This window comes from Timonella senegalensis JC301 (assembly GCF_000312125.1).
In the GTDB taxonomy this organism is placed as follows: domain Bacteria; phylum Actinomycetota; class Actinomycetes; order Actinomycetales; family Cellulomonadaceae; genus Timonella; species Timonella senegalensis.
Genome location: NZ_HE978641.1, coordinates 539,528 through 597,198, shown reverse-complemented (window position 1 = coordinate 597,198; position 57,671 = coordinate 539,528). Strand labels below are relative to the sequence as shown.

At 62.3% G+C, this 57,671-nt stretch carries 50 protein-coding genes, 1 tRNA gene and 1 riboswitch; of the genes, 28 read left to right on the top strand and 23 right to left on the bottom strand.

The window, feature by feature from the left end; translation table 11 throughout:
* Positions 1–20: 20 nt before the first annotated feature.
* Positions 21–1,391, top strand: coding sequence for a magnesium transporter (gene mgtE, locus HGSM_RS02575; RefSeq protein WP_019147177.1), 1,371 nt, complete (start codon positions 21–23; stop codon positions 1,389–1,391).
* 180 nt (positions 1,392–1,571) lie between these two features.
* Positions 1,572–1,961 carry a VOC family protein gene (locus HGSM_RS02570; RefSeq protein ID WP_019147176.1) on the top strand — a complete coding sequence of 130 codons (390 nt, stop codon included), beginning with the start codon at positions 1,572–1,574 and terminating at the stop codon, positions 1,959–1,961.
* 131 nt (positions 1,962–2,092) lie between these two features.
* Here the strand turns inward: HGSM_RS02570 and HGSM_RS02565 are convergent, their stop codons facing one another.
* The 3 genes from HGSM_RS02565 to HGSM_RS02555 all read right to left on the bottom strand — a co-directional run bounded on the left by HGSM_RS02565 (position 2,093) and on the right by HGSM_RS02555 (position 5,305).
* Positions 2,093–3,376 carry an MFS transporter gene (locus tag HGSM_RS02565; protein ID WP_019147175.1) on the bottom strand — a complete coding sequence of 428 codons (1,284 nt, stop codon included), beginning with the start codon at positions 3,374–3,376 and terminating at the stop codon, positions 2,093–2,095.
* Positions 3,373–4,035 carry a winged helix-turn-helix domain-containing protein gene (locus HGSM_RS13535; protein WP_019147174.1) on the bottom strand — a complete coding sequence of 221 codons (663 nt, stop codon included), beginning with the start codon at positions 4,033–4,035 and terminating at the stop codon, positions 3,373–3,375. Before HGSM_RS13535 ends, HGSM_RS02565 begins: the two co-directional genes overlap by 4 nt.
* A 334-nt stretch (positions 4,036–4,369) precedes the next feature.
* Positions 4,370–5,305 (bottom strand): LysR family transcriptional regulator, encoded by a 936-nt coding sequence (locus HGSM_RS02555; protein WP_040594527.1) that lies wholly within the window; start codon positions 5,303–5,305, stop codon positions 4,370–4,372.
* A gap of 161 nt (positions 5,306–5,466) precedes the next feature.
* Between HGSM_RS02555 and HGSM_RS02550 the strand changes: the two genes are divergently transcribed.
* From HGSM_RS02550 to HGSM_RS02540, 3 genes are all read left to right on the top strand, one after another.
* Positions 5,467–6,576, top strand: coding sequence for a YeiH family protein (locus HGSM_RS02550; RefSeq protein WP_019147172.1), 1,110 nt, complete (start codon positions 5,467–5,469; stop codon positions 6,574–6,576).
* A gap of 196 nt (positions 6,577–6,772) precedes the next feature.
* Entirely contained in the window at positions 6,773–7,135 is a 363-nt protein-coding gene (locus HGSM_RS02545) for a VOC family protein (RefSeq protein WP_019147171.1), read from the top strand.
* A 28-nt stretch (positions 7,136–7,163) separates the two neighbouring features.
* Entirely contained in the window at positions 7,164–8,159 is a 996-nt protein-coding gene (locus HGSM_RS02540; RefSeq protein WP_040594525.1) for an LLM class flavin-dependent oxidoreductase, read from the top strand.
* 7 nt (positions 8,160–8,166) lie between these two features.
* Here HGSM_RS02540 and HGSM_RS02535 read toward each other — a convergent pair whose 3' ends face one another.
* A complete protein-coding gene (locus HGSM_RS02535; protein ID WP_019147169.1) occupies positions 8,167–8,466 on the bottom strand; it encodes a metal-sensitive transcriptional regulator in 300 nt (99 codons plus the stop codon).
* A 126-nt stretch (positions 8,467–8,592) separates the two neighbouring features.
* Between HGSM_RS02535 and HGSM_RS02530 the strand changes: the two genes are divergently transcribed.
* Both HGSM_RS02530 and HGSM_RS14560 read left to right on the top strand, forming a co-directional pair.
* The gene (locus tag HGSM_RS02530; protein ID WP_019147168.1) at positions 8,593–10,305 is read left to right on the top strand and encodes an FAD-dependent oxidoreductase; all 1,713 of its coding nucleotides are present in this window, start codon (positions 8,593–8,595) and stop codon (positions 10,303–10,305) included.
* 92 nt (positions 10,306–10,397) lie between these two features.
* Positions 10,398–10,574: a hypothetical protein gene (locus HGSM_RS14560; protein ID WP_195891321.1), complete on the top strand. Its 177-nt coding sequence runs from the start codon at positions 10,398–10,400 to the stop codon at positions 10,572–10,574.
* 12 nt (positions 10,575–10,586) lie between these two features.
* On the opposite strand, the gene HGSM_RS02525 is transcribed toward HGSM_RS14560, so the two are convergent.
* Positions 10,587–11,501: a LysR family transcriptional regulator ArgP gene (locus HGSM_RS02525; RefSeq protein ID WP_019147166.1), complete on the bottom strand. Its 915-nt coding sequence runs from the start codon at positions 11,499–11,501 to the stop codon at positions 10,587–10,589.
* A 70-nt stretch (positions 11,502–11,571) separates the two neighbouring features.
* On the opposite strand from HGSM_RS02525, the gene HGSM_RS02520 reads away from it, so the two are divergent.
* Complete coding sequence (locus tag HGSM_RS02520; RefSeq protein ID WP_019147165.1) at positions 11,572–12,198, top strand: LysE/ArgO family amino acid transporter; 627 nt, start codon at positions 11,572–11,574, stop codon at positions 12,196–12,198.
* A gap of 278 nt (positions 12,199–12,476) precedes the next feature.
* Complete coding sequence (locus HGSM_RS02515; protein WP_019147164.1) at positions 12,477–13,508, top strand: hypothetical protein; 1,032 nt, start codon at positions 12,477–12,479, stop codon at positions 13,506–13,508.
* A gap of 149 nt (positions 13,509–13,657) precedes the next feature.
* Here HGSM_RS02515 and HGSM_RS13530 read toward each other — a convergent pair whose 3' ends face one another.
* Complete coding sequence (locus tag HGSM_RS13530) at positions 13,658–14,842, bottom strand: hypothetical protein (protein ID WP_154646214.1); 1,185 nt, start codon at positions 14,840–14,842, stop codon at positions 13,658–13,660.
* Between the two features lie 269 nt (positions 14,843–15,111).
* On the opposite strand from HGSM_RS13530, the gene HGSM_RS02505 reads away from it, so the two are divergent.
* Both HGSM_RS02505 and HGSM_RS02500 read left to right on the top strand, forming a co-directional pair.
* Positions 15,112–15,651 (top strand): peptidylprolyl isomerase, encoded by a 540-nt coding sequence (locus HGSM_RS02505; protein ID WP_019147162.1) that lies wholly within the window; start codon positions 15,112–15,114, stop codon positions 15,649–15,651.
* Between the two features lie 128 nt (positions 15,652–15,779).
* A complete protein-coding gene (locus HGSM_RS02500; RefSeq protein ID WP_019147161.1) occupies positions 15,780–16,679 on the top strand; it encodes a rhomboid family intramembrane serine protease in 900 nt (299 codons plus the stop codon).
* A gap of 495 nt (positions 16,680–17,174) precedes the next feature.
* Here the strand turns inward: HGSM_RS02500 and HGSM_RS02495 are convergent, their stop codons facing one another.
* A complete protein-coding gene (locus HGSM_RS02495) occupies positions 17,175–17,444 on the bottom strand; it encodes a cell division protein CrgA (RefSeq protein WP_019147160.1) in 270 nt (89 codons plus the stop codon).
* Between the two features lie 86 nt (positions 17,445–17,530).
* Between HGSM_RS02495 and HGSM_RS02490 the strand changes: the two genes are divergently transcribed.
* Together HGSM_RS02490 and HGSM_RS02485 are read left to right on the top strand one after the other, a co-directional pair.
* A complete protein-coding gene (locus HGSM_RS02490; protein WP_040594253.1) occupies positions 17,531–18,283 on the top strand; it encodes a DUF881 domain-containing protein in 753 nt (250 codons plus the stop codon).
* Positions 18,284–18,363: 80 nt separating this feature from the next.
* Positions 18,364–18,999: an anthranilate synthase component II gene (locus HGSM_RS02485; protein ID WP_040594522.1), complete on the top strand. Its 636-nt coding sequence runs from the start codon at positions 18,364–18,366 to the stop codon at positions 18,997–18,999.
* Positions 19,000–19,310: 311 nt separating this feature from the next.
* Here HGSM_RS02485 and pknB read toward each other — a convergent pair whose 3' ends face one another.
* The 7 genes from pknB to HGSM_RS02450 are packed head-to-tail and all read right to left on the bottom strand — an operon-like array spanning position 19,311 to position 29,005.
* Entirely contained in the window at positions 19,311–21,362 is a 2,052-nt protein-coding gene (gene pknB, locus HGSM_RS02480) for a Stk1 family PASTA domain-containing Ser/Thr kinase (RefSeq protein WP_019147157.1), read from the bottom strand.
* On the bottom strand, positions 21,356–23,050 hold the full coding sequence (locus HGSM_RS14310) for a serine/threonine-protein kinase (RefSeq protein ID WP_019147156.1): 1,695 nt from the start codon (positions 23,048–23,050) through the stop codon (positions 21,356–21,358). Before HGSM_RS14310 ends, pknB begins: the two co-directional genes overlap by 7 nt.
* The gene (locus HGSM_RS02470) at positions 23,047–24,498 is read right to left on the bottom strand and encodes a peptidoglycan D,D-transpeptidase FtsI family protein (protein ID WP_019147155.1); all 1,452 of its coding nucleotides are present in this window, start codon (positions 24,496–24,498) and stop codon (positions 23,047–23,049) included. The genes HGSM_RS14310 and HGSM_RS02470 overlap by 4 nt, the downstream gene beginning before the upstream one ends.
* Positions 24,495–26,210, bottom strand: coding sequence for an FtsW/RodA/SpoVE family cell cycle protein (locus tag HGSM_RS02465; RefSeq protein ID WP_019147154.1), 1,716 nt, complete (start codon positions 26,208–26,210; stop codon positions 24,495–24,497). Before HGSM_RS02465 ends, HGSM_RS02470 begins: the two co-directional genes overlap by 4 nt.
* 3 nt (positions 26,211–26,213) lie before the next feature.
* Positions 26,214–27,800, bottom strand: coding sequence for a PP2C family protein-serine/threonine phosphatase (locus HGSM_RS02460; RefSeq protein ID WP_019147153.1), 1,587 nt, complete (start codon positions 27,798–27,800; stop codon positions 26,214–26,216).
* 4 nt (positions 27,801–27,804) lie between these two features.
* Complete coding sequence (locus HGSM_RS02455; RefSeq protein WP_040594519.1) at positions 27,805–28,278, bottom strand: FHA domain-containing protein FhaB/FipA; 474 nt, start codon at positions 28,276–28,278, stop codon at positions 27,805–27,807.
* A 10-nt stretch (positions 28,279–28,288) separates the two neighbouring features.
* A complete protein-coding gene (locus HGSM_RS02450; protein WP_019147151.1) occupies positions 28,289–29,005 on the bottom strand; it encodes an FhaA domain-containing protein in 717 nt (238 codons plus the stop codon).
* 228 nt (positions 29,006–29,233) lie between these two features.
* Here HGSM_RS02450 and HGSM_RS02445 point away from each other — a divergent pair.
* The 8 genes from HGSM_RS02445 to HGSM_RS02410 all read left to right on the top strand — a co-directional run bounded on the left by HGSM_RS02445 (position 29,234) and on the right by HGSM_RS02410 (position 37,738).
* Positions 29,234–29,316: transfer RNA gene (locus tag HGSM_RS02445), tRNA-Leu, on the top strand.
* 431 nt (positions 29,317–29,747) lie between these two features.
* Positions 29,748–32,051, top strand: coding sequence for a hypothetical protein (locus tag HGSM_RS02440; RefSeq protein WP_019147150.1), 2,304 nt, complete (start codon positions 29,748–29,750; stop codon positions 32,049–32,051).
* Between the two features lie 213 nt (positions 32,052–32,264).
* A complete protein-coding gene (locus HGSM_RS02435) occupies positions 32,265–33,377 on the top strand; it encodes an NAD(P)/FAD-dependent oxidoreductase (protein WP_019147149.1) in 1,113 nt (370 codons plus the stop codon).
* A gap of 72 nt (positions 33,378–33,449) precedes the next feature.
* The gene (locus HGSM_RS02430; protein WP_040594251.1) at positions 33,450–33,995 is read left to right on the top strand and encodes a low molecular weight protein-tyrosine-phosphatase; all 546 of its coding nucleotides are present in this window, start codon (positions 33,450–33,452) and stop codon (positions 33,993–33,995) included.
* Between the two features lie 3 nt (positions 33,996–33,998).
* Complete coding sequence (locus tag HGSM_RS02425) at positions 33,999–35,339, top strand: App1 family protein (RefSeq protein ID WP_230197465.1); 1,341 nt, start codon at positions 33,999–34,001, stop codon at positions 35,337–35,339.
* Complete coding sequence (locus HGSM_RS02420) at positions 35,336–36,595, top strand: pyridoxal phosphate-dependent aminotransferase (RefSeq protein ID WP_019147146.1); 1,260 nt, start codon at positions 35,336–35,338, stop codon at positions 36,593–36,595. Before HGSM_RS02425 ends, HGSM_RS02420 begins: the two co-directional genes overlap by 4 nt.
* A gap of 336 nt (positions 36,596–36,931) precedes the next feature.
* The gene (locus HGSM_RS02415; RefSeq protein WP_019147145.1) at positions 36,932–37,177 is read left to right on the top strand and encodes a helix-turn-helix domain-containing protein; all 246 of its coding nucleotides are present in this window, start codon (positions 36,932–36,934) and stop codon (positions 37,175–37,177) included.
* A gap of 132 nt (positions 37,178–37,309) precedes the next feature.
* Positions 37,310–37,738, top strand: coding sequence for a (deoxy)nucleoside triphosphate pyrophosphohydrolase (locus HGSM_RS02410; RefSeq protein ID WP_019147144.1), 429 nt, complete (start codon positions 37,310–37,312; stop codon positions 37,736–37,738).
* On the opposite strand, the gene HGSM_RS02405 is transcribed toward HGSM_RS02410, so the two are convergent.
* The 5 genes from HGSM_RS02405 to HGSM_RS02385 all read right to left on the bottom strand — a co-directional run bounded on the left by HGSM_RS02405 (position 37,717) and on the right by HGSM_RS02385 (position 42,893).
* On the bottom strand, positions 37,717–39,240 hold the full coding sequence (locus tag HGSM_RS02405; RefSeq protein ID WP_019147143.1) for an SDR family NAD(P)-dependent oxidoreductase: 1,524 nt from the start codon (positions 39,238–39,240) through the stop codon (positions 37,717–37,719). The two genes, HGSM_RS02410 and HGSM_RS02405, sit on opposite strands and share 22 nt — an antisense overlap.
* A gap of 132 nt (positions 39,241–39,372) precedes the next feature.
* Positions 39,373–39,912 carry an NADPH-dependent FMN reductase gene (locus HGSM_RS02400; RefSeq protein WP_019147142.1) on the bottom strand — a complete coding sequence of 180 codons (540 nt, stop codon included), beginning with the start codon at positions 39,910–39,912 and terminating at the stop codon, positions 39,373–39,375.
* Between the two features lie 161 nt (positions 39,913–40,073).
* Complete coding sequence (locus HGSM_RS02395; protein ID WP_019147141.1) at positions 40,074–40,931, bottom strand: sugar phosphate isomerase/epimerase family protein; 858 nt, start codon at positions 40,929–40,931, stop codon at positions 40,074–40,076.
* Positions 40,932–41,159: 228 nt separating this feature from the next.
* Positions 41,160–41,951, bottom strand: coding sequence for a bifunctional hydroxymethylpyrimidine kinase/phosphomethylpyrimidine kinase (gene thiD / locus HGSM_RS02390; protein ID WP_019147140.1), 792 nt, complete (start codon positions 41,949–41,951; stop codon positions 41,160–41,162).
* Between the two features lie 309 nt (positions 41,952–42,260).
* Entirely contained in the window at positions 42,261–42,893 is a 633-nt protein-coding gene (locus tag HGSM_RS02385) for a phosphoribosylanthranilate isomerase (protein WP_019147139.1), read from the bottom strand.
* Positions 42,894–42,943: 50 nt separating this feature from the next.
* On the opposite strand from HGSM_RS02385, the gene HGSM_RS02380 reads away from it, so the two are divergent.
* From HGSM_RS02380 to HGSM_RS02365, 4 genes are all read left to right on the top strand, one after another.
* Positions 42,944–43,510 carry a P-loop NTPase family protein gene (locus tag HGSM_RS02380; protein ID WP_019147138.1) on the top strand — a complete coding sequence of 189 codons (567 nt, stop codon included), beginning with the start codon at positions 42,944–42,946 and terminating at the stop codon, positions 43,508–43,510.
* 330 nt (positions 43,511–43,840) lie between these two features.
* Positions 43,841–46,684 (top strand): cation-translocating P-type ATPase, encoded by a 2,844-nt coding sequence (locus HGSM_RS02375; RefSeq protein ID WP_019147137.1) that lies wholly within the window; start codon positions 43,841–43,843, stop codon positions 46,682–46,684.
* Positions 46,685–47,018: 334 nt separating this feature from the next.
* Entirely contained in the window at positions 47,019–48,284 is a 1,266-nt protein-coding gene (locus HGSM_RS02370; RefSeq protein ID WP_019147136.1) for an arginine deiminase, read from the top strand.
* A gap of 10 nt (positions 48,285–48,294) precedes the next feature.
* A complete protein-coding gene (locus HGSM_RS02365; RefSeq protein ID WP_081581269.1) occupies positions 48,295–49,833 on the top strand; it encodes a basic amino acid/polyamine antiporter in 1,539 nt (512 codons plus the stop codon).
* 230 nt (positions 49,834–50,063) lie between these two features.
* On the opposite strand, the gene metE is transcribed toward HGSM_RS02365, so the two are convergent.
* The 3 genes from metE to HGSM_RS02350 form a co-directional block, all read right to left on the bottom strand.
* A complete protein-coding gene (metE, locus tag HGSM_RS02360) occupies positions 50,064–52,394 on the bottom strand; it encodes a 5-methyltetrahydropteroyltriglutamate--homocysteine S-methyltransferase (RefSeq protein ID WP_019147134.1) in 2,331 nt (776 codons plus the stop codon).
* 52 nt (positions 52,395–52,446) lie between these two features.
* Entirely contained in the window at positions 52,447–53,445 is a 999-nt protein-coding gene (locus HGSM_RS02355) for a methylenetetrahydrofolate reductase (RefSeq protein ID WP_019147133.1), read from the bottom strand.
* A gap of 7 nt (positions 53,446–53,452) precedes the next feature.
* Positions 53,453–53,560, bottom strand: a riboswitch (SAM riboswitch).
* 515 nt (positions 53,561–54,075) lie between these two features.
* Entirely contained in the window at positions 54,076–55,323 is a 1,248-nt protein-coding gene (locus tag HGSM_RS02350) for an amidohydrolase (RefSeq protein WP_019147131.1), read from the bottom strand.
* A gap of 399 nt (positions 55,324–55,722) precedes the next feature.
* On the opposite strand from HGSM_RS02350, the gene HGSM_RS14305 reads away from it, so the two are divergent.
* The 3 genes from HGSM_RS14305 (at position 55,723) to HGSM_RS02340 (ending at position 56,765) form a co-directional block, all read left to right on the top strand.
* Positions 55,723–55,896 carry a hypothetical protein gene (locus HGSM_RS14305; protein ID WP_019147130.1) on the top strand — a complete coding sequence of 58 codons (174 nt, stop codon included), beginning with the start codon at positions 55,723–55,725 and terminating at the stop codon, positions 55,894–55,896.
* 94 nt (positions 55,897–55,990) lie between these two features.
* The gene (locus tag HGSM_RS02345; protein ID WP_081581319.1) at positions 55,991–56,164 is read left to right on the top strand and encodes a CsbD family protein; all 174 of its coding nucleotides are present in this window, start codon (positions 55,991–55,993) and stop codon (positions 56,162–56,164) included.
* Between the two features lie 271 nt (positions 56,165–56,435).
* The gene (locus tag HGSM_RS02340; RefSeq protein WP_019147128.1) at positions 56,436–56,765 is read left to right on the top strand and encodes a hypothetical protein; all 330 of its coding nucleotides are present in this window, start codon (positions 56,436–56,438) and stop codon (positions 56,763–56,765) included.
* A 109-nt stretch (positions 56,766–56,874) separates the two neighbouring features.
* Here the strand turns inward: HGSM_RS02340 and HGSM_RS02335 are convergent.
* On the bottom strand, positions 56,875–57,671 hold a 797-nt coding region (locus tag HGSM_RS02335; protein WP_040594249.1), incomplete at its 5' end, for a glycoside hydrolase family 3 C-terminal domain-containing protein.

Here is a 57,671-nt window from a genome sequence, read left to right as displayed (position 1 = left end):
ACCAGAAAAGGGGTCTTACCATGGTCTTTACCGAAACCGAAGACTTCACTGCCGAGGTGCAGGAACTCCTCCGCACCCGAAACTTCACCGAACTGGCCGCGCGCCTGCGTGCGCTCGAATCCCACGAGGTCATCGACCTGATCGATGACTTACCCATTGTTGATGCAGCCGTGACGTTCCGGTTGCTCGCCAAGAATGAGGCGTGGAAGGTGTTCGACGGGTTGGACTCTGGATCTCAAACCGAACTGATCGCGGAGCTCGGCGCGGAAGAGCTCACCGAGGTGTTCAAGGAGCTCGACCCCGAAGAGCAGGCCTGGCTGCTTGACGAGGTGCCAGCCAAGGTAGCCAAGCGGATCGTGGGACAACTCGAGCCTCAGCAACTCGCGCGAGCCAACCGGCTCTTGGGATATCCGTCCGGATCCGCCGGACGCCGCATGAGTCCGCAAGCCGTCACCGCGCTTCCCGAGGACACCGTGGCGCAGGTCCTCTCCCGCGTGCGCAGGTCCACCGCGGACATGGACCGACTGTCCATCATTCCGGTGATCACGCGTTCTCGCCGGCTGGTTGGCGTGATCTCGCTGCTCACGCTTGTGCGCAGTGCGAGCGAAGAGCAGGGGAGCCCAGACGAAACCATCGGCAACCTCATGGACGCTAATGTGTGGGCCGTGACCACCACGGACGATGCAGAGATCGTGGCTCGCGAAGCCCTCGATGACGGAATCCTCCTGGTGCCCGTGGTGGACAGCGAGAACCGGCTCGTGGGAATCTTCCCCATTTCCGACGCGGCCCGAATCGACCGCGAGGCCGTCGCCGAGGACCACGCCCGTCAAGGTGGTGCTGAGCCGCTGCGCAGGCCCTACCTGCTGACTTCCGTGTTCGGCGTGGCTAAGTCGAGGATCGTGTGGCTGCTCGTTCTGGCCATCTCAGCAGTCCTCACCGTGCAGGTTCTGGAGATGTACGAGACCACGCTTGCCGAGGTCGTTGCACTCGCGCTGTTTGTCCCTCTACTCACCGGAATCGGCGGAAACACAGGCTCGCAGGCCGCCACGACAGTGACTCGCGCGATCGGGCTTGGCGACGTCGCCGCTCGGGACGTGGGCAAGGTCGCGTTCAAGGAAATGCGCACTGGACTGATGCTCGGCGCGATTCTCGCGGTGCTCGCTTTCGCGATCGCTGCGCCGTTCTACGGCCCCTCGATCGGGGCCGTCATCGGTCTGACGCTGCTGGTCAACTGCCCTACAGCGGCCACGGTGGGTGGCGTGATCCCGCTGGTTGCGCGGGCCTGCAAGGTCGACCCCGCAGTATTCTCCACCCCATTCATCTCCACGTTCTGCGACGCCACCGGCCTAGTCGTGTACTTCACGATCGCTCGCGCGATTCTTGGGCTGTAGCCATCGAACGGATGATTATCGATCCGTTCGATGCCCAACGGATGGATAATCATCCGTTCGATGACGGGGCGGGCTGGAGGGGAAGTGGCGTGCAAGGATCTGTTCATGCTGGGCCCTTGCTGAGCGGATGTCAGAGGCCGGTTTTATGCTGGAATGGTACTCACACTTCGAGGGGGAAACATGGCTCTGAAAGCTGCAATGGTTAGCGTTCTGGTTGATGACCAAGAGCGTGCGCTCGCGTTCTATACGGAGAAGCTCGGCTTTGAAAAGAAATCCGACATCCGCAATGACGGCTACTGGTGGGTCACCGTCACCGCTGCCGGCGATCCGCAGGGCGTCGAGCTTGTGTTGGAGCCGTTGGGTCACCCCGCATCGATTCCGTATCAGCAGGGACTCAAAGCGGATGGCATCCCGCTGATCCAGCTCACCACGGATTCTGTGTCCGCTGAGGTTGAGCGGTTGAAAGGACTTGGCGTCACCGTTGTCTCCGAACCGCAAAATTACGGCGTGTGGTCCGCAACGATCGATGACACCTGCGGCAACCTCATTCAGATCGTGGGTGGCGAATAGCCCGGGGAAGGCGTCAGGGTGTGAGGGCGTCAGGGCGTGAGGTAAGCGTGACGCGACGCTGCGCGCACAGGCCGACGCACAATCGCGTGGCGACCTAACCCCGCAGGGATCGGCCGCCACGCGATCGCACGTTAGTCGGCGACGACCTCGCTCACCGGCTCCGCAACTGCGATGGGTTCTGCTGGAACTGGAGTGGATCGTCGAGAATCAGAGCGGCCACGCACAAGCGGGACGAACCCGAATGCGGCAACGATAGTTGCCGCAGCAACTAGCCACGGATAGGCAACCACTCCGAGAAGCGCCGCGATAATCGCGGCAGTGAATACCTGCGGGACGTTGAACATGACGTTCATTGCGGCGCCGCTGCGGCCTTGAAGGTTGAGTGGAAGCTCAAGCTGACGCAGGGTCACGGTGGCCACGATCATGAGTGGCATTGACACTCCGAGCAGCACGATCGCCACCAGAACGACCACAAAGTTCTGCACTGTCAACGCCGCGAACGAGAGCACGAACAAGGAAAGGCCCACGGCCATCATCTTGTCGTACCCCCAGGCCTTGAGCAGGCGGGCAGCGTTGAGGCCAGAGATCACCGCGAACACGCCCTGCACGGAAATGAACACTGAGAGCATTTCGGGGCGCAAGCCGAGACCCGTGTCGAGGATTGGAAAGACGAGGGCGTTAATGGCACCACCGGCGGTGACCGCGAACGTGAGCGCGAGGACGTAGCGCCACAGGCGCGGCTTCGCACGCATCGCACTGAAGCCCTCGAGTGAGGTGTGGATCCAGTGCTTCTCGCTCGATACTTCGTTCTTGGTCTCCTTGATCTTGAGCGATGCAATCAGGAACGCGTAGATCAGGAAGGTTGCGGCTGTAAAGAAAAGGATCGGGCGGATGCCCCAGAGGGCGAACACGCCGGCGGCCGCGAGAGGCGCAACAATGCGCAAGCCCTGGTCGATGCTGCCGAACAGTCCGTTCGCTGCCGCGAGGAGATTGTCAGGCAGAGTGTCACGCAGAAGGCCACCCTGTGCGGAGGCGTTGACGTACGTGGCCAACGAATACACAAACGTGACGGCGTAGATCAGCCACATCTGAGACGCATCAGTGACTAGGAGCAGCGAGAGAACAGCCAGAGCGATACCAACATTGGTGAACGCGATGATGCGCTTGCGCGAAAACTTGTCCGCCATGAGGCCGAATGCCGGAGCAAAGAGTGCTGGAATGCCGAGGACGATGAACACGGACGCTGCAAACACATCCGAGTCTGTGAGGGTCTTAACCCAGATACTGATGGTGAGGAACAGCGCGGAATCGCCGACGTTGCCGATCGACCACGCTGTGAGGAGCTTGCGGTATGCGGGAATCCTGAGGGCATCTTTGGTGGTGCCAAATTCTGAGGTGTCGAGGGCGTCGGTCATGACGTTTCCTTTGGAGGCTCTGCGGCTTGTGTGGGCTCCGCGTTGGCGTTTGGCCCTGGGATAGTAGTGCCGCTGGGTAGGTAGTGTGCGAGTTCCGGAGTGCTCGCCAAGAAGATCGTGTTTCGCACTGCGCCCTCTGGCCGCAGTGACGGATCGGCGTTACGTCCACGGAACTTTTCGAGCTGAGCAAAGAAACCTTCGATCAGTTCCTTGTGCTCCTCCTCGGTGAGCCACGTCGCGGTGGTGGCGAGGATCGAGCGTTCGATTGCGTCCTGCGGTAGCGATGGTGCGGCCTGCAGGAATGCCTCAATGCGGGCTGAGGTTTGATGCACCACGGCCGTGCCGAGGGCAGAGATTGCGGGGAGTGATTCGCGGTCGGTCGGATCAAAAGTCTGCGACCGGTTCCTCGAGACAACCTGCCATGGACGGCTCTTGGAGTCGTGCGACTTGGCGCGTTCGATGTACTTGTGTTTGGCCAGTGTGCGCAAGTGGAAAGAGCAACTCGCCACGGACTCACCGATGGCCTCTGCGCACTGCGTGGCGGTCGCCGACTCTACGGAGCCCAGATACTCAAGCAGCGATAACCGGATCGGGTGCGCCAAAGCGCGGATGCGGGTGGGGTCGCTGGTGACGTCTGCTGATTCATCGAAGGTGCCCATGAGTCAACGGTAAATGCTAAAGAACTCTTTAGCAAGACTTCTTTAGCATTTTCTTGCGGACGGTTTTCCGTGGGCACGTCCACGTCCGCGTCCGCGTCCGCGTCCTCGTCCACGCCCTCGATCTCGCACGAGAGTATTGCTGAGCCCACTCTCGATGGGGTGGTGGTTCCGTGGCCGGGTGCGGTGCGATGCGATGCGGTGCGATGCGATGCGGTGGGTGGTGAGATAGCCATACATCGACAGGGAAGGGGCAGCAGGGCAGCAGGGAAGGGGCAGCAGGGCAGCAGGGAAGGGGCAGCGGGGCGACAGGGAAGGGGTAGCAGGGCAGGAGAGGTTAAGCCCGGTCGACGATGACGCCCAGCAGCTCCCGGGCAGGCAAACTCAACCGGTGAACCGGCCCGTTCCACAAGGCCGTGAGGGGGCGACGAAGCACCTGGCCCTCAAACTCGATCGCCACGAGCTTGCCCAGCGAGACGTCGTCGCGAACCGAGTGGATGCTCATGACGGTTGGCGCAATTCCGGCGGCCACCGCTGAGCGGATCGCAGCGGAGGTGCCCAGTTCAAGCGCCGCAACCGGAGCGCCCAACCCCGCGGATTCCAAGGCGCGCTCAAGCGTGTCGCGGGTGCCGCTTCCCGGCTCACGTAAGACGAGGGGCATGCCGGCAATATCGTCGAGAATCAGAGGCGCTGTGCGCCGAGCCAGTTTGTGCCGCGGCGAGACCACGAGCACCAAATCATCCTCAAGGAAACTGGCGCGGCTGAGGTCGCCGGGGATGGTGGGCGTCTCGATGAAGCCGATGTCCACGGCGCGCTCGCGGACCAACGCAATGACGTCCCGCGAGTTCGCTACATGTGCATGAATGCTGGGCGCCGTGTCTTGTGGAGAAGTAAGCGCGGCCCGTTGCTGCGCCTTGAAGCGCATGAGCCAACCCGGAACGAGGTGCTCGGCAATGGTTTGGGACGCGGCGATGTCCACGCTCTCACCACGGGTAACACTCAGCGCTGCGATCGCCTGAGCCAGCACGTCCGCTTGCTCGAGCAACCGGTCGATGGCGGGGAGGAGTGCGACACCGGCCTCCGTCACGGCGATGCCCTGGGGTGAACGCGTGAACAGCACAGCCCCGACCAGCGACTCGATCGATCGCATCCGCTGCGACATCGCCTGCTGCGACACGCCCCACTCCTTGGCCGCTGCGGAAAAGCTGCCCTCGCGAATAACGGATTTGAGCATCGCAAGAGCGGGTAGGTCGGGGACGTGGCTGAGATTCATGAGGGTCACGAGGTTGGGGCCTCCCAGCGAGCAAGCAAGCGAGGGTGGAGGAGGGGGCACAGGCAGTCCGGATCTCGTCCGGAGGGGCAACAAGTTTTGCTTGTGGCCCTTCAAGTGTAAAACCCCTACTGGGTGGCGCGCGACCGGCGCAGAATTGTTACATGGCGTTAAGCGATCTCCTCACCCCTGCCCAAGCAGTTCCCCAACTCACACATACCCCGGCCAAGCCGCCACGCAGCAAGCTTGACCCGCGCTCCTTCGCGGGACTCGGCCTAGCAGTCCTCCTCGCCGTGGTCGCGACTGGCCTTGGCACGCTCGTTCCAGCTGTGGGCGCCGTCCCGTTCGGCATCGCACTGGGTATCGCGCTCGCGGCTATCGCGCCGCAGGTCCGCAGGTTCTCCCGCGGCTTTAAGTTTTCGTCCTCCACGCTGCTGCAACTCGCGGTCGTCTTGCTCGGTGTGCGCCTCTCCCTCAGCGACGTCGCCCGTGTCGGTTTTCAGACCCTCCCCGTCATGCTCGGCACGCTTGCTGTCTGCCTGGGAGCGGCATATCTGCTGACTAAATGGCTCGATATCCCGCGCCGCCTCGGCACCCTCATAGGTGTGGGTACGGGAATCTGCGGCGCCACAGCGATCGCCGCAGTTGCGCCGATCATCGGCGCCACCGCCGCCGAAATTACGTACGCCGTGTCCACGATTTTCGTGTTCAACATTGCCGCGCTGTTCGTCTTCCCGATCATCGGGCACGCCGCCGGCATGGATATGACCACGTTTGGCATCTTCGCCGGAACCGCCGTCAACGATACGTCGTCCGTGGTGGCCACTGCCGCCTCGTTCGGCCTCGCGGCCATGAACGTGGCCGTTGTGGTTAAGCTGGTCCGCACCCTCATGATCGTTCCGATCACGATGTCGCTCGCGGCAATGGAGGCCCGTAGGGCCTCACAGATTAACGACGATCGAGTCACCCCGCTTCAGCCTGCCACCACCAGCGTGGCCGCGCGGTTCGGGCGTGGATTGAAGTTGATCCCCACGTTTCTGATCGTCTTTCTGCTGGTCGTGGTTACCAACTCGACTGGGATCATTCCAGGGTCAGTGGGAGAACCTATCGGTCAGATCTCCTCTTTCCTGATTACGGTGGCGCTGTGCGGGATCGGTCTCGGCACGGACTTTGCATCGTTGCGTAAGACGGGATGGAAGCCGCTAGGTTTGGGCGCAATCCTGTGGGTGTGTGTGACTGTTTCAGCGCTGGGAATCTTGGCGCTGTCCAATTGACTCGGTAAGGGAGTCTTTGGCATGCGGGTGAACCCGCTCAGGGCCCCGTGTGTTAGCGCCGGCGGGTGAGTAGGCTACTTGGAGGAGTTGGAACCGCACGGTTGCGCGTGGCTCGGGCCCCGATCCGTGTTCGCACGCTTGCTCAACTCATCGAGCTCACACCACAACGATCACACCACAACGAAGTGAGGTTCGCATGGCACGCCTAGGAATGGTCACGGTTGATTGCGTTTCCGCTCGAGATCTTGCGCAGTGGTGGGCGGATCGCCTGGGTGGAAGCGTCATCGATGACTCCGACGGCTGGTTCTGCATGGTGACACACGGTGAGGGGCAGCCGCTCCTCGGGTTTCAGAAGGTAGATGACCCCACGCCCGGGAAGAACAAGATGCACTTGGATCTCAGCGCGACAGTAGAAGAGGGCGGACGCGAGGCGGCTGTGGCCAGCTTTATCGAGGCGGGCGCCGTACACGTATCGACCCAAGGTGAGCCCGGGCAATTCCAGTGGGATGTCCTCACGGATCCCGAGGGTAACCAGTTCTGCATCTCGAACCCCCACTGATCAACAACTAACAAAGAAATAGGTGCTTGTGACTACCGGTGTGATGCTCCCGCGCAATATCGCGGCTGCGGATGTCATTGGATTCGCCCAGAAGGCCGAGCGGCTTGGTTTTGACGAGGTCTGGGTGGTGGAAGACTTGGGCTACCGAGGCGGGATCGCGCAGGCGGCTGCAGTCCTAGCCATGACCAGCACGATCCGGATTGGTATCGGTATTCTGCCGGCTGGAGCACGCAATGCTGCCTTCGACGCGATGGAACTTGCCACACTGGAGCAACTGTTCCCGGGACGAGTCGATGCCGGAATCGGGCACGGCATGCCGGGCTGGATGAAGAGCGTCGGTGCGTGGCCTAAGAGCCCGCTGGGGTTGCTCGAAAAGCACGTGAACGCAGTGCGGGGCCTCATGGCCGGGGCAGGCGTGGACGTGGCGAGCGGAGCCCTGTCCGATGCTCCGAACGCTGTCAGACTGGACCACACTGCTGTCCCCGCGGCCGTTCCGGATTTCCTTCTGGGCGTGCGCGGACCCAAGTCCCTCGAGTTGTCAGGTCGGATTGCTGAGGGCACGATTCTGGCCGAGCCGGTCTCGCCTGAGTATCTGCGGGCCGCACTGGTCTCAATCGGCGCCGGTGTGTCCGACAGAGGCGATGAGTCGGTGGCGCCGCCACGCACCGGGGATCACCGGGTGGTTGCCTACAACTTTGGCGTGATCGAAGAATCGGACGAAGCTGCTATCGAGCGCCTGCGTCCGTCCCTTGGAGGAATGGCAACGGTGGACGTTGCGCCACACATCAACCCCATGCCGTTCGCGCAGGAGTTCCGCGAACTGGCGCAGCAGTGTGCAACCCCAGAGGAGTTCACCGCGCGGATGCCGGGCGAGTGGATCCTGCAACTGGGGTTGGTGGGGACTGTCGAGCGAGTACGTAAGCGTATGGACGAGCTGACCGCTGCGGGAGCGAACTCAAACGTGTTTATCCCCATGCGGGCTAACGCGATGGATGCACTCGACGAGTTCGCTGCGGCGCTGTAACTCCTGCTTAGGACAGGGTCAGGAAGAGCTTCTCTAGCTCGTCCAGGGTGAGGCGTGAGTTTGGGGCGTCGTCCGACTCGTCAGAGTTGCCCGGATCCATCACGCAGTCCTTCATGGCGGAGGAGATGATGGCGAATCCGGCCTTGTCCAGTGCGGACGAAATTGCGGAGAGCTGCATGACCACGTCGCGGCACTGAGCCCCACCCTCTAGGTTGCCGATGAGTGCAACGAGCTGACCGTTGGCGCGCTTGAGACGGTTGACAATGCGCTTGCGCGCGGCGATGCCCTCTGGGCTCTCGTTATCCATGTGGAAATTCCTTTTTGTTTCTGGTCCAAGGCACTGCGCCCGGTCCAGTGTGACGTATCTCTGCTTCACAGCATATACCCCCGGGGGTATATAGTGAAGCCGTACTCGATCACAATTGGAGCTCACATGACAACCAATGCACAGCCTGAAACCCAGTCGGTTCAGCGTCTCGTAGTCGTTGGCGGAGTCGCAGGCGGCATGAGCAGCGCTGCCCGTGCACGTCGACTCAGCGACTCTACGGAGATCATCGTCCTTGAACAGGGCGCCGAGGTCTCGTTCGCAAACTGCGGACTCCCATACTTCGTGGGAGGCGAGATCCAAGAGGAGAGCGCACTCCGCGTACAGACCACCGCCTCACTCAAGGCGTCGCTCAACCTCGATGTCCGCACGCACTCCAAGGTGATTGCACTCGACGCCGCCAAGCGTGAGATCACCGTGGACGGCCCGGACGGACAGAACACACTGACGTACGACGCCCTCGTGCTCTCCCCAGGTGGCGTCGCTGCAACCCCACCTATCACCGGTCTGAACGACTCCCACCGAGTCAAGACCCTGCGCACCGTTCCCGACGCAGTCGAGTTGCGCGACATCGTTGACTCGGGCGCCAAGCGTGCCGTTGTCCTCGGTGCCGGGTTCATCGGACTCGAAGCGGCAGAGGCCCTCGCAATGCGTGGACTCGACACCACCATTGTGGAGCTCGCCCCACACGTTCTTCCTCCACTCGAGGACGAGCTTGCAACTCTCGCCACCAACGCACTGCGTGACCTCAACATCACCGTCCGTGCAGGAGTTGGCGCACAGGCAATCGAGTCCGGCGCAGACCACGACGTGGTTGTGCTCTCCGATGGAACCCGCCTTGACGCAGACCTCATCGTCCTTTCCGTGGGAGTGCGCCCAGACACCGCAGTGTTTGAGCAGGCTGGAATCGCAGCCGAGCGCGGTTCGATCGTCATTGACGAGCACGGCCGCACCAACCTTGAGGGCGTCTACGCAGTGGGTGACGCTACGGTTTCCACGCACGCAATCACCGGTGCCCGCCGTCCAGTAGCTCTTGCTGGACCAGCGAACCGCGCAGGACGTCTCGTCTCCGACTTCATCTTCAACCCATCTACCGCGCGTGAACTGCCTAAGCCAAAGGCAACTGCAATCGTGCGCATCGGTGAGTACGGCGTTGCAATGACCGGAGCCAACTCGAGCGAACTCAAGGCTGCCGGAATCGAGTTTGAGACCGTGCACCTCCACCCACTCAACCACGCTGGCTACTTCCCAGGTGCGCAGAACATCGCGCTCATCGTGCACTTTGCGCCGGTGACCGGACAGATCCTCGGCGCCCAGGCAGTGGCAAAGGAAGGCGCTGACAAGCGCATCGACGTGATCGCAACCGCGATCCGCGGTGGCCTGACCATCACCGACCTGATCGACATCGATCTCTCCTACTCCCCGCCATTTGGTTCCGCCAAGGACCCAGTGAACCTCGCGGGCATGATGGGAGAGAACGTCCTCACCGGGACCACCGAGCTGTGGTACCCGGGCGAGCTCACCGCCGTCCTCGACGACGCACTCCTGCTCGACGTTCGCGGCGCGGGCGAGTTTGCTCAGCGCCACGTGCGCGGAGCGGTCAACATCCCCCACATCCAGGTGCGCGAGCGCCTCGACGAGATCCGCGAACTCGCAGGTGACCGTCCAGTCCGCGTCATGTGCCACTCGGGAATGCGTTCCTACATTGCGCACCGCATCCTCGACCAAGCAGGCTTCGACTCCAAGACCCTCTCGGGCGGAATCGTCACGCTGAGCTCATGGCTCGGCGACGACGCCTCCGACGTACTCGAGATCGCCTGACCTGACGATCCGGGGCCAAGCCCGGTCAATCGTCGATAAGCAAGGAAGGCTGCGCAGCAGCCAAACAACCCATCAAAGTGAGGAAAAAAACTATGTGCCGTCCAGTAAATTGCAAGGTCTGCGGCAAGACCACTTGGGCCGGATGCGGCCAGCACGTGGACTCCGTCAAGGCCAGCGTTCCAGCAGGTCAGTGGTGCAACGGACACGAGGGCGAGCAGGCAGCTGCAGGCGAGGGTGGATTCTTCTCCCGACTGTTCGGCAAGAACTGAGGCTCGGCTCTACTAGGGCTTCCAGGCGGCCGGTCGGCGCGGATCCAGCAAATATGCTGCCGCGTCGACCGCCGCCTTTTTTAGCGCCTGCAAAGGCGCCGAGGAGATCCGCCACTGCTGCCAGTACAGCACCACGTCCACGTGCCCGGGCAGGGCCACGAGCTCGCCGGAGTCCAGGAGCCCGCGCACCTGGAGCTCCGGGGTGAGGCCCCAGCCGAGTTCCTGGCGTTGCGCCTCGATGAAGGCCAGATTCGAGGGGATGTAGTGGTGCGGCGGGGTGGCGTCCCCGCAGCCGCGAGACGCGAGATACAGGGCCTGCAGGTCGTCTTTCCGGTCAAATGCGAGCATCGGAGCCCGCTGGAGCGCTAGGCGGAGTGCGTGGCTGTCCTTGAGGTTCGGTGGGAACCATTGGGCAACAAACTCAGGGGAGGCCGTAGCGAGGTACCGCATGACGCCGAGGCGCGTGGATTCGCATCCTTGGACGGGCTCGGCGGTGCTCGTGATGCCGGCCATGACCGTGCCTGCGCGCAGCAGGGAGGCGGTGTGATCTTGGTCGTCGCGAAGAATGTGGAAGGTGGCGGTGTCACGCACGGAGGAGAGCACCTCGACCAGCCAGGTGTCGATCGAATCGGCATTCGCGGCAATGGAAATCTCGGGGAGGCGCGTGGCTTCCTGGGGGAGGGCCTCGATCGTGTTGTCCACGATGGCGCGGATCTGGCGCGCGGCCTGGAGGTACGAAACCGCTGCTGGCGTTGGGGTGACGGGCTTTCCGCGCTGCAACAGCACGCGGCCGGCACGCTCCTCAAGAGTCTTGATGCGCTGCGAGACCGCGGACGGCGAGATGCGCAGAACTGCCGCTGCGCCATCGAACGAGCCCTCGTCGACCACGTGGAGGAGGGTCTCGAGGTGGTCAATCCCAATACGCACTTAAGAATCCCTTCATTATCTTTAGTTTCATTAACTGTTTTTATTTTCGCACGCTCTTTACTGTAAACGGGTGCTCTCCACCCCCACACTCTTCGCCGGATTCGGCTTTGGCCTCTCGCTCATCGTGGCGATCGGCGCTCAAAACATCTACGTCCTGCGCCAAGGCCTGCTCAAGAAGCATGTCCTCCCCGTCATCGCCGTATGCATCATTAGCGACGCGCTCCTCATCGCGGCGGGCGTGGCGGGTTTCGGCGTGCTCGTGGACCGGGTGCCGTGGCTCGTCACGTTCCTCCGAGTGTTCGGCTCTGCGTTCCTGCTGTACTACGCGTACGGTGCGTTCCAGCGAGTGCTCAAGCCGGAAGCCATGGTTGCAGGCGGCGGGGGATCGGGGTCCCTGCGAGCGGCAATGCTCGGGATTCTCGGAGTCACCTACCTCAACCCACACGTCTATCTCGACACGATCGTTCTCATGGGTTCTGTGGCCAACAGCCACGGGGACCTCAAGTGGACGTTCGGCGTGGGCATGATGGCGGCTTCGCTCGTGTGGTTCATATCCCTGGGGTTCGGCTCTCGGCTCATCCAGCCGTTCTTTGCCAAGCCCGGTGCATGGCGGTTCCTCGATTCCACGATCGTGATCATCATGGTTACCTTGGCTATCTCTATCCTGGCGCCGCTCGCGGGGGTCGACGGCAAGTAGGTGGTGACAACTCCACCTGGGCCTCGATGGGGAGGTCTCTCCTTTTTGAACATTTCACCTTCCAAACAAACTAGTGTTGCCGCAAAGCACTGGTATTTGGCCGTTCCCCCGGCCGCCACCTGCGTCTCGCTTCGGCCCGTGCACATCACCACGTGAACTAATGGAAACTCGCCGTTTCCAGCACACCAGCGTGCGTGATTGCATGCGGAGTTCCGCACGGATCTCGGGACGTCACGCAATGCAGGGCTCTTCCCCCGAGCCCAAGGAAGGTCGTTGAGATGAGTGGGCTGTTCCCCAATCAGTTGTTGTCCGGACCAAGAGGTCGCCGCCTCTTGCTCGAGCTAGCCTGTGCCCGAAACCAGACACTCGAAGAGCTCATGTACGTGAACTACGTATCGGAGCTGACCGCAGGGGATCGCGCGCGGGTAGTGGTAGAGCTCGCGCGTGCCACCGCTCAACTCGAGCAGTCTCCTCCCAACGAGTTCGAGCTCCTCCTAGCTCTTCGAGAATCCACCGCCCGGGCAATGTACTGGCAGGAGCCAGACAGCGAGGACAAGCTCCTCGCACAGCCCACGATCATCTCCGCGCTCCGCCCTCTTGCCGCGATCCTCGCGCCCTTTAGCCCAAGTTGGTGGACCTCTCCCATGGGCGCCGGCCAGCGCCGAATCCAGGACGCTGGCGGGATTGACCTCAATCAGAATGAGGCCTGGCAGGCCGGAGCCGGCGTGCGTCAGTGGTATCAGATGGCCATGGCGGAGGAACGCCACTCCGAGGACTTCATCCCGGACCCCCGCGCCAACTACACGGGCATGTGGTGGTCAACGCCTTCACACCCGTCGGTTCCGGTAACCACCCAACTGATTGACGGCCTCGGCCCGGTCGGACTGTGGACCCAAGAAGACCAGATCCAGTCCGAGTTCGCGGTCACGTACCCAATCACTTTGATCGGCCCGTGCAGGGTCCTCGAAATCACCAACACCCAGGACTACATCAACCTCGTTGAGCGCTACCCGCTGCGCATGACACGCTCCCGCCTCCACGACTGGTACCGCGTCACTGGAGCAACCGACGAGTGGTTCATTCCGCACTGGGGTCTGATCGCCAAGGATTACGAGGCCGTTCACCTCACCACCGCCGCGTACCTTGAAACCGCCACTCGCAGGCTCCCGGTCATGGGCGGCTCAACGATGCTCGCAGGATGGTCGCCGGATGTGACCTACTGGGTGGGTAACAGCGCGGTCCTCGGTGGACGCGCTGAGGAATGGCAGCACCAGCGCGGTGAGGCAACCGACCACTGGCTGGCCGCCTAGACACAGGCTAGGCCCTGCGGTCCCGGTCCAAACCTGCGCGCACAGGCGAGCCCGGGGCCGAGGAGCCCATACAGAGGAAGGCGGCGACCAACCCGATTGGGTTGGTCGCCGCCTTCCTCTCGTACTGGTCTACGTGAGACTAGTCAGGGCTACTTGCCATCCTTGGCATCGTCGACCGCGTCCTTCGCCTTGTCCACCGCATCAGTCACAGCGTCCTTGGCATCCTCGGCGGCGTCAACGATCGCGTCCTTGACTGAGGCCGCCGTCTTGCGAGCTCGAGTGGAGGTCTTCTTGACCGCGTCCTTGACGTCTTCCGTCTTGTCCGCGATTGCGTCCTTGACGTCCTCGACGGTGTCGGCCAGTGATTCCTTCATGTCCACCACCGAGTCGGCGAGGGAGTCCTTGGCGTCGTCGAACTTTTCAGTAACGGTGTCAGCAGCGTCCTGCGCGGTGTCGGCTGCGTGAGCCGCTGCGGTGGATGCGGTGTCGGACACGTTGCTCGCGAACGCGGCGGCGGAAGCGCTAGCACCTGAAACGGTTCCTGCTACGTCGTCGGAGAAACGGAGGGATTGGTCCTCCTGCTCCCATGGCTCAGCCCATGGGTCGGTGGTTGGCTGCGAACGGCGCCACAGCACGTATGCGCCACCTGCAGCGGCGACACCACCTGCGATGAGCCAGCCCTTGCCGGACTTCTTGGATGACTTGTCTGCCTTCGCGGCAGCATCTGCGAGCTTGTCTGCTCCGGTCTTGGAGGCCTTCTCCACGGATGCTGCGAACTTGGCTGCCTGCTTGGCTGTCTTCTTGGAGACCTTCTTGCTGGACTTAGCGGTGGTGTCGAGTGCGGCACCTGCAGCGGCGGCAGCGGAAGCGGAGAGCTTCTCTACCGTCTCACTGATCTTGTCGCCATCGATTGCGTCTGCGGCCTTGGCTACGGTTTCGGCGGTGGCTGTGCCTGCACGGTCTGCTGCCTCGTTGAATGCGGTGACGAGCTTTGGCAGCAGGTCATCTACGAGTTTGTCGTGCGCGGTGTCGATGGCTGGTCCAACCTTCTCGGCGGCCTTCTCCACCTTCGGAGCGGTCGCCTTGACGGTGTCGTTCCAGGCTTGCTCTACCTTTGGCGTGGCCCATTCGATGAAGGCCTCGAGCTTGGGCTGGCCCCAGTCGCGCGCGTCAACGAAGGCGTCCTTTGCCTTAGCTGCGAACTCTTGAGCGATCTCGCCGGCGTGGGCGGCGCCCTCAGTGATCGCGGCGGCAACCTCTGAGGCCTGATCCTTCAGCATCTCAGCATCGATCTTCTCGGCCGGCTTGGTGAACTTCTTGGTTGTGTCAGACATGTAGTTCTCCTCAAGAATGATGGGTGCTCCTCCTAACTTTGCCACTCCGCGTGGTTCTTTGCACTAACAATCACCCGGGATCGTGGTGTATTTCCCTCGCGTTCGGCTCAAAAGGTCGCATTCCCCGAAGATCTGGGTGGTTCTCACCACAGAGGTGCGGATTTTGGCGCGGCCAAAGAGGCCGCAACCAGCGAGTTTGGCGGTGCACGTGTAACCAGTTCAACGCTTTAACTCGTCAAAAGGTTGCAACTTCGTGGAAGAATGAGGACATGTTTGCAACTCTGCACACCACTGCTGGTGACATTCGTATCGAACTGTTCCCGAACCACGCTCCCAAGACCGTTGAGAACTTCACTGGTCTCGCTAAGGGAACCAAGACGTGGACTGACCCAAAGACTGGTGAGGAAAGCAACGCACCGTTCTACGACGGACTGATCTTCCACCGTGTCATCCCTAACTTCATGATTCAGGGTGGCTGCCCACTCGGCACCGGAACCGGTGGCCCTGGCTACACCTTCAACGACGAGATCCACCCCGAACTCACGTTCTCCAAGCCTTACCTGCTCGCTATGGCGAACGCTGGTAAGCGCATCAGCCCAATCACTGGACAGCCTGCTGGCACCAACGGCTCGCAGTTCTTCGTGACCACGGACGCCACCACCTGGCTCAACGGCAAGCACACCATCTTCGGTGAGGTTGCAGATGACGCTTCCAAGGCAGTGGTTGACGCGATCTCCGCTACGCGCACCCGCCCAGGCGACCGCCCAGTTGAGGACATCGTCATCAACTCGGTCACCATCGAAGACTGACCATTAGTATGTGAATGGCCGGGCACTTATGTGCCCGGCCATTCGTTTTTTGTGTGGCCGCGCGTTCGCGCTCGGTGGTTTTTCTGATTAACGACGATCTTTGTTGCCTTCTGTGTGATTGGAACCCCATGTCGATGCCCCAGTTTGGTAGTGGTTCAGCGCCTGGCGCGGCGCCTTCGTGCAAGAACCACCCGGACCGTGTCACCTACGTGCGCTGCCAGCGCTGTGGAGACCCGATCTGCCCTGAGTGTACGAACCAGGCGGCGGTTGGCGTGCAGTGCCCTCAGTGCGTGCGCGAGGGTTCGCGTGCCGTGCGGGCCAAGACCACGATGGCGGGCGCTAAAGTCACGGACGGCAGGCCCGTGGTCACGATGACGATCATCGGTATCTGCGTGGTCATGTTCGTTGCCCAGTTGGCGTTGGGGTGGGACAAGTTCACCTCGGAGCTCGTGTTTGCTCCGTCCCGAGCGCAGGCTGAGCCTTACCGGTTCATCACCGGCGCGTTCTTGCACGCGGCCTCCGGTGGCTGGCTCGTCCACATCCTGTTCAACATGATGGCGCTTTGGGCGATCGGCCCTCAGCTTGAGGCGATGCTGGGCCGCTGGCGTTACATCGTTCTGTATCTACTTGCGGCCATCGGCGGAAACGTTTCTGTTCTGATGTTCTCGAGCATCCAGTCGGGGACCTGGAACGTGGGCACGCTCGGCGCCTCGGGTGCGATCTTCGGCTTGTTTGGGGCATTGGTTCCTGTGATCCGCAAGGTTGGCGGTGACATGCGCTCGATCTACGGCCTCATCGGAATCAACCTGGTGATCGGGTTCATCGTGCCGAATGTGTCGTGGGAAGGTCACCTTGGTGGACTGATCACCGGTATGGCACTGGGCTACCTGTTTGTGCGCGCGCCCAAGGATAAGCGCATGCTTTACTCGGTCGGTGGAAGCGTCCTGGTGTTCGCTATCCTCGTGGGATTGTCCCTGTGGAAGTTCGCTCAGTTCAACGCGATTCTGTCCTCGTTTGGGATTGGGTAGTGCGTTCGGCGAGTTACACGCCTGTAGTTATCAACACCTGTGGATAAACATGTGCATAAGCGGGTGTGTGCATGTGGAAAAGCAGGGGGAGAGTGTTGAAAACGCGCAATCTCATGTGCACAAAGCTGTGAAAACTCCCTGTGTGCGAACGCCTGTTCGATAGCCTCCTCCAGCACCCAGCCCAGCACCCAGCCCGGCCTCCAGCCCGGCCTCCAGCCCGTCCGCCAGCAACGAGAGTGGGCTCAGGAATACTCTCGTGTGTTTTTGGCGGGGCGGTATGTGAGGCGATGGGTTGCTGCGCTGGGTCGGGACCACGATCGTCGAAAATAAGAAGCACCCGAAGGGTGCTCTTAAGCGCGAACCGCTCAACTTGCCGAAGGCGATAGGAAGCGCGAGCCAGCCGTTTGCCACCCGGCTAGCAGCTCTCCGAAACGAAAGAACGCAAAGAGCCCGCTTGCCACCAGGCAAACGGGCTCTCTGAGAAGCAGGGGGGGACTAGCGCCAGCGCGTAGCCAAACCAAGCCCACCGAGCATCAGCGCGAAACCAACTGCGAGGTTCCACTGGCCGATCCAAGGCAGTGGAAGACCCCAGCGTGACGAAGTCAGGTAGTACACAACTACCCATACAACTCCGAGGATCAGCAGAGTAACCATGGTTGGCACGAGCCACGCAGGGTTGCCTTCGATCTTCTTAGGCTGTGGGGTCTTGGCCTCTTCAGCGCTCGATGCGACGGCCTTCTTCTTGCGAGATTTTGACTCGGGCACTTTCCGACTCCTGTCAATGTAAAAACACAGCGATGTGCACTAGCCTAGTGGCTGAGCGGTTAATTAAGTATTCTACGGACTGGAACATGGCAGAAACACCACAGCAGAGACGACCAAAGGTGATGCAAGTGCTGTCGATTGCCGTGGTCATAGCCCTCTCAGCCATGATGTTTTCCGCCTCCGCGGCATTGACCAAGAAGGACTCGGGGCGACACCCTGAAGACCTGAGCGACCTGGTGCGCGTTGAGATGAAGCGGCAAGACGAACTCGCCGAAAGAACGGACGCACTTCGCGCCAAGTTCGACGAACTCACCGCACAACAGGCCAACACCCTGCCCGCCGTGGACAAAGAAATCCAGCTCGTCTCCGGAATCTCCACCGGGTTAACCCCGGTTTCGGGCCCCGGAATCCAGGTGGTCCTCACCGACGCACCACCTCAGGCTCAGAACCTTGAGGGCTGGAACCCCGACGACCTCGTGGTCCACCAGCAGGACCTCCAAGCAGTCATCAATGCGCTGTGGGCGGGCGGGGCCGAATCCATGACTCTCCAGGGCCAGCGCGTCACCCCGCTCACCGCCTTCAAGTGCGTGGGCAACGTTCTGCTCCTGCACGGTCAGGTGTACTCGCCTCCCTTCAAGGTCGAGGCCATCGGAGACTTGGACTCCCTGACCGCTGCACTCGATGCGTCCCCGGCGATCACGACCTACAAGCAGTACGTCCAAGCCGTCGGACTCGGCTGGTTCACTCAGCCGCTGGACAACATTGAGATGCCCGCAGCCACCAACATCTCGACCCTGAAGTTCGCCACGGTGCCGCAGGGCACCGACGTCTGGGACTAGTCGACGCCACCGCGCGAGCGCGCGGTATGCTCGGACTCAACTTTCAGTCAGCCTCTTCGCGCACCACAAAGGTGAATGTCATGACCAAGATTCTTGTTGTCGACAACTACGACTCGTTTGTGTACACGATCGTGGGATATCTCAACGAGCTCGGCGCGGAGACAGTGGTTGTCCGCAACGACCACGTGCCGCCCGTTAAAGAGCGCGGTGAGTTTGACGGTGTGCTGATCTCTCCCGGCCCGGGCACGCCCGCCGAAGCCGGCCAGTCCATGCAGGTCATTCGCGACTGCGCGGCCAGCGGAACGCCCATGCTGGGCGTGTGCCTCGGCCACCAGGCGCTCGGAGAGGTCTACGGGGCCGTTGTAACGCACGCTCCCGAGCTCATGCACGGCAAGACGAGCCAGGTTACCCACAACGCCCACGGGGTCTTTAGCGGGCTTTCCTCGCCGTTTACGGCCACACGCTACCACTCGCTCGCGGTTGTGAACGACACCGTGCCTGCGGAACTGGAAGTCACTGCGTCCGTGGACTCGGACGCAGGCCCGATCATCATGGGCCTCAAACACCGCGACCTGCCGCTCTACGGGGTGCAGTTCCACCCCGAGTCCGTGCTCACCGTGGGCGGCCACCGGCTGTTCGCTAACTGGCTCGAGGCCTGTGGCTCCACCGAGGCCGTAGCGAAGTCCGCGGGGCTGGCCCCGCTGTTCCGCAAGTAGCGCCCCTCTCCAACTTTTTTCGCCGAGATCCTAGTTGCGGCGGTGAGTTCCTAGCTGATAGCTAGGAACTCATTGGTGCAAGTAGGATCTCGGTTTTATTTTCGACGATCGTGGGCACCTCCCAGCGCAAGGCTCCGTCCCAGCGCGGTGCGTGACGAGGCGGTGCGGTAACAAGGTGGTCGTGATTAGACGGCCGAGAGCCGCACCACGGCAAAGCTAAGGGGCGTCGCACTCACAGTGAGTGCGACGCCCCTTAGCTACCTAGTGCGCTTTCAAGCGTGTGCTATCAAGCGTGTCCGGCGGAGGGCCGGCTAGCCCTCGTTGTCTTCGCTTGGGTCAGTCTCTGGATCTGTTGGCGCGGCCGGTCCAGTCGAGACCACGAGGGTGACCGTTTGGCCGGTGTCGAGTTCGGTTCCAACGCCTGGGTTCACCTCGATGACGCTTCCAGCGGGGACGGTGTCGTCGCTACGCTCAGTCACGCCGTTGACGATAAGACCCTCTGCGGCGATCATCGACTTGGCCACCTCGAGCTGCTGGTTGATGACGTTCGGAACCAGAACCTTTTGGGCTTGGCCCTCCTCCGGCGTCGCAACCTCGCGGATCGTTACGGTACTGTCGGTCTTCACCAGACCGCCAGCGGGGCTCTGCTCTCCAACTTGGCCAACCTCGTAGTCGGATTCTCCGGTGATCTTGTCACCAATGATGACGTTGAGTCGGAGCTTGCTGAGGATATCCTTGGCCTCGTCCATGGACTTACCACGAAGGTCAGGTAGGTCAACCAGGCCCGTAGCAATGTAGAGGGTCACGGGGGTATTAACCGCGACTTCCTCATCGGCCTCGGGGTCCGTGCGCACGGCCTCGCCCTCAGCCTTGTTTGGCACGTGCTCGCTCTTGATCTCACCAACCGTCAGTTTGGCCTTCTTGATGGCCGCCTGAGCCTCAGACTGGGTCATGCCGTTTACGTCGGGAACCGTTGTGGCATTGGGGCCGGTGGAGAAGACCAACTCGATTGCCGAGGTGATTGGGACGAGCGTGCCGGCCTCGTGGTTCGCGGAGACGAACTCGCCCTCGGGGATGGTGTCGTTGCGCTCCTGGCTAATTTTCGGAGTCGCAGTGAACCCATCGGCCTTAAGCTTGGTCACAGCAGCCTCTTGGGTGAGTCCCGTGAGGTCTGGGAAGTTCGCCGAAGGTGGTTCCTTGTCACCGTTGAGCAGCATCATCGCGATGATCGCGAGAATTGCGACGGCGCCAATGGTTACGAGTGTCCAGATCAGCTTCTTCTTGCTGGAGGACTCTTCTTCCTCTTCTTGCTGAAGCTGACCGTAGCCGCCCTCCGAGTCGTCCCATGGCATTGGCGAGTGGGACACGGGAGCACCGGCCGCACCGGCGTAGGACGGAACTGCCTGGGTGGCAGGTGAGTTGTGCTGCGGAATGATTTGGGTCGCGCCCGGGTCGGATGGAGGTACTGGAACCGGGGAGTACGCCATGGTCGCCGCAGTGGTTTCGCCGCGAGCGGCCGCCTCGAGTGCTGCGCGGAACTCGGCAGCATTGGAGTACCGGTCGTTCTTGTCCTTGGCCAGTGCCTTGTGAGTGATCTGGTCAAGTACCTGTGGAACGTCCGGTGCGAGGGTGCTCGGCGTTGCTGGCAGCTCGCGGACGTGCTGGTACGCAACCGCCACTGGGGAATCGCCAATGAATGGCGGGCGTCCGGTCAGCAGTTCGAAGAGCAGGCATCCGGTGGAGTACAGGTCGGAACGTGCGTCCACGGTCTCGCCGCGTGCCTGCTCCGGGGAGAGGTACTGGGCGGTTCCGATGACGGAGTGGGTTTGCGTCATGGTGGCTGCGGAGTCGGCGACTGCGCGCGCGATTCCGAAGTCCATGACCTTGACCGCGCCCGTTGGGGTGAGCATCACGTTCGCAGGCTTGATGTCACGGTGCACGATGCCGGCGTGGTGGGAGTATTCGAGCGCGGACAGCACGCCCGCGGTGATCTCGATCGCTTCCTCAATGGGCACAGCGCTGCCGTCGCGGAGGATGTCGCGGACAGTGTGGCCCTCTACGTACTCCATGACGATGAACGGGACGTGGGAGACTGCGCCACTAGGCTCGGTGAAGGTGTCCTCACCGGTGTCGTAGACGGCGACGATCGCTGGGTGATTGAGCGATGCGGCTGCCTGCGCCTCTCGCCGGAACCGTGCTTGGAAAGACGGATCGCGTGCCAAGTCGGAACGCAGAATCTTGATAGCGACGGTTCGTCCAAGACGATTGTCGTGGCCGATGTGTACTTCGGCCATGCCTCCACGGCCGATGAGTTCACCGACCTCGTATCGGCCCGCAAGAGTGCGGGGGACGGGGTTTACCACTTCGCGTCCTTAACTAGTTGGGTGGCGGAATCTAAGTAGAGAGAACCGCCACGGCATTCTCCCACATGGCCCACCGCAAGGTGAGCCTCAGTGAATTCTACTGGTGAATAAATCGGACATGCAGAGGCGAGCGTTGCGGGTGCTGCCTCCGAACTGACGATTCCCTTGACAAGAGTGGCAAGCAAAATCGCTGCAATGATCCCAATTAGGGCCAAAGTGAAGGCCCCGAGTGACTTGACTCTCTCCACGAAGCTCGCGGGCGCTGTGCGGTCCACGGAGTCCCGGTGGTGAGAACTAGCCATGCTTGGTGGGGCGGGTGGTTCAAATCCGGCACCCGTTCGGCCCGTGTAGCCGGAGCCTGAGCGCTGGGAGGCGGTCCGAGGTGAGCCGTGCGGGGTGGTGCGTGACGAACCGGACCGGGGTGGCAAGGCCTGAACGGACGCGGCGTTGGAACGCGAGCTATAAGTTGCAGGTGGTGCTGGCACTGCAGGCCCCTGGCCCGAGACCTGGCCGCTGGCGCCGCTGTGTGGCGCGCCGCGGCGGCCGATACGTGGCCCGTTATCCTCGATCGACACGCTCTTGCCTGCCGCCAAGGCGTTGCCAGGTCCCGGCAGATTTCCCGCTCCGAGGCCACGCCCAGGAGCGACGGAGCTCCGCATCGACCCGGAGTTGCCACCAACCCCAGAGCCACCATTCCCTGAACCGCCCAGCCCGCCCGAGCCGGCGGAACCGCTTGAACCATACGGACGGGATCCATTCGAACCGGGGGAGCCGGCGGAGCGACCTGCCCCGGACGCATTTTGAGTCGATCCAGCCGCACGCGCACCAGCTGCCCCACCGTGGGGGATACCTGGCCAAGGGTCCTGTGCGATCTTCTGGGAGAGCGACTCAAAGGTGTGTGCGAGCGCGGCTGCGCTACGCGGACGTTCAAGGGGATTCTTGGCGAGCATGCGCATCACCAGCGCCGAGAACTCTGGATCGGTGTTCTTGGGCAGGGGAGGAACGGGCTCGTTGACGTGAGCAACTGCGATGTCCACGGGAGTCTTTCCCGTGAAGGGGCGGTTGCCGGCCACACCCTCGTACGCCACGATGCCCAGAGCATAGATATCGGATGCCCCAGTGGCCGCGCGCCCGACCGCCTGCTCGGGGGAGAGGTATTGGGCCGTGCCCATGACCATTCCCGCGGCGGTCATGGGAACCTGGTTCGCGGCGAGCGAGACACCGAAGTCGGTGATTTTTACGTCACCGGTGTGCTCGATGATGATGTTGCCCGGCTTGATGTCGCGATGCACGACCCCGCCAACATGCGCGGCGTGCAGCGCGCGTGCCGTCTGCGCGAGGATCGTCAGCAGCTTGCCCATGGGCAGCACCGGCTCGCGTTCGAGCAGGTCAGACATGGGCTCGCCATTGACCAGCTCCATAACAAGGTACGCGGAGCCGTCCTGCTCGCCATAGTCGTAAAGCTGAGCGATGTGGGCATGGGACAGGGATGCAGCGTTGCGCGCCTCGACGCGGAAGCGGTTGAGGAAGTCGGAGTTCCCTACGAACTCTTCCTTCAGCACCTTGATCGCGATGTCCCGCGCGAGCGACTCGTCCTTGGCAACCCACACCTCGCCCATGCCGCCCACGGCGATCTGGCGGATGAGCCGGTAGCGGCCTCCTAGGGCTAGGCCTGGCTGTGGCTTCACTTGCTCAACACCGCCTGAATGATCGCGCGGGCAATGGGTGCAGCGACGCTTCCACCGGTTGCTTCCGAACCTGCGTTTCCGCCGTTCTCAACGATTACTGCGACCGCGATTTCCGGGTCGTTGGCGGGTGCGAACGCGGTGAACCAAGCGTGCTGGGACTTGTTGTTGCCAGTCTCTGCGGTGCCAGACTTGCCCGCGACCTCTACGCCAGAGATCTGCGCAGCAACGCCTGTACCGCGCTCGACAACTCCGATCATCATCTCGGTCAGCTGGTCCGCGGTGCTCTTGGAAATGGGGTTGCTCAGGGTGTCCGGCTTGGTCTCGGAGACCACGGCAAGGTCAGGAGTCCGGACCTTCTCAATGAGGTATGGCTCCATGAGCTGGCCGTCATTCGCAATGGCTGCGGAGATCATTGCGACCTGCAGTGGCGTTACACGCACGTCCTGCTGGCCGATCGCAGAGAGCGCCACTGCCGCGTCGTTCTGGCCGGTGGGGAAGCGGCTCGCGGTCACGCCAAGGGGGATCTGGAGTGCCTCGCCGAACCCGAAGGCCTCGGCCTGCTCCGCAATCTTGGCCTCGCCAAGTTCGTTACCGAGGATCGCAAACGCGGTGTTGCAGGAGACGCGGAGTGCGTCCGCGAGCGACTGCTTGCCCGTGGCCGAGCACGCCGACCCGCCAAAGTTGTTGAGCTTGGTGGAGGTGCCCGGCAGTTCGTACTGGCGCGGGGCGTCGATGATGTCGTCTGCGGACATGCCGTCTTCGAGCGCCGCGGCGGCCGTGATCAGCTTGAACACTGATCCCGGAGGGTAGGTGTCGCCCGCAATCGCGCGGTTCACCAGAGGCTTGCTGGGGTCCCCGGAAAGCTCCTTGTAGGCGGAGATAACCTCGGACGACTTATGTCCTGCGAGCAGGTTCGGGTCGAACGATGGCGTGGACACGAGCGCCAAGATCGCGCCGGTCTTGGGGTCGATCGCGACCGCAGCACCACGCTGGTCACCGAGCGCCTTGTAAGCAGCCTCCTGCGCCTTCTTGTTGAGGGTGAGTTCCACGGACGAACCCTGCGGGTCTGCACCCGTGATCAGGTGCTCGAGTCGGTTCAGCCACAGCGAATCGGAGGTGCCGTTCAGGTATTCGTTGGCGGCCTTCTCCATCCCCGTGCGCCCATAGACGATCGAGTAGAACCCTGTGACCGGCGCAAACAGCGACCCGTCGGAGTACTCGCGCTGGTACTTGAACGCTGATTTGATGGGCACGGACGTGGTGATCTCGTTACCGTCCACAATGAGCGCACCGCGGTTCGTTCCGAACTCGCGGTACAGCGTGCGCGTATTGCGCGAGTCCGCGTTCAACTCGGGAGCCTTCACAAACGAGATCCACGTGCTCGACGCAAACAGCGCCACAAACATCAGCAACACGATGACGGAGAGGCGCCTCAGCGGCTTATTCATGGGCGCTCCTCCTCGTTGTGATCTGGCAAGGGCGGCGGCGGTACCGCGCCGGTGTGGATTATCGACGATTGACCTGGGTAGGCACTGCGTCTTGCGTCGGGGGTTATGGCAGGTGGCAGGGGGCTGGAATCACGTGAATCGTCGAGAATCTGGTTTTCTGCCGACTCAGCATCAAGCTGACGGACCACGTCCGTGGGGAAGTCGATGGCTTCACGGGAGACGACCTGAGTGTGCTGGGCGTCCTGGGCGACAGCCCAGTCGTGGCCGGCAGTGTCGAGCTCCTTGGCCGAGGCGTTGGAGTGCGCGGCCACGGCCGCGCGAGCGGACGTGCGGCGCACGGGCAGGTTGGGGCCGGACTCATCGGGGGTCGCGGTGCTCGCGCCACGAAGTGGCAGCGGGACAGGCCTGCGGGCGTTATCCGAGATACGCAGTAGGATTCCCACGATGATCCAGTTGGCAAGCAGAGACGAACCACCGTACGCGAGGAACGGTGTGGTCAGACCTGTGAGCGGGATGAGGCGTGTGACGCCGCCGATGACCACGAAGCACTGCCACGCAATCACGAACGCGAGACCGCCGGCAAGGAGCTTTCCAAACCCGTCGCGGGTGCTGATCGCGATGCGGAAGCCACGCTGTACAAACAGCATGTACGCGGTCAGGATGGCGAACAGTCCGACCAGCCCGAGTTCCTCGCCTAGGGAGGGGAAGATGAAGTCGGAGTAGGAGAACGTCACAAACGGACGGCCCTGGCCCCACCCGGTGCCGAACAGGCCTCCGGACGCCATGCCGAACATGCCCTGGACCAACTGGTACGACCCGCCGACCCGGTCGTAAACGTCCGAGTCCATGGCGTGCAGCCAGCCGTCAAAGCGCTGCTGAACGTGCGCAAACTTGGAGACCACCAGGCCGACGCCAGCGGCAAACATGAGTCCGCCGATGACGATCCAGCTGGTCCGCTCGGTAGCCAGGTAGAGCATTGCAACGAACAGGCCGAAGAAGAGGAGGGACGTACCCAGATCGCGCTGAGAAATCAGGATGAGGAGCGAGGCGATCCACACCAGAATGATGGGTCCGAAATCGCGCATGCGCGGAAGGTGCAGACCCATGAACTTGGGCCCACCAAAAGCGAGCCGGTCGCGGTTGTCCACCAGATAGGCGGCAAAGAAGATCGCAAGGAAGATCTTGGAGAGTTCAGCGGGCTGCAGCGAGAACGGGCCGAGCTTGATCCAGATGTTCGCGCCGTGCATCGAGTGGCCGATCCCCGGCAACAGCGGGGACACCGCGAGCAGGAGGCCCACGATCATCGAGACGTACGAGTACCGGCGCAGGATGCGGTGATCCTTGATGAAGAACAAGACAAGGCACGCAGCGGCCACCCCAACGGCGGTCCACATGAGCTGCTTGCTGGCCAGATTGGTGTCCGAGCCCAGGTCAATGCGGTAAATCATGGCGAGCCCGATGCAGTTGAGGAACAACGCTATCGGGATGAGAAGAGGGTCGGCGTACGGGGCGAACCGGCGCACAATCAGGTGAACCACGATGGCGATAACGGCCATGGAAACGGTCAGAACGTAGAAGTTCGTGGGCAGGGAATCGTTCACTGCCAAACCAACATTCGCGTACGCAAACATGCCCACGAGCAGCGCGAACAAAATCAATAACAGTTCGCTGCCGCGGCGGGTCCGCACGGTTGGGGTTGAGCCTTTAGTCATGAGTTAGTTTCCGCTCGACGACTTTGAGCTTTTCGTTTCCTTAGGAGTTTCGGTGGGTTCTTCAGTTGGCTGTTCGGTGGCGTCCTTGGACGGCTCGGCTGCTGGTTCGGTGGTTGGTTCGGTGGTTGGCGGGGCCGTGGGTTGCTCGGCCTTGGCCTGCGCGATGTCGTTCTCCAAGGTGGCCACGCGAGCGCGCGCGTCATCGAGGGAAGATGCACGGATCGTCGCGTACACCTGGTTTGCGGCGAATGGTTCAAGGTCGTTGGGGTCGAGATCCGACACCTCGACCGTGGACGACAAGTGAACGGGGCCAACCGACTGAGGGAAGCCGTTGAAGATGGCGATCTTGCCGTCGTGGACGCCAACAAAGTACTGCTGGGTGCCCCACTTGTAGGCACCGAAGCCGCCTGCTCCAACCAGAATCATGATGAGGAGGGTGTTGACGAGCGCACGCCCCACACGCCGCGCGCGAGATTTCTCGGGCACAACCTGAATGGGGGCATCATCGTCATCGTTGATGGGGGCAGCTACTCCCGCCGCTGGGCCAGCGGCCTCGGTTGGGCTGGCCGCGCTCGTGCTGCTCGAGGAGCTAGAAGAATCCTGAAGAGCAGAGGCAGCAGCAATCTCAAGGCTTCCAGTGTGGGGCTCAGGCTCGGCGATAGTGCCGCCGTTCTTCACCGTGATTGCGTCAGCGATCACCTTCTCGACCCGCTCATGTGCGGAGCGCAGAAGCTTGGCTGACGCTGCTCCGATGCCCGTCGCGTCGAGGGCTTCAGGGATGTTGTCACCGTAGGCAACCGAACCCACGGAAGTCGCAATGATAGGAGTGCGCTCCACCGGAACCGCGGGAGTGTGGTCGGCCTCGGTGTCGTATACATCGGCAACCACGCAGGTGATGTTGTCCGAGCCGCCGCCACGCAGCGCAAGCTGAATCAAATACTCACTGCACAACTCGAGATCTGCAACGTCGCGCAGAGTCTGCTCGATTGTCTCAAATCGAACAAAGCCAGAGAGTCCGTCGGAGCAGAGCAGCCAACGATCCCCGGGGCGGGCCTCTCGGATCGACAGATCCGGGACCAAATCAAGCTCAAAGTCGCCGAGCACGCGCATGACAACCGAACGCTGCGGGTGGGTCTCAGCCTCGTCCGTGGTGATCTTCCCGGTATCAACCAGGTGCTGAACGAACGTGTGATCCTTGGTGACCTGAGACAGCTTGCCGTCACGAAGGAGATAACCGCGCGAGTCGCCCATGTGCGCCATAGCGAGCTTGTTCTCGCACAACAGCAGGCCAGTCACCGTGGTACCCATGCCAGCAAGCGGAAGATTGGCGCGGGCCTCTCGCACCAACTCGATACGAGCACGCTCAATGGCGTCACCGAGACGCTCGAGCATGTCGCTGGTAGTGAACTTCTCGTTATTGAGCGGAGCAATCGACGCCGTGCACAGCGCAGACGCTACATCGCCACCGGCATGGCCGCCCATGCCGTCTGCAACGAGCAGAAGTTGCTCACCCGCAAACGCGGAGTCTTGGTTGTTCGCACGAACCAAACCCACGTCGGAACGAGTCGAAAAGCGTAATGCGATAGTCACAAGGTCACCGTTGCAGTTCGAAGATGCTCTGGCCCACCCGAACAGTCACACCTATGGGAACCGGAGTTGGCTGGAAAATGCGCTCTCCGTCAACAAAAGTTCCGTTGGTTGAGTCAAGATCCTCAACCATCCAAAGGTCAGCCTGCGGGAAAATCCGAGCATGGCGGGAAGACGAGTAGTCATCGTCGAGAACCAGCGTGCAACTGGGCGAACGCCCGATCAAGATCGCAGAAGACGCGAGCGGGATCTGTGTTCCAGTAAGGCTCCCCTCGATGACTACAAGTCGGCTTGGGCGTGAAGACGTCGGCGCACCATGCTCGATCGCCTCGCGAGGTTGCGCGGGCGCTTGGACACTAGCGGTACTGGTGATTCGCGTTCCATACAGATCGCTCCTCATGACACGAACAACAAAGTAGACGAAGGCCCACAGCAGGAAAAGAAAGCCCAGCCGTAGCAGGGTCATCGCCAGTGCACTCATATTGTTGCGGTCACCAATCTCCACGCTGACTATCATCGGCAACACCAGTCCAGAACATGATCCTGGTACGGCCAATAGTCAGCGAGTTTCCATCGAGCAGAGTTGCGGCAGGGACCTGATGTCCCTCCACGTAAAGGCCATTAGTAGAGCCAAGGTCCCGAGCAACAACACCGTTTGGAGTCACCTTGATCTCGAGGTGCTTGCGCGAAACACCAGGATCATCAACCACGATGTCTGCTTCAGTGCCGCGGCCGATAACCGTGACAGGCCCAGTCAAGAGATATCGCTGCCCATCGATATCCAAGAGCGGGTGGCGGGAACTAGGGGACGTCGACGTTGCCGGCGCAACATTTCCGCGCACCGACGACGAACGAATCTGGAACCGACCGGCATCCAATGTGTCCACGAGCTCAAAGCTGACCACAACAGGGCCAACAAACCCATAGTGCTGTGTGCCCGCATACTCGGTCACGTTGATTGCCAACTCGTCCGCGAGCGTTTCAGCGCCCCAACTCTCAATCTGTGTGAAGTCCGCAGCGGACAACTCAATGGTGAAGTCGTTGGGTACTACGGTTCGTGTGCGGTCAACCACCGCTGCGCGATCATCAACCTCACGGCGAAGAGCGCTTGCAAGGTCTACCGGCTTGATCTCACTACGGAACACCTTTGAGAATGTGTTGTTCACAGCGCGCTCAACGCCCTGCTCGAACTTATCCAGGAAACCCACGGAACCTCCTTTCACTGAAAAATTGCCCGCGGCCTGTGGCTTCCATCACCCTTACTTATGTGACGGGTGCACAGTTACACGTGATGTAAGCCTACGTTGTTAGCCGTAATTAGGCCGATTCCAAACCGCGGTGTGGCGATGAGACGCCACTTGCAATGTTATCTGTGCCGCAGTGAAGCAACTCGTGGCAATTTGTGGAACTTTTGCGTGATAGAGTTTCTTCCGTTCGCGTGTGTGGCGGAATGGCAGACGCGCTGGCTTCAGGTGCCAGTGCCCGCAAGGGCGTGGGGGTTCAAGTCCCCCCACACGCACAAGACAAGACCCCGGTCCTTTGGACCGGGGTCTTTTTCGTTTCCGCAGGTCCAGGGCATGTGGTGGGTGCGCTAACGCAACACCCCGTGGCCCCGCTCCGAAGGCCTTTGACGCCCGGGATGGCGGGTGGACGCATATCGGGCCACCAACGCGGCGGGGGTGGGGCTGGGGAGTGGGGCACGATCGTCGATAATCACACAGTCCGCTGTGGCGGAGGTTTTTGGGGCGGCTGGAACACACCGCGCATCGGGGCGCAACGCTACAACGGTGAGCGAGCGGGCGTCCGATATTGGCGAATTCGGGCCAGTTGTTATGGGTGGAACTGCCCGCACCATCGGAAATCCTTGAGTTGAGGGCATCGAGCCGGGCACCCTAAACGATGAGTCACGCGCACAGTGACACGCATCGCCACTCAGCACCCGGAGCCACCGTGACTGACCTCGTCACTAATTCGCACAACACAAACTCACAGCAGCCGAACGCCACCAGTCGATCCACTGGAAGGGCACGGGTTGCTGGCTACACCCGCACGGCTGCATTCGACGTGGACGCGATCGACGAATCAACGATTGCGCGTAGGCACATGACCATCGAGGCGTTGCGGCGCAACGAGGAAAACTACAACCCGTGGGCGCCAGACCCCTCGATGGTTTCGCAGGCGCCGCTGGCACCGGTTCCGCTACCGGAGCCAGAGCCAGCGCCAGCGGCACAGGCAGCACCCGCGGTGCAGGCAGCACCCGCGGTGCAGGCATCATGGGAACCTGTGCGTGGGTCGAGTCCTGTTCCGGTGGCCGAGCCGGATCAGCTGCGAGGGGGTCGGGACATGGCGTCACCCGTGAGCGGCACGGCCCACACGCCGCAAAGTGCAGGAGTTACTGCACGCAAGCAGTTTGGCTCAAGCGGGCACGTCGCACTCCAATACCAACACGACTCGCTGCCGGTGGAAGACACGGTTCGGCTTGTCAGCTCGTTACCGGGCTCGCGCACCGCGCCCTCGGTCGGCGTATCTCGCTCGGACGGCTCGCAGGACCGTGTTGCCGTGCGAGCGGCATTAGCGAGCCGTGAGGCGCCCCGGCCAGCATTTGCGCCACCGGTGCCCCCTTCCTCACCCGCGCGTGCTGTAGCCCAAACCGAGGCCTCTCCAGCCGGTGCGCTGGCGGATCCAAGCGGGAGGCGGGTAGAGGCAACGGTAGAGCACGGGGCTGGACCCCAGCCCACCGTTGCGCAGCCCGGAGCCTCCCAACAAGTACCCAACTCCCAGCCGAGTTCGGCGGGCCCAGGTAGCCAAGCGGCCTCAGGTGGATCAGCGAACCCGGCGGCCCAGACGGCGCTTGAGGTGCTCACCCCGGGTCAGAGCGCAGGACTGCCTACTCGTGGGGGAGCCGCCGCACGGGAGGAGGTGGTGGCTGCAGTCGCCAACCCCTCTCTGGCCGCTCCCGTTCAGCAATCGATGCCAGAGCAGCAACCCGTGCAGGTGCAAACAGAAGTAGCGGCGCAGCAGTTCGCGCCCAAGCAAGCAAGCGCACCCACTCACGCAAGCGCACCTGCACAAGTAGCCGTTACTGTCCGCACCGAGGCGCCAACGCAGCCAGCTAAGCCAACACAGCCAGCAAGTCCAGCGCGGTCGGCGACGTTCACGCCTCCCCACGCAGCCAGCGCGTCCGAACCCGACCACACGGCGACGCCCGGCGCCGTGTGGGAGGCAAGTCGCGCGGTCGAATCGGGGCGTACTCGGAAGCGCGTTCGCTCCCCTTTCTTACTTGCTGGTCTTGCCGCGCTCGCGGGGGTTGCTGCGCTCATCTGGCTGGGACCGCTTAGCTCGGAGAGCCTGACTGACGGCGTTGCGAGTTACGTTGACGCGGTCGAGGCGGGCGACGGTGAGACCGCCATGTCGATGATGGCCGGTGCCAGGGCTGGCGAAAGCTGGTTGCCTGCTGGTGCGTACCTAGACGCCGAAAGCAAGCCGGCGGAACTCGAATACAAGGTAGTTCGGGAGAAGGACAACGCTGCAATCGTCGCTGTGTCCGGACTGCAGAACCGCGAGCCCTTCACACGCATGATCTCGTTGGAGAGGCAGCATGCGGGACCACTCGGTCTCAGGACCGAGTGGCGGATCACCTCCGGTCTGGAACGCGAGGTCAGGGTTTCTCTGGAAACCCGTTCGAGCAATGTTTCCGTGTCCGAGCTCCAAGTGAACTCTGCCGCGCTCGGCCCAGCGATCACTGCCAAGCCAGAGATCGCACTGTGGGCGCTGCCCGGCACCTACGTGTTCACGCCGCCAACCAAGGAACGCTACTTCAGCTTTGGCGATGGGCAGTCCATTGAGGTGCGCGCACAGGAAGGGGAGAAGCCAGCGGAGATTGGCTTCTCCGAGTCAACCACTGGCGCACTCTTGGCTGATGCCTCCGAACTTGCGGATGGATTTATCAACACCTGCCTCAAGGAGTTGGCGGGCCGCGAATGCCCTAACCTAGCTGCGGAACTCCCAGTCAAGGCCGAACGGATCACCGACTTTGAGTGGAACCTGCTTTCCTATCGGTATGTTGTCGAAGGGGATGGCTCCGTGCTGACTTTCAAGGGTGAGTACGAACTGACCTACAGCTACGAAGACGTAAATCGCTTCACGTCCGCCTCAAACCCCGCGCCAATAGTTACGAACACGCAGGTCCTAGACGCAGAGAAGCAGTGGAGGATTTCGGTAAGCCGCACGCGGGACGGACTCACGCTCAGCTGAGCCCAACGCTGCGAAAGTAGGAAACCTCACTCCGCCTTCCTCTTCGGTTTCCGGCACAGGAGATGTAGAACGGAAGGGAGCAGCGTGTTGCCTGGGCTGGGCGAGTTATCGACCCGGACCGACGGCCTCACACGTACGCTCAGAGTGCATCGCTCAATAGGGATGCACCAGCGAACCGTATGACGCGCCTCCCTGTGAGTAAGGATGACTGACATGACCAAGCCTCGAATCGTAGTTGTTGGCGGCGGTTATGCGGGAGCCACGGTTGCGCGCGAACTAGACGAGGTTGCTGACGTGACTCTGGTCGAACCCAAGGACCACTTTGTGCATGCCTCGGGAACCCTCCGGTCCACGGTGGACGCCAGTTGGGACAAGCATGTGTTCCACTCGCTCGACAATCTGCTCATCAACGGCCGAATCGTGCAGGACAGCGCACGCCTCGTGACCCCGGAAAGGGTCATGTTTACAGCGACCAGCAGCATTGATGCCGACTACATCGTGCTGGCCACGGGAACCTCCTACCCGTTCCCTGCCAAGTTCATCGAGGAGCGTGCGTGGGTCGCCCGCTCCCGCCTAGATCGGCAACGAGAAGCGCTGGCGCAGGCATCGGGTGTCCTCATTGTGGGCGCGGGTCCAGTGGGAATCGAGCTTGCGGGCGAACTCGTCCACGCCTTCCCGGGACTCAAGGTCACCATCGTGGACCGTAATACGGAGATCCTGCACGCAGAGGAATACACGCCCGAACTGCGCGAGGAACTGATGCGTCAGCTGGGGCTCGCGGGAGTTGAGTTTGTGCTGGGCGAGGTCCTCGGCTACATGCCTCCCGTAGACGTGGGTGTGTTTGAGGACTTCAAGGTCGCGACCTCGGCCGGTACCGAAATCTCGGCGCAGATCTGGTTCCGCGCGTACGGCAACAAGCAGGAGTCCGACTACCTAGATGCACAGCTCGGCGCAGCACGCCGGCACGACGGCCGCATCAGGGTTGAGCCGACCATGCAGGTCGTGGGGTTCGACAACGTATTTGCCGTGGGCGACGTCAACGATGTTGCGGAAACCAAGCGCGCGCACACCGCGATGGTGCAGGCGCGGGTTGCCGCCAAGAATATCAAGGCGATGATCCAAGGCCAGGAGCCGACTTTCCGGTACATGCCGCGTCCGGGGCGCATTATTCTGCCGCTCGGACCCACCGGAGGAGCCTCGCAGATCGAGTTGCCGGACGGTTCCCACAAGGTTGTCGGTGCACACGAGACAGCCGAGTTGAAGGGCCACGACCTGATGGCGGGTCCGATTGTTCGCCTGCTGCGCAACGAGGAGTCTGCGGCCTAAACCGTTAGGCTTAGATTGGTAGATTTCCCAGCGGCTGGCCTATGTGAGCCGCTCAAAGGCCTGGAGGCAAGCATGGCCAGGGTCATGATGGTGTGCACGGGCAACATTTGTAGGTCCCCGATGGCAGAGATCGTTCTTCGTGAGCGACTCGTTCGGGAGGGATTGTCGGGCTTGGTTCAAGTCGACTCGACCGGAGTGAGTAGCGAGGAAGCCGGGAACCCACTCGATCCCCGCGCCCGCCGAGTCCTTGCCGCCGCTGGCTACACCGATGCGGGTCTCACCGCCCACCGCGCTCGGCGCATCGAGTTCGAGGACCTCGAAGCTCGTGATCTCGTGCTCACCATGACGGCTTCGCATGCGCGTGCTGTGCGCAGGCTCGCCGACATGTTCGACGTGAGCGTCCCGCTCGATCACGTACGGATGTTCCGGTCCTTCGACCCCGCCGCTCCCCAAGCCACACACTTCCAGGACGAGTCGCTGCTGGATGTGGCTGACCCTTGGTACGGTGACACCTCGGACTTTGAGGAATGTCTCGAGCAGGTGGAGGCCGCCATGGACGGAATTATCGACTATATTCGTACGGCCCTTCTGGGTGTTGACTCACAGGGTGGTCGCTGAAGCATGGGAAAGGAAATCCAGCCGGTGAGGGTGTCCAGCCGACCCCACTGGGCACGGCGCACCGAGACCTCCGTGGTTCGGTTCGCGGCGAGTTTCTTCCGCAAATTGGGCTGGCAGGAGCGCATCGAACCCTTCGTCGGGTACGGGGCTTCCGCTGAGACCGATACGTTCACGATCCCTGATTCTGCGACCTTTACGCTCGTGGATCGAGCTGATGGGTCTAGCCACTCAGGCGGAATCGAACGCGAAGAACCCGCTGCGGATGTTTCCTCCTCGGCTCCACCCCAGGGCTGGGTACGGGTCCTTGCCCGAGTGATGGTGTCGCCCAAGAAGCGCGCGTCGGTCTTTAGGACCTCCGCGCTGAAGAACAAGCCGGTCCATCAGCGGGCGGTCCGGGGCTGGCGGAGCTTCTTCACGGTGCAATCGCCCGAGACCCCCGTGTTTGTTACTGTCGGCGACCGGACCTTTCGTGTGGTCGCGGATGAGGGCGGATACATCGACGTGGTGCTGCCCAGCACGTTTGATGCTGGCTGGCACGAGGTTTCCCTCACCCTGACCCACAGCCTTGGGCAAGCCCACCCGCACCATGACGAGGTCGTCCCAGCTGAGCAGGCGCTGGAAGATGCTGAATCGTCGGGAAGTGGACGGACCTTGGGCCGTGGCGGTGCCACGGTCGGTGTCCGCGTCATCGGACGCGCCGAAACCATGGGACTCGTCTCCGACCTAGACGACACCGTAATCGTGACCACTCTGCCGAGGCCTTTTTTGGCGGCGTGGAACTCGTTCGTGATGATGGAGAAGGCGCGCCAACCGGTTCCGGGAATGTCGGAACTCTACCGCAGGCTCGAAGAGACTGTGGACTCGCTGCCTGTGATTTACCTGTCCACAGGAGCGTGGAACGTGGTGCCCGCGATGATCAGGTTCCTGGTGCGCTACCGCTTCCCGCTTGGTCCGATGCTCATGACTGACTGGGGGCCCACAAACACCGGGTTCTTCCGCTCCGGACGAGAGCATAAGGAACGAGCTCTTGCGCGCCTCGCTATGGACTTCCCGTCCGTCAAGTGGATCCTTTCCGGCGACGACGGCCAGCACGACCCAGTCATCTACCAAGAGTTCACCGCTAGCCGACCCGAGCACGTGAAGGCCGTAGCAATTCGACAGCTCAGCCCGTCCGAGGCTGTGCTATCCCACGGCACGACCGGCGCAAACCCAGCGAACAAGCGCGCCGAGATTCGCGGACACTTCGAACTACCAGAAGTCCCCGTGTTTGAAGGTGAGGACGGCTACGCACTCATGGACCGATTCAGCGAGTACGGTTTGCTCAACACGAGGGGTACACGATGAAGGTTTCGGCGCGCTCGCAGGTCCCGCCGTTCGCTGTTATGGACATCATTGCCGAGGCCAACCGGCGTAAAGCAGCAGGTGAGTCCATCATCAACCTGTGCGCGGGCGAGCCGGCAACGGGTGCCTCGGATGTGGTGCGCGAGCGCGCAATCGAACTACTCTCCACGGAGAACCTTGGTTACACGGAGGCGCTAGGCGTTCCCGCGCTGCGCCAAGAGATCGCAGCGCACTACAAGCGCTGGTACGACGTGGACGTCGATCCTGCGCAGGTTGCGATCACGACTGGGTCGTCGGGTGGATTCGTCCTCGCGTTCCTAGCCGCGTTTGACCCTGGTGATCGCGTGGCGCTGGCGCGTCCGGGATACCCGGCGTACAAGAACATCCTGGTCTCTCTGGGCATCGAGGTGGTCGAGCTCAACTGCGGACCCGAGACCCGCTACCAACCCACCATCTCCCAGCTCCAAGAGGCCTATTACAACGGCGGGCTGGATGGCCTGATCGTAGCGAGTCCCGCAAACCCCACGGGCACGATGCTCACGGGGCGTGAACTCGATGCGCTCGCCCAGTGGTGCGCGGACTACGACGTGCGGTTCATCTCGGATGAGATCTACCACGGGATCACGTACCCGACCGAGAACGGCGCGGAGGGCTCGGAGAGCAGGAGCGGCTCGGATGGTGGGGACTCAGCCCAGGTAGCCCAGGCCAACGGCCAGCCCGCTCGGGAAATGGGGCTGGCAACGGCCGCGCGTCATGTGGGAACTGGGGCAATCGTCGTTAATTCATTTTCAAAGTACTGGGCGATGACCGGCTGGCGGCTGGGCTGGCTCCTGCTCCCCCAGGATTTGATCGCGCCCGCGGATGCGCTCGCGGGGAATGTTTCTCTGTGCCCGCCGGCGCTCTCGCAGTACGCCGGGATCGCGGCGTTCTCTGAGCGAGGCTACGCGGCGGCGCGTCAGGATGCGATGCGGTATCGGGCGTCGCGGCAAGTGGTTTTGTCCGCGCTCGAACGGCTGGGGTGGACACGAGTCGCGCCCGCGGATGGCGCCTTCTACGTGTACGCGAACATCTCCGGGTCAGGCCTAGATTCACGGACGTGGTGTGCTCGCCTCCTGGATGAGGCGGGGGTTGCGATGACCCCGGGAAGCGACTTTGATTCGGTCGCGGGAGATGAGTGGGTCCGGCTCAGTTTTGCCTCTGACGAGGCCTCGGTGGCGGAGGCAATGGAGCGCACTATCACCTGGCAGCAGAGCGTGTGAATGTGCACCAGCGAAACACCCAGTGAGGTCCGTCACAAGTGGGTAGCAGGTCAGCGAACTTCTGTGCAGGTATGTCCAGAATGAGAGCAGGTATAAAAGTTATGACGGAAAATATTCTGTGATTTACATCACACCTGGACGTGCTGCCTGTATGCTTTATGCGGATAAAACAGTACAAACCATGACAGGGACCAAAGATGGTTGAAAGATTTACCGAAAATAGCAGGGAAATCTGCGTAATGATTCATTCAGTGGGGACTCTAGATAGTTAAGAGAACCGACCCGGCGGGGGACTCGGCCGCATCACCGAGTGCCGGAAACTACATGGAGGAAAATATGAGCACAATCGAGACAGTCGGCAATGTAGGTGTTGGCAAAGACCTGACTCGCCGCGAACGTGTTGTACTGGCAAACCTGTCCGAGGAGGCAACCCTCGAGCAGATCGCTACAAAGCTCTTTGTTACACGAAACACTGTGAAGTCGCAGGTGCGATCCGTGTACCGCAAGATCGGCGTTTCCACTCGAGCAGACGCAGTCAAGTGGGCACGCGCAGCAGGCATCCAAGACGTTCCTGAGGTCTGATCGCGCTATCAAGAAGCGGCCGGTTCCCCCGCGGGGACCGGCCGCTTTTTGCGTACCCGCGCTATTCGCGCGGAATAAATCATGGGACCATTACCTTGGACGTAGCAAACATGCCTCACGATTGGAGCAGCCATGAACACCCGCAAACTAGTTGTCGCTGCGGCTATCGTTGACGACCTTGAGCACCCTACAACACTTCTTGTTGCGCGGCGGAGCCGACCGCAAGAGATCGCGGGGCGCTGGGAGTTTCCTGGCGGAAAGGCGGAGCCAGGAGAGACCCCGGAGGCTGCCCTGCACCGCGAACTCCGTGAAGAACTGGGCGTGCAGGTAAGACTGGGTAGTGAGATCACGGGTCCCGATGGCGGTGGATGGATCATCACAGATCGCCACATCATGCGCCTGTGGTTCGCGGTACTAACTGACGGCGAACCTCAGCCGCTCATTGAGCACGACCTCTTGGAGTGGACGGCCTTTGAGGGTGCCCGCGGCTACGACTGGCTAGACGGTGACGTGCGAATCATCGAGCACATGGTGGGCAATCACCAGTTGCTCGGCGCGTAGTCCTTCAGGAAACAACCGAACAGATCCTCTCCCGATTCGCCCCGGACGATTGGGTCATACACGCGCGCTGCGCCATCGACCAGGTCAAGTGGGGCATGGAAGCCCTCCTCCGCTAGGCGTGCCTTGGTGGTGTGCGGGCGCTCGTCGGTGATCCAGCCCGTGTCCACGGAGGTCATGAGGATTGAATCGGACTCGAACATTTCGCGCGCACTCGTGCGAGTGAGCATGTTGAGTGCTGCCTTGGCCATGTTGGTATGCGGGTGCCCGGGGCCCTTGTAGCCTCGGTTGAACACACCCTCCATCGCGGACACGTTCACCACGTACGCGCGGTGCGCGCCTGCAGCCACCGCCGCGCGCATTGATTCACGCAGCCGGCTGATCAGGATAAACGGTGCCGTGGAATTGCAGAGCTGAACCTCAAGAAGCTCAAGCGGATCGATGCTCTCGACGCCCTGGACCCACGAGTTTGTGTCGACTAAGTCGGGCACGAGCCCTCCCGCGTCGATCGCGGTTCCTGTGGCGACGCGCTCGAGCGAGGCCGATCCCGCCGTCATCGCAAGTTTGGTGAGCAACTCTGGAGTGGTGACGGATGGGTTGACGGGCGCGATCTCGAGCGGGTTACCGTGCACGCCTGGGTGCACCTGTCCCTCGAGGGCCTCGGGGTGTGCGTCAAATGAGCGCCCCAGCCGCACGTACTGCGGCAGCAGGCCCGAGGGGAGCGGTGCGTTCTCTGCCTCCACGAGCGGCGCATACGCGCCCTTGGATCGGCGCACGGTCTGCGCGGCGTTGTTGATGAGGATGTCCAGCGGGCCGTCGGAGGCGACCTCGTCGGCGAGCGCCACCACCTGGGCTGGGTCGCGCAGGTCGATGCCCACGATCTTGAGGCGACCGATCCAGTCTCCCGAGTCCTCCAGAGCCTTGAATCTGCGGATCGCGTCGCCGGGAAAGCGGGTAGTGATGGTCAGATGCGCGCCGTCGCGGAGCAGTCGCAGGGCGATGTGCATGCCGATCTTGGCGCGCCCACCGGTCAGCAGCGCGCGCTTTCCTCGCAGATCGGTGCGGGCATCGCGTTTGGCATGGTTGAGCTCCGCGCAGTTGGGACAGAGCTGGTGGTAGAAGTAGTCCACCTGGGTGTACTCGGCCTTGCAGATGTAGCAGGCCTGGGCGCGGTTGAGCGTGCCAGCGCTGCGTGAGCCGCTGGAAGGTGAGACGAGGTCCAAGCCCTCAGTTTCGTCGTCAATCCGGGTGGGCGCGCCGGTGGCAGTGGCCGCGATGACCGCATTGTCAGCGGCCCGCACCTTCTGCTTCGCCGCTGCGCGGCGATTCTTCTTCACCGACTTGTACAGGCCCGCCGTGGCGAACATGAGCCGCACCCGGTCCGGGTGGTCCTCGGGCAAGTTGTTCGCGCTCTCGATGAGCGTGAGCGCGTCCTTTAGCGCTGCCGCGTCGAGCGGCGCGTAATTGGGATCGGTGGATTCTGGGCGCGAGGTGGGGGCGGACACGGGTTCTATTATCGACGATTTTGGCGCGGTCCCGCGGTGCTGTACGTCACGCTGGGGTCAGAAAAGGGGCCCCGAGGGGCCCCTTTTCAGCAAGAGAGTGTGCCTACCGGCGTTCGCGTGCGAACGGTTGGATCACAGACCAGCGTTCGCGGCGACTGCTGCCATGAACTCTCGTGCCTCTGCCTTGAGCTCTTCGGTAGCGAAGTTGCCGTCAGCAGCGAACACGTTCTCGTTCACGAACACGTTGATCTGGTTCTCCATGACCTTGGCTTCGCCGAACTCGAGTACAGCTGCGAGGAATCCGCCGGCCTTGTTGCCACCGTGAGGGGCGATCGAGGCGGTTGCAACTGCGGTTGGCTTGGAGTTGAAGGAGTGCTGACCCCATGGGCGTGATGCCCAGTCGATGGCGTTCTTCACGGAGCCGGAGAACGAGTCGTTGTACTGAGGCGTGGAGACGATTACGGCGTCCGAACCTGCGATCGCTGCCTTGAAGTCGAGCGCTACCTGTGGGTACTCGGCGTCGAAGTCAGGGGAGTAGAGGGGCAGGTCCTTGATCTCGATCTCGTTGATCTCGACGCCCTCGGGTGCGTTGAGCTTCAGGGCTTCAAAAACCGCACGGTTGATCGAGGTGGACGAGATGGATCCAACGATGTAGCCGATCTTTACAGACACAGGTGTGCTCCTAGATGTTGGCGGCTCGGGGCCGCTTGTTGATGCTGCGGGCTGGGCGAAATGCACGCCCTACAGAAACTTGAACCATCAACTACTCTAGGTTATTCCGCCGTGAAGAGGCGGGACTCGTGACGTGCCTCACCCGGGATGTGGAGCCGGGCTTACGTCCAAGCATCGGTGGGGTGGTGGTGCTTTGCCTCGTCCTCGGCGACGAGCAATCGGGGAGCCGGCGTGCCAGCGATCGCGGCGCGCGCGAACGCGAGTGACTCGTGCACGAGAGCCTCGCGGTGCGCTGGGGAATCCGCCTTGCGCGTCCCGATCTCCACGCAGAGATCCCCGTTCCAGTCCCTCTTCACTAGGTGCTCAATAACCTCTCGGGCGGGCTGGTTTCCTACCCCGGGAACAAGATGCTCATCCTTGGCAGAGCCCGTTCCATCCGCGAGGTGGACGTGCCGGAGGGTATCGCCGAGCGCGGTGGCAACGTCGAGCGAGTTTTGTAGGGCCGTGGAGGCGTGGGAAAGGTCCAGCGTGGTTGCGTCGTAGTGCTGTGTGGTCAGGTCCCAGTGCGGAAGGTATGCCAGGTAATCGCGGTTTTTGCGGCGCCAGGGGTACATGTTCTCCACGGCGATCGTGATCCCAGTGCCCTTGGACAGGACCTTGACGTGGTCCGCGAACACCGAGGCATACCGGGGCTGCCACACAAATGGTGGGTGGACCACCACGGTGGATGCTCCCACCTGCTCCGCGAGTTCAACCGCACGTTCAAGCTTGCGAGCGGGGCGAACTCCCCACACGTTCTGGCTGACCACGAGCGACGGCGCGTGGATGGAGGAGATGGGGATGTCGTACTTGTCGGACAGGTGGATCAGTTTGGTTGCGTCCTGGGTTGTCGGGTCCGACCACACCATCACTTCCATGCCGTCGTACCCCGAGCGTGCGGCCAGTTCGAACCCATAGGAGGCGCGCCGTGGGAAAACGGAGGCGGTGGATAGTGTCACGCTGATCTGGGAACCGGGCATGGTTCAACCCTATTGCGAATTCGAGATCCGACAACCGCAGGGTCGGTGAACATTGTGTGCCGGTGCTGGTAGCAGGATCTGTGTGCGTTTCTGCGCAGGTGGTGGCGCTGGCGATTGCATAGGTGGTTGCACTGATCGGGGCCTTACGGTGAACTGTGGGTCAACAAAAACGCCCGGCCTATCCACGTAGGTGGGCGGGCCGGGCGTTGGCTCTGCCTGGGGAGAGGGCTACGCCTGCTGCCAGATCGATGCGAATGGAGCCTTGGACTCAACGCGGGTCTTAATGCCCTCGGTGACGAGCTTCTTGGCCACGCCTGCTGCGGTCTTGATGTCCGAGCCCTTGGCGAGCTCCGCGGTGATCGCGGCCGCGAAGGTGCAGCCTGCGCCCGATACGCGCTCCTCGCCGATCTTTGGTTCGGAGAAGATCGTGACCTCGTTGCCGTCGAACAGGACGTCAACTGCGTACTCGCCTGGGAGCTCCACGCCGCCCTTGGCAATGACGTACTGCGGACCCTGTGCCTGGATGCGCTTGGCCGCCTCGATGAGGTCGTCCACGGAGTTGATCTCGTCCATGCCGGACAGGGTCTTTGCCTCGAAGTGGTTAGGGGTGACCACGGTTGCGAGGGGAAGGATCTTCTCGCGCAGTGCGGTGTCGGTGTCGAGTGCTGCGCCCGGTTCCTGGCCCTTGCAGATGAGGACTGGGTCGAGCACGACGTTGGTCCACTGCTGCTTCTTCAGTGATTCCTCAACGGCGTCGATCGTGGCGGGGGTGCCGAGCATGCCGATCTTGACGGTGGACAAGTCGTGCAGCGAGGTTGCGGCCTCGATCTGGTCCTTGATGACCTGAGGGTCTACTGGTACAAAGCGGTGGTTCCAGTTGTCCTGGGGGTCAAAGGAGACGATGCAGGTCAGCGCGCCGAGCCCATAGACGTCGAGCTCCTGGAAGGTCTTGAGGTCCACCTGGATTCCGGCGCCGCCGGTTGCCTCGGACCCGGCGATTACGTATGCGAAGTTGACCATGTCTGTGTCCAATCAAGTTAGTGTGGGGATCCATGTTTTCGAGGGTACGCCCGCGTGCGCGCTCGCGCGGCTGATTCCACGAATTGGACCAGTATATTCGGACACAAAACACGGATTGGCTGGTCCAGTTTTGGCGTGTTCGAGCGGACCAGTTCCGGGAGTTTCGCTCGTGTGGTGCCTTCGATGTGGCCGCACTCGATCGAACGGATGATTATGGATCCGTTCGACACCCAACGGATCCATAATCATCCGTTCGATGAATGTGTGTGTGAGGGGAAGGCAGGGGAAGGGCAGGCGAAGGAGGCGGGGCTAGCCGCGCGCGTTGCGCACGAACTCCCGGATCTTGGCCAGGTCCTTGACGCCCGGGGCCGATTCGACCCCGCTCGACACGTCCACTCCCGCGGGGTGGGCCGTGGCTATCGCCTCGGCCACGTTGTCCGGGGTCAACCCGCCCGCTAGCAGCCACGGCCCCTTTGGCTGATTCTCGACGATTGTGCCCAAGTCCCAGCGCTCACCCGAACCCGCTTTGGGTGCGTCAAGTAGGAGCATCTCCTCGCCCCAAGCCCCCACAGTAAGGTCCGGCCTCGCAGCCAGCGATGTTGCTCGCCACACGCGGGAGAAGATCGCCTCCGCGCGTTCGAAATCCTGCTTGGAATAGTCCCCGTGCAACTGGAGCACGGACATTCCGAGGTCGAGAGCGAGGCGTGCTGCATCGTCGGAAATAAGGGACCGGACCACAAGGACAGTGTCCACGCGCGTGTTGCCAGCGGCCTCAGCCGCTGCGGCGAGCAGCGGACGGATCTGAGCGGCCTCGAGGTGGCGCGGGCTGCCGGGGGCGTGCACGAAGCCGACGGCGTCGGCGCCAGCGCCGATCGCGGCGGCGACCGACTCGGCGGTCTTGAGGCCGCACACCTTCACGTACAGCGGGCTTTGTGGGGTCATATGGCAAGTCTAGTTCTGGGGCGAGCGGTGGGCGGCGGTAGTCTCGAAGTATGCACATGCGTGGAGTTGAGTACAGGCTTGAACCGGATCAGCGTAGGATCGCGGTGGTGGGAACGAGCGGGGCGGGAAAGACCACGTTGTGCGAGGCGATTTCGCAGGCCAAGGATATTCCGTACACGGAAATTGATTCGCTCTTTCACGGGCCCCACTGGGAGCCGCGGGCCGAATTTCTTGATGATGTGCAGGCAATTTTGAACCGCGACGAGTGGATTATTGAGTGGCAGTACAGGCTGGCTCGTCCGCTCATCACTCCGCGCGCGCAGGTGTTTGTGTGGCTGGACCTGCCAATCGGGCGTCGCATGGCGAGGCTGACCCGGCGGACCGTGGGGCGATGGCGCTCTGGCGGCGAGCTGTGGAACGGAAATCGCGAGCCGGGGCCCTCCGTGTGGCTCAAGCGGTGCGACGACAACATCCTGTGGTGGGGATGGAAGACCCGGCACAAGCTGGACGACCTGGAGGATCAGTTGGCCTCGCAGTACGCCTCCGGCGAGGCCGTGGTGGTGCGGCTGGCGAGCGCGCGCCAAGTGCGCGAATGGCGCAGGCTCAACGGTCTGTGAGTGGCTGTCGGAGGGATCCACGTCCCCAGAACCTTTGGGCGTAAAGAAAAATAGGCACTCGGTCCTATTTAGGTAAAAACTTGGTCAAGTAAGGTTTTTGTTGTGGGAGAGGTGCCGACACCTCTTGTACTTCTGGCGAGACCCCGTAGCCGCCGGCCCCACGCAGTCCGCCGTTGCCGTCCGTGCGACCCAACAAAAGTGAAAATCCACGGATGGCAAGCTACCAGGCCAGCCTTGCAGCGCATGTGAGCACTGGTGGAGCGCTTTGACTCCTTTCTCGATAGCGTGACAGGTGGAGACACACTTTTTCGCGCGATCCGAGGAGCAGCGATGACCGAGACCCCAGTAGGCGGACTCACCCACACTTCAGAGAACCCCATAGACCGGCCCCTCGGGCAGGACGCACTTGACGCTCTTGATGCGACTTTGGCGTCAGCGCGCTCCACGGATGAGTTACTCCATGTTCTCGCATCCGCACCCGATGGGCTCTCCACAGTTGAAGCCGAGGCCCGCGCCCGGGAACTCGGCTTCAACGCTACCCCCACGCCCCCGAAGCCCGGTGTCTTTGCCAAGATCTGGGTTCACCTCTCCGACGTTCTGATCCTGATCCTGCTGGGCGCAGGTGTGCTCAAGGCCTTTGTTGGCGACTGGCTCGACTTTGCCATCATCATGATCGTTGCCGTGGTCAACGTGGGTGTAGGAATGTTCCAGGAGGGCCGCGCGGAAAAGGCGCTCGACTCGATCAAGGGGCTGCTTGCGCTGACCGCAGACACCAAGCGCGACGGAAACTGGGTGACCGTGGACGCGGAGACCCTGGTTCCCGGCGACGTGGTGCGCGTGCGCTCCGGTGACCGCATCCCCGCCGACATGCGCTTGCTGGAGTGCGTGAACCTGCAGGTGGACGAGTCGATCCTGACCGGTGAGTCCGACGCGGCAGTCAAGCAGCTCGAGGCAGTGGAACCGGACGCCCCCGTGGGGGACCGCACCAACATGCTTCACTCCGGAACATTGGTGGTCTCGGGGACCGGCGTCGCGGTTGTGAGCGCGACGGGTTCGCGCACGGAGATCGGCCGTATTCAAACCCTCATGTCCGAGGTGGACGAGCTTGAGACCCCGCTGTCACGCCAACTGGCATCGTTGGGAAAGTTCATCGCGATCGCCGTGGGTGTGATGGCGCTGGTCATGGTCCTGATCGGTGTGTTTGTACACAACTTCACGCTCGACGAGACGATTTCCGCCGCGATCGGCTTTGCTGTGGCAGCAGTCCCCGAGGGCCTGCCGGCCCTCGTCACGATCACGCTCGCCATGGGCGTCCAACAGATGGCCCGCCGCAACGCCATCACGCGCCGACTCACCGCAGTTGAAGCACTCGGCTCCATCACCACGATCTGCTCGGACAAGACCGGCACGCTCACCAAGAACGAGATGACCGCCCGCGTGGTGGTGACCTCCGAGGCCCAGTTCACCGTCAGCGGCGAGGGATACGAGCCGGTGGGCGAACTCCGCTCCGGTGACCGCCCCGTAACCTTCGGTGACGCCCCACTGCTTGCGCGGCTGATGGCCGCCGGCTCCATGTGCAACGACGCCCAGGTCATCGAGGAGGATGGACACTGGCGGCTCGTGGGGCAACCCACCGAGGGCGCCATACGCGTCATGGCCACCAAGGCAGGCTTCGACGTTGCGCACGAGCGCCGCGCAGTCGTTCCGTTCGAGTCCTCCCACAAATTCATGGCCACCATCGACGCCTATGAGGCCCCCGCGGGTGTGCTCGGCGACGCCCCACAACAGGTCGTTGCGCTCCATGCCGTGGGCGCACCCGACCGACTGTTCGACCGTGCCACCCACCAGTACGCGGCTAACGGCACGCTCGTCCCGCTCGACCTCACCTACTGGGAGAACGCCCAGGCAAAGCTCGGCTCGACCGGCCTGCGCGTCCTCGCCGTGGCCGGCAAGGTCGTTGCCGGCACCGAACTCGCAGACGCCGAAAGCCTGATTCTCGACGATATTGCTGGGCTGGTCATGTACGGCCTAGTGGGGATCGTTGATCCGCCGCGTCCAGAAGCCGTTGCAGCCATTGCGGAATGCCAGCGCGCAGGCATCGACGTGGTCATGATCACCGGTGACCACGCTGGAACCGCAACGGCGATCGCATTGGAGCTGGGAATCGTCGTTAATCAGGCGGACGGCACGGTGGCCTGCCCCGCAGGCCACACGGGACGGGCGGTCATGACCGGAGCCGACGTGGACGAACTGGGGCCGGACGGGCTGCGTGAGGCGGTCAAGACCGTGCGCGTGTTCGCGCGAACGAGCCCCGAGCACAAACTGCGCATTGTTGAGGCGCTGCAGACCAACGGACACGTGGTCGCCATGACGGGTGACGGCGTGAACGACGCGCCGGCGCTCCAACGCGCAGACGTGGGCGTGGCCATGGGCATCAAGGGCACCGAGGCGACCAAGGAAGCCGCGGAGGTCGTGCTCGCGGACGACAACTTTGCCACGATCGAGCGTGCCATCGAGGAAGGGCGACGGATCTTCGACAACATCCGCAAATCCGTGGTGTTCCTGCTGCCCACCAACGGTGCGCAGTCGCTCGTGATCCTCGTGGCGGTTCTGTTCGGCTGGGCGCTACCGCTCACCCCGGCCCAGATTCTGTGGGTCAACATGGTTACTGCCGTGACGCTCTCGCTCGCGCTGGCCTACGAGCCCGGCGAGCCTGGGCTGATGTCACGCAAGCCGCGCGACCCGCGCGAGGGCGTGCTGACCAGAGGGGCGGTGCTCCACGTTGGATTGGTTTCGCTGCTCATCGGTGGCGTGACGCTACTGGTAGTGGCCATCGAAACCGCGCGTGGGTCAGCGCCCGAGGTCGTGCACACAACCGCGGTCACGATGCTCGCCGTTGGGCAGCTTGCGTACCTGCTCAACTGCAGGTTCCTGCACCGCTCATCCATCACCCCGGACGTGCTGCGCGGAAACAAGATGGTCTGGATCGCCGCGAGCGCCCTCATCGCGCTGCAACTCGTGTTTACTCTGGTACCAGCAATGAACTCGTGGTTTGGCTCCACACCGATCTCGCTGGACCGCTGGGGGCTGACGATTGCGCTCGCGGTCGGAGTGTTCCTGATTGTTGAGCTGGGCAAGCTGGTGCAGAGGCGCACCGAAGACAAGCGCGGATAGAGGGCGAAAGACCTCAAGACGCTGAGCGTGGGGTCGGGAGCCGTGGCAGGATTGGCCGTGGCGTCCCGAGCTACGCAGAAGTGGTGTCCAGGGGATTCTAGGGTAAAGGTTCAACCATGAAATGCCGTGTGACGGATCTCAAATTCTGCCCAAACCGGGACAATTATCCTCTTGTGCTTGCCCAAAACATTGCCAAACTTTTATACAGCGATGGTGTGTCTGGGTGGGTTTCCTAACGAACGCCTATCCACTCGCCACCGCGAATGAGAAAACACGCACGCGCATTGCCCACCGTGAAACGCAAATACCCAATGATGCGCACTAAGGAGAATTCATGAACTCCCCAAGCCAATACGCCACCCCAACATTCTCAGTCAACTCCGAAGTGGGGAAACTCAGGACAGTTCTCACGTGCCGGCCGGGACTCGCACACCGGCGTCTCACGCCCTCAAACTGCGACGATCTCCTGTTCGACGACGTCATGTGGGTAGACCAAGCAATCGAGGACCACCACAACTTCCAGAAAACCATGCGCGACCGCGGAGTCAACGTACTGGAACTCCACGAACTACTCGCCGAAACGCTCCAAGAACCGGGCGCACTCGACTGGATTCTCGACCGGGTCCTAACCCCCAACCTCGTGGGCCTAGGACTCATCAAAGAAACCAGGGACTACTTTGATTCCCTAAGCTCCACAGAAATCGCAAACCACCTCATCGGAGGGCTGTCGGTGGACGAACTGACAGGCGAGATCAACGCGGGAGCACGGACTCTCGTGCGCACAGATGCCGACGCCCGCGATTACCTACTGCCGCCTCTGCCCAACACGCTCTACACCCGCGACACCACCTGCTGGATCTACGGTGGAGTTACCCTCAACCCGCTCTACTGGCCAGCCCGGCACGATGAGACTCTCCTCATGAAGCTCATCTACACCCACCACCCAACTTTCGCAGGTAAGGCCACCGTGTGGTGGGGCGATCCCGAAGTCAGCAAAGGCCTCGCCACGTTCGAGGGCGGCGACGTCATGCCAATCGGCAACGGAGTCGCGCTCATCGGAATGTCCGAGCGCACCTCACGCCAAGCAATCACGCAGGTTGCACAGGCACTCTTCGCAGCCAACGCAGCGCAACACGTCATCGTCGCAGTCATGCCACGTTCCCGTGCCGCAATGCACCTCGACACAGTCATGACGTTCGTCGACATCGACTGCGTCACGGCCTACAAGCCGGTGGTGGAAAACATGACCGCAATCTCGATCCGGCCTGGCACGGGAGAATCTGGACTAGACATCCGGGGCGAAGACAGCGACTTCCTTAGCGTCGTCGCACAGGCACTCGGAATCGGCTCGAGCCTGCGCGTCATCGGCACCGGCGGCGACCACTACGCGGCCGAACGCCAGCAGTGGGACTCCGGAAACAACGTCGTCGCACTCGAGCCAGGTGTCGTCCTCGCCTACGACCGAAACACCGTCACCAACTCCCTCCTCGAAAAGGCTGGGGTAGAAGTCCTTCCTATCGTTGGTGCGGAACTCGGACGTGGTCGAGGCGGCGGACACTGCATGACCTGCCCGATTGAACGTGACTCAATAGAACTCTGAGGGCCAAGGAATGAACGCACAAATATCAGGGAACTCCACAGGCGGCGCAGCCGTGGACGTCGGGGGGAATAGTGGGCCTGGCGGGTCTGGTGGGGACTCCGGGACTTCCGCGGTCAAAAAGGTTTCACTAGCAACACTCACCGCGATGGTCGTTGGCTCCATGGTGGGCGCGGGAGTATTCTCCCTGCCCTCAAACTTTGGCCAGTCCACCGGCGTATTCGGTGCAATCATCGCTTGGCTGGTCGCCGGCAGTGGAATGCTTACAATCGCCCTCGTGTTCCAATGGCTCGCAAGCCGCAGGCCAGACTTAGACTCCGGCGTCTACGCATATGCCAAGAGTGGGTTTGGCGAGTTGCCCGGATTCATCTCCGCATTCGGATACTGGGTGTCCGCCTGCATCGGAAACGTCACCTACTGGGTGCTCATAATGTCCACGATCGGGGCAGTTGCCCCGGGACTCGGCTCTGGCGACACCCTACTTGCAGTAGGACTCTCCGTGATCGGAGTGTGGATCTTCCACTTCCTCGTCGCCCGCGGGATACGCGAAGCCACAATCATTAACAGGATCGTGACTGTTGCAAAAGTAGTGCCAATCGTCATGTTCGTAATTGTGACCGCGGTACTCATGGACACGGACGTGTTCGCCGCCAACTTCTGGGGCGACGGATACGGATCGCTGCCCACGCAGATCAGCAAAACCATGATGGTCACGCTCTTCGTCTTCCTTGGAGTCGAAGGAGCAAGCGTCTACTCGCGCTACGCACGCAAACGCTCCGACGTAGGAAAAGCTACGATCGGCGGGTTCCTGGGTGTGCTCACGCTCTTCTCGCTTGTCGCGCTCGTGTCCTACGGAACCATGACCCAAAACGCACTCGCAGAACTACGCCAGCCATCAATGGCAGGAGTGTTTGCTGAGGTTGTGGGTCCCTGGGGAGGAACATTCGTCTCCATGGGACTCATCATCTCCGTGCTCGGCGCATACCTGGCATGGACGCTTATGGCGGCAGAGGTCATGTTCACCGCAGCCCGCGACAACGACATGCCACGATTCCTCAACAAGTTGAACAAGAATCACACGCCGATCAACGCACTCATCATGTCGTCGACGACCTCAATGCTCTTTCTGTTCGTCACCATATTGTCCGAAGACGCATTCGAGTTTTCCCTAACGATGACCGGCGTCATGTCCCTCGTCCCATACCTGCTGGCCAGTGCGTTCGCAGTCAAAGTGGCGTGGGGCGACATTCGGGGCACCGCACAGCTGACGAAGCTACCAGAGGGCGACGCCGCGATCCTGGGCACACGAAAACAGCTGATCATGTCTGCGCTCGCGGTCGTGTACTCGATCATCCTCATCGCGGTAGCGGGACTCGACATACTCCTAGTGTCCTGCGTGATCTACGCACTCGGAACAACCATGTTCATCATGACCAGGCGAGAGCAAAACAGGCGAGTCTTCAGTAAGACGGAGGGCATAGGGTTCGCGGTGCTCGTCATCGCGGGCGTGCTGGGAATCGTGTTCCTAGCCACGGGAACGATCGCGCTCTAGCGGCGCACCACACGGCCGAGCCACAAGAAGAGCTCGGACAGACTGCAAGACTCACAAGGCCGGTAGGCGCGCCCAGGAATTGGCGCCTACCGGCCTTACGTCAGTTCTCGTTGGGGGGCTCGCGCAAGACGCCCCAACGAGAAGGTGTTGGCTTGCTGTGCCCTGAACTCATTGATCGGGCACTGCGGCGCTGCGCTTCAGCGAAGTGCCTCGCAAGCTCGGTCCTTCACTTACGCTTCGCTCTGCTGTGCCCTTACTAGTTCCGTGGCCTCAACCAAGTTCCGCAAACTCGCCACCGTCTCGTCGTATCCGCGAGTCTTCAGGCCGCAGTCAGGGTTCGACCACAGCAGCGTTGGGTCCACGGACTTCACCGCGAGCTCCAAAAGCTCCTGGATCTCCCCAACCGATGGCACGCGAGGCGAGTGGATGTCGTACACGCCCGGACCTACGCCACGCGAATACCCGGCGTCCGCGAGCTCCGGAAGGATCTCCATGCGTGAGCGTGCAGCCTCGATCGAGGTTACATCCGCGTTCAGGTTGTCGATCGCGTCGATGACCTCACCGAACTCTGAGTAGCACAGGTGGGTGTGGATCTGAGTGTCCACGCGTACGCCGGCCGTGGACAGCCGGAACGAGCCCACCGACCAGTCCAGGTAGTCCGCGTGGTCGCGCTTCTTGAGCGGCAGCAGCTCGCGCAGTGCAGGCTCGTCAACCTGGATCGCCGCAATTCCCGCAGCCTCCAGGTCATTCACCTCGGCACGCAGTGCCAGGCCGATCTGGTTTGCCGTCTCGCGCAGCGGCACGTCATCTCGCACAAACGACCACGCCATGATCGTGACGGGCCCGGTAAGCATTCCCTTCACCGGCTTACGCGTCAGCGACTGAGCAAACTCCGCCCAGCGCACGGTCATCGGCGCCGGGCGCGACACGTCGCCCCACTGGATCGACGGACGGGTGCAGCGCGACCCGTACGACTGGACCCAACCGTTCTCCGTCGCCGCAAAGCCATCAAGCAGCTCGGCAAAGTACTGAACCATGTCGTTGCGCTCGGCCTCACCGTGCACCAGAACGTCCAGTCCCAGCTCCTCCTGCAACGCGATGACCTGCGCGATCTCGTCGCGCATCGCCTGCTCGTACCCCTCGGTGGCAAGCTCCCCGCGCGCGTTCGCCGCGCGCGCCTTGCGGATCGCAGTGGTCTGCGGGAACGACCCGATCGTGGTGGTCGGCAGCGGCGGCAAGTTCAGCCTCGTCGCCTGCGCTGCGCGCCGCTCTTCAGCGTCCTCACGGTCAAAGTCAGTGGCCGTGAGCGCGGCCGTTGCCGCGCGCACCTCGGCCACGTTTACGCCAGGTGCTGATTCACGACGATTCAGCGCAGTCCGCGAGTCCGTGACCAGATCCTCGATTGCGCCCCGTCCCTCGGATAGTCCGCGCGCAAGGTTGACGACCTCGCGGACCTTTTCCTCTGCGAACGCGAGCCAGGTCTTAAGTTCGGCGTCGAGTTTGGCTTCGGCGTCCAGGGTGTAAGGGACGTGCTGCAACGAGGTCGAGGTGGTTACCGTGATGGCTGCGGCGCCCAGTCCCTCCGCGCGCTCCAGAATCGCGAGCTTGTCCGAGAGGTTTGCGCGCCAGATGTTGTGTCCGTCGATCACGCCTGCCGCAATAGTGGTGCCAGACAGGTCCACGCCCGTAGCGTCCGGAATCGAGCCCTTGACCAGGTCAATCGCGATCGCCTCGACCCCGGTTGCGGCCACTGCCGCGAACGACTCCTCGAGTCCCCCGTAGGGAGCGGCGATCGCGATCTGCGGGCGGTTAGCGGTAGCGAGCAGGGTTTCGTACGCGGACGCCACCGCCTCGCGTAACTCTTGTCCGGATGCTGCGAGGTTCTCGTTTACCAGGGCTGGCTCATCGAACTGGACCCAAGGCGCGCCTGCCTCGGCCAGCTGCTCCAACAGCGAGACGTACGCCGGAACGAGCGCGGGCAGAAGGGTGAGCGGGTTGAAGTTTGCGGGTGCACCCTCGGCGGCCTTGGACAGAGCAAGGAAGGTCACCGGACCCACCACGACCGGACGGGTAACGAACCCGTCGGCCTTGGCCTCATTGAACTGGTCCACGTACTGCGTTCCCACGAGCGAGAACGTGCTGTCCGGACCGAGCTCTGGGACCAGGTAGTGGTAGTTCGTGTCGAACCACTTGGTCATTTCAAGCGGGGCGTCCTCGCCCCTTCCGCGCGCCACGGTGAAGTAACCGGGCAGATCAAGGTGACCAGAATCGTCGAGAAGCGAGGAGAAGCGGGCTGGAACCGCACCGAACGCGGCGATGGCGTCGAGGACCTGGTCGTAGAAGGAGAACGACTCGGGGATCGAGGCGTCATCCTTGCCGAGGCCGAGCTCGACGAGGCGGCTGCGGGTGTCGTGGCGCAGTTGTGCGGCGGTTTCGGTGAGGTCCTCGAGAGACGACTTGCCCGACCAGTACGACTCCACGGCGCGCTTGAGCTGGCGCTGGTTGCCGATGCGTGGGTAGCCGAGCACCGAGGCGCGGGGGAAGGGGAGTGCGGTAGACATAGGGATCCTTCGTGTGGATGGCGTCGCGCTCGCGACGGGTGTGGATAAGTGTTTAGAACGCGACGGGAGACGCGCCGACTTGCGGCCCGCTTGCCGTACTCAACTCGGACGGCGCAAGGATGCTGCCGAGGTTGACTCCCTCGAGCAGATCGAGCGCCGCTTCATGCCGGTTGAAGGTGTAAATGTGCAGGCCGGGGGCGCCTGCGGCGAGGACATCCCTGGCAAGTTGGGCCGAAGCCTCGATGCCGTAGGAGTGCCTCATGTGGGGGCTTGAGATGGCGTCGAGGTCCGCGAGCAGCGCGGCAGGAGGCGTGACGCCGGTGAGTTGCTCGACCCTGCGCAAGCGGTCGGGGTCGGTCATGGGCAAGATGCCTGCGAGGATGGGGATCGTGACGCCCTCGCGGCGGGCAAGGTCCGTGAACTTGAAGTACGACTCGGCCTCATAGAAGAGCTGAGTGATGGCAAAGTTCGCTCCGGCCTGCTGCTTCTCCAGGAGCCTTCGGACCTCCTGCTCGGGAGATGTTCCGGCGTCCAGGTTGCCCTCCGGGAACGTCGCCACGGCGATTGTCAGGGGCTTGGCGGCGCCGCGCAGCGCGGCCGGCGCATCAGCGTGGCACCTCTCGGACTCAACCTCACGGAGAAGCTCGATCAGCTCAACTGTGGAGTGGACTCCGTCCGCTGGTGGCTGCCATGCGGAGTCGCCCTTGGGAGGATCGCCGCGCAGTGCGAGGAAAGTGCGGGCGCCGATCGACAGGAAGTCATCGATGGTGTCGGCGACGTTGTCACGGGTTGCCCCAACGCAGGTCAGGTGCGCGATCGGAAGCACGTTGGTGTGCTTGACCAGGCGCTCCACAACGGTTCGCGCGGTGTCGCGGTCGCTGCCTGCGGCGCCGTAGGTGACCGACACAAAGTCCGGTCCGGCCTCAACGAGCTTGCGAGCGGTGTTCCAAAATTTTGGCGCAGCATCAGGGTTACGCGGTGGCATGAGCTCGAACGACAGTGTCGGTCGAGCGAATCCGCGCGCGGCTAAAGAGACGTCAAAGGAAGCCATAGGTAAATCTCCATCGGATCTGGCGTTAGCACCCTTTCCTCGGTTGGAGGCTTCCGTTCGAGGAGGGTTGCTGCGGTGTCAATGAGCCAGGACTCTCGACCGCTCTGGATGGAACTGGTGAACAACAGTCTGTATCCAGGGAAAAAGCCGGACAACACTCGTCTTAAATAGTGAACAAACGTTAACGGGTGAAGGGTTCGCGGAATTGGCTCTACATAGCCGATTGTTGGGTGGGTTGGGTTGGGATGGGGCGAGTATTCTGCCGTCGAGAACTTTTTGCGCGTCCGTCATTCGGACGCTTCGGGTGGGGCTGGTGGCGGTGGAGAGGTCCCGCCTAGGGCCAAGCTGCTTGAGGCTGTAGGTGAGGTGCTTGGGTTGGCCTAGAGGAAAACGGGGCCACGTTGATCGCGCTGGGGTGCTGGTTTTGGGGAGGGCTCAGGCGAGGGCGCCCAAGAGGAACTTAGGGTGGGGGTTGGGCTTGGCCCGGAGTGTGTTTTTTTGGGGGGAGTCGGAGACCACGCTGGGGCATCTTTTTGAGGTTGGGTCGGAGCAATGAAAAGCGGGGTGTGGCCCCACCTGCCACACCCCGCCCTACTGTCGGGAGTCTTGCTGCCGCTCTGGCGAGGCGCCTCAGATGACGAGCTCGCCCTTGTAAACCACGATCTTTCCGCCGGCCAGCACGGCCTCGCGGCGCGGGGTACGAACCAGTGCATCCATCGGGTTCTCTGCGTCGAGGAGGACGATGTCCGCGCGGTCGCCCACCGCGAGGTTCTGGGAGGGGACACCCGCAAATGCTGCACCGCGTGAGGTAGCGAGTTCGAGCGCGAGCACAAGATCCTCGTCGTAGCGGAAGCCGCACATCTGCGCTGTCTTGAGCGCGACCTTGAGCATGTCGCCATCGCCGTACGGTCCCCACAGATCGCGGAAACCGTCGGTGCCAAGGCCCACGGGGACTCCGGCCTCGAGCATCGCCTTGATGGGGAGCGGCGGAACCTTGAGCGGCGAGACCGATGTCATGGACATGCCAGCCTCTGCCATGCGCGCAATGAGCTCGGCCTGATATCCGGGGTCAACCTGGCCCACGGCAAACCCGTGGGCGACGTTCACCTTGCCCTGAAGACCGTGGCGAATGGTCCGTTCGATCATGAGCTCGATCTGGAAGACTCCGAGTTCAGCAGGGTCGTGCAGGTGAAGGTCGATGCCGCAGCCGTACTTCTCCGCGATGGCAAAGATGCCGTCGAGCTGGCCCACGGGATCCCGGTCGATCGAGGCCGGGTCGAGGCCACCGATATAGTCGGCGCCGGCGGCTGCCGCCTGGCCGAGTAGGTCAAGCACGCCGGGGCGGCGCAGAACACCATCCTGCGGGAATGCGACGATCTGGGTGGTGATCGTGTTTCCGAGTGCTGCCACAGCCTCCCGCACCACCTCGATTCCGCGGAGTCCGATGCCCAGGTCCACGTCCACGTGGGTGCGCTGGGTCGTGGTGCCGTGCCGGAGGTACTCGCGCATGACGCTCGTGGAAACCTCAACGCCCGGAATGCCCAACTGGTCGCGGTGCGCGCGCTCGTGTTCGATGCGGCCCTGGGTCGTGGCAACGCCGCCATACGATACCCACGGCTTACCCCACCAAGACTTGTCCGTGTGGGCGTGAACATTGGAGAAGCCGGGCAGCGCCAGAAGTCCCTTGCCGTCGACCATGCGCGCGTCCGCCGGTGTTGGGCGGCCGGGCTGGTGGGGGTTGATTTCCGTGATCTTGCCACCGCTGACAACTATGTCTACGGCGTCGCCACCCCACGGGCGTACGTTGAGGAGGTCAAGGCGGAGCGAGTCGGCGGAGTGGAACTCGGCCGCGCGCGAGGCGGGAGCAAAGTCAGTCATCTCCCAATGCTACGCCGGAGCGACACCCGAACCCAGTACCCCGCTCACCGCCCCGAACCTTGCCCCACTGCCCCGCCAACTTTCGCCCCGCCAACTTTCGCCGAGAGTGCACCTGGGGGTCTGAGATTGTCCGGCAGCCGGACAATCTCAGACCCCCAGGTGCAATCTCGCCATGGGTAGGAGCGGGCTAGAGGAGCGAGTGGGGGGCAGGAGAAGGGGCAGGAAGGGGAGGCAGGCGAGTTTCCGCACTGTACCGGGTGGGAGCTCGTGCATACGCGTGCAAAAGCACTCGCACTGTACCGGGTGGAAGTTCGTGCAAATGCGTGCAAAAGCAGGAGCGCTCGCGCAATCATGAGTAGAGGCCGCGGGCGCGGCACCGTAGGTGTGAGAGGAAAAGCAATGTCAGTCGGCGACAAGGCAAACGAGATCGCAGCAGAACTCCAAGACACAGCGAAGGACGCCAATGAAGACGTCGAAACGATACTTGGGCTGGCATCGCAGCCGGTAGAGCCCAAAGATGTAACCAAAGAAAGCCGTGAGGGTGGTCGCCGTTCAGGCGGTTCAAGCTTCTAACGCGGAACGTGACCGTTCCAGATGCGCGCCCGGCGTTTTGGTGTGACGATTGAGTGGTCAGTCCGAAAGGAACACTGAAGAAGTGGAGAAGCCTATGGGTCTCGGTGACAAGATCAGTAACGCAGCTGAAGAAGCCAAGGGTAAGGTCAAGGAAGCTACTGGCAAGATGACCGACAATGAGCGGTTGGAAGCCGAAGGCAAGATTGACCAAGCCAAAGCTAACGCCAAGCAGGCTGGCGAAGATGTCAAGGACACGTTCAAGCACTGAGCGTTGACGTTTTCGTAATCCTAATTTCCTACTCTGTACAAGTGGAGCCCCGGCCATTGTCGCCGGGGCTCCACTTTCATGTCTGGTCTCACCTGTAAGGGGTGTTGGCAGCAGGTAGGTCGCAGCCACGCCGCAGCCTTTCCGGGGTTCTCCGCTACCAGGCTCCGCATTCGAATGCGAGTAAGTCGAATTAGCGCGGCTCATCCAGTCTGCTGTCACGTTGTTACTGCATATGATGGGCCTCGCTCACGCGTCGTAGAAAGGCCCGCTCATGATTAACATTCGTTCACTGCTGCCAAACGGCGGCTCCAAGGGCTCGTTTACCCTTGTCGATGCAGTAGCCGGTAACGCCGCCGACCCGCACTTCTTCCGCATCGCGAGCCCTGCCCAAAAGGAGCGCATCGCACCGGGCCACCTAGTCAAACTCGGCTTCATCTTCCCCGCCGGCGAGGAACGCCTCTGGGCAAAAGTCACCGCCATCGCCGAAGACGGCACACTCACCGCCACCCTGGACTCCGAGCCAATGTTCGGCGCCCGGATTCTCAAGCAGGGCGCCGAACTGTCGTTCGAACTCAAGCACGTCATAGACACAAACGCCTGATTTTCGACGATCCTGCGCACCTTCCAGCGCACCCATCGTCCCAGCCCCAGCCCCTGGCCAAGCCTGGTCGCTAACTGGCCCCGGAGCCGGCGCCCCGGAGCCGGCGCCCCTACGCCACCACGAACCCGGCGCGCAGCAGGTCCGCGTCACGCGAGGACGGCCCCACGAGCAACTCGAACTCGCCCGACTCGACCACGCGGCGCCCGGAAGCGTCCACGATGGTGCAGTCGGCAACCGGGATTTCGATTCGCGCTTCCACGGATTCGCCCGGTCCAACCAGGACCTGCGTGAACCCCTTGAGCTCCTTGTCGGTCCAGGACACGGAGGTCACTACATCCGAGACATATCCCTGCACGGTCTCCAACGCAGGGCGCGTGCCCGTGTTGGTCAGAGTCACGGTGGCTGAAATGGTGTCCTCCACGCGAAGCTCGGTCGTATCCAAAACCAAGTTCGAGTACTCCACAGTGGTGTACGAGAGTCCGTACCCGAACGCCCACTGGGGGTCCTGGGTCAGGTCTGCGTAGCGGTCGCCGTGCTGTCCGCGGATCTGGTTGTAGTACGTGGGCTGCTGGCCTACGTGGCGGGCGAACGTGATGGGCAGGCGGCCCGATGGTTCGATCTGGCCGAACAGCAACTCCGCGAGCGCTTGTCCGCCGCGCATGCCTGGGTTCGCCGCCCAGACCACAGCGTTAGCGCCCAAGCCCGACGCGGGCAGGACGAGTGGCTTCGAGGCGAGCAGCACCACGATCATGGGCTTGCCCAGCGCTGCGAGCTCGTCCAGCAACTTCTCTTGCCCGCCGAGCAGGTTGAGCGTGGCGGTCGATCGGCCTTCACCTACGAGTGGGATGGCGTCTCCCACCACGGCCACCACGTAGTCTGCGTCTGCTGCCAGCGCAAGGGCCTCGT

What these genes read in the sequence shown, in the direction of transcription:
- mgtE (WP_019147177.1), top strand. Translation starts at nt 21, where the DNA reads ATGGTCTTTACCGAAACCGAAGACTTCACTGCCGAGGTGCAGGAACTC.
- HGSM_RS02570 (WP_019147176.1), top strand. Translation starts at nt 1,572, where the DNA reads ATGGCTCTGAAAGCTGCAATGGTTAGCGTTCTGGTTGATGACCAAGAG.
- HGSM_RS02565 (WP_019147175.1), bottom strand. Translation starts at nt 3,376, where the DNA reads ATGACCGACGCCCTCGACACCTCAGAATTTGGCACCACCAAAGATGCC.
- HGSM_RS13535 (WP_019147174.1), bottom strand. Translation starts at nt 4,035, where the DNA reads ATGGGCACCTTCGATGAATCAGCAGACGTCACCAGCGACCCCACCCGC.
- HGSM_RS02555 (WP_040594527.1), bottom strand. Translation starts at nt 5,305, where the DNA reads ATGAATCTCAGCCACGTCCCCGACCTACCCGCTCTTGCGATGCTCAAA.
- HGSM_RS02550 (WP_019147172.1), top strand. Translation starts at nt 5,467, where the DNA reads ATGGCGTTAAGCGATCTCCTCACCCCTGCCCAAGCAGTTCCCCAACTC.
- HGSM_RS02545 (WP_019147171.1), top strand. Translation starts at nt 6,773, where the DNA reads ATGGCACGCCTAGGAATGGTCACGGTTGATTGCGTTTCCGCTCGAGAT.
- HGSM_RS02535 (WP_019147169.1), bottom strand. Translation starts at nt 8,466, where the DNA reads ATGGATAACGAGAGCCCAGAGGGCATCGCCGCGCGCAAGCGCATTGTC.
- HGSM_RS02530 (WP_019147168.1), top strand. Translation starts at nt 8,593, where the DNA reads ATGACAACCAATGCACAGCCTGAAACCCAGTCGGTTCAGCGTCTCGTA.
- HGSM_RS14560 (WP_195891321.1), top strand. Translation starts at nt 10,398, where the DNA reads ATGTGCCGTCCAGTAAATTGCAAGGTCTGCGGCAAGACCACTTGGGCC.
- HGSM_RS02515 (WP_019147164.1), top strand. Translation starts at nt 12,477, where the DNA reads ATGAGTGGGCTGTTCCCCAATCAGTTGTTGTCCGGACCAAGAGGTCGC.
- HGSM_RS13530 (WP_154646214.1), bottom strand. Translation starts at nt 14,842, where the DNA reads ATGTCTGACACAACCAAGAAGTTCACCAAGCCGGCCGAGAAGATCGAT.
- HGSM_RS02505 (WP_019147162.1), top strand. Translation starts at nt 15,112, where the DNA reads ATGTTTGCAACTCTGCACACCACTGCTGGTGACATTCGTATCGAACTG.
- HGSM_RS02500 (WP_019147161.1), top strand. Translation starts at nt 15,780, where the DNA reads ATGTCGATGCCCCAGTTTGGTAGTGGTTCAGCGCCTGGCGCGGCGCCT.
- HGSM_RS02490 (WP_040594253.1), top strand. Translation starts at nt 17,531, where the DNA reads ATGGCAGAAACACCACAGCAGAGACGACCAAAGGTGATGCAAGTGCTG.
- HGSM_RS02485 (WP_040594522.1), top strand. Translation starts at nt 18,364, where the DNA reads ATGACCAAGATTCTTGTTGTCGACAACTACGACTCGTTTGTGTACACG.
- HGSM_RS02470 (WP_019147155.1), bottom strand. Translation starts at nt 24,498, where the DNA reads ATGAATAAGCCGCTGAGGCGCCTCTCCGTCATCGTGTTGCTGATGTTT.
- HGSM_RS02465 (WP_019147154.1), bottom strand. Translation starts at nt 26,210, where the DNA reads ATGACTAAAGGCTCAACCCCAACCGTGCGGACCCGCCGCGGCAGCGAA.
- HGSM_RS02455 (WP_040594519.1), bottom strand. Translation starts at nt 28,278, where the DNA reads ATGAGTGCACTGGCGATGACCCTGCTACGGCTGGGCTTTCTTTTCCTG.
- HGSM_RS02435 (WP_019147149.1), top strand. Translation starts at nt 32,265, where the DNA reads ATGACCAAGCCTCGAATCGTAGTTGTTGGCGGCGGTTATGCGGGAGCC.
- HGSM_RS02430 (WP_040594251.1), top strand. Translation starts at nt 33,450, where the DNA reads ATGGCCAGGGTCATGATGGTGTGCACGGGCAACATTTGTAGGTCCCCG.
- HGSM_RS02425 (WP_230197465.1), top strand. Translation starts at nt 33,999, where the DNA reads ATGGGAAAGGAAATCCAGCCGGTGAGGGTGTCCAGCCGACCCCACTGG.
- HGSM_RS02420 (WP_019147146.1), top strand. Translation starts at nt 35,336, where the DNA reads ATGAAGGTTTCGGCGCGCTCGCAGGTCCCGCCGTTCGCTGTTATGGAC.
- HGSM_RS02415 (WP_019147145.1), top strand. Translation starts at nt 36,932, where the DNA reads ATGAGCACAATCGAGACAGTCGGCAATGTAGGTGTTGGCAAAGACCTG.
- HGSM_RS02410 (WP_019147144.1), top strand. Translation starts at nt 37,310, where the DNA reads ATGAACACCCGCAAACTAGTTGTCGCTGCGGCTATCGTTGACGACCTT.
- HGSM_RS02395 (WP_019147141.1), bottom strand. Translation starts at nt 40,931, where the DNA reads ATGCCCGGTTCCCAGATCAGCGTGACACTATCCACCGCCTCCGTTTTC.
- thiD (WP_019147140.1), bottom strand. Translation starts at nt 41,951, where the DNA reads ATGGTCAACTTCGCATACGTAATCGCCGGGTCCGAGGCAACCGGCGGC.
- HGSM_RS02385 (WP_019147139.1), bottom strand. Translation starts at nt 42,893, where the DNA reads ATGACCCCACAAAGCCCGCTGTACGTGAAGGTGTGCGGCCTCAAGACC.
- HGSM_RS02380 (WP_019147138.1), top strand. Translation starts at nt 42,944, where the DNA reads ATGCACATGCGTGGAGTTGAGTACAGGCTTGAACCGGATCAGCGTAGG.
- HGSM_RS02375 (WP_019147137.1), top strand. Translation starts at nt 43,841, where the DNA reads ATGACCGAGACCCCAGTAGGCGGACTCACCCACACTTCAGAGAACCCC.
- HGSM_RS02370 (WP_019147136.1), top strand. Translation starts at nt 47,019, where the DNA reads ATGAACTCCCCAAGCCAATACGCCACCCCAACATTCTCAGTCAACTCC.
- HGSM_RS02365 (WP_081581269.1), top strand. Translation starts at nt 48,295, where the DNA reads ATGAACGCACAAATATCAGGGAACTCCACAGGCGGCGCAGCCGTGGAC.
- metE (WP_019147134.1), bottom strand. Translation starts at nt 52,394, where the DNA reads ATGTCTACCGCACTCCCCTTCCCCCGCGCCTCGGTGCTCGGCTACCCA.
- HGSM_RS02355 (WP_019147133.1), bottom strand. Translation starts at nt 53,445, where the DNA reads ATGGCTTCCTTTGACGTCTCTTTAGCCGCGCGCGGATTCGCTCGACCG.
- HGSM_RS02350 (WP_019147131.1), bottom strand. Translation starts at nt 55,323, where the DNA reads ATGACTGACTTTGCTCCCGCCTCGCGCGCGGCCGAGTTCCACTCCGCC.
- HGSM_RS14305 (WP_019147130.1), top strand. Translation starts at nt 55,723, where the DNA reads ATGTCAGTCGGCGACAAGGCAAACGAGATCGCAGCAGAACTCCAAGAC.
- HGSM_RS02345 (WP_081581319.1), top strand. Translation starts at nt 55,991, where the DNA reads ATGGGTCTCGGTGACAAGATCAGTAACGCAGCTGAAGAAGCCAAGGGT.
- HGSM_RS02340 (WP_019147128.1), top strand. Translation starts at nt 56,436, where the DNA reads ATGATTAACATTCGTTCACTGCTGCCAAACGGCGGCTCCAAGGGCTCG.